This window comes from Streptomyces sp. NPDC008313 (assembly GCF_042956125.1).
In the GTDB taxonomy this organism is placed as follows: domain Bacteria; phylum Actinomycetota; class Actinomycetes; order Streptomycetales; family Streptomycetaceae; genus Streptomyces.
In genome coordinates, this window is the sequence record NZ_JBIBFR010000028.1 from 56,207 (window position 1) to 99,371 (window position 43,165).

Consider the following 43,165-nt stretch of genomic DNA (forward strand, 5'->3'; position numbering starts at 1 on the left):
TGTGCCTGGACGACCTCCGGCTTGAAGGTGCTGAAGGGGTGGCGCAGCAGGCTGCCGCGCCGGCCGGAGTCGAGGTCGGAGGTGCGCATCCGCCAGGACAGGTTGATGCGCAGGTTGCCGGTGGCCGCTCCCTGCTTGGTGAGCGAGACCGTCTGATGCCGTTTGGTCAGCTGGATGGAGTTGCTGGCCGCGCTGCCGGAGTCGAAGTCCGCCGAGCGTCCGCGCCACAGGTCCTGCCAAAAGCTCATCTGCGCCCCCCACACGTGTCCGTGACCGCCGCGGGGCGGCCCCGAGGACTCGTCCTCGCAAGCCGCCCCGCTCCAAGCGTTCCCTCACTCGGGCCCGGATCACACACCGCGATCCCGCCCGGCCGGTTCAGACCCCGGACGAGACCTCGCTGCGGTCACCCGCGCCGCCTTCTCCCCCGGCGGCCTCCAGCGCCTTGTTGCGGCGCACCGAGGACCAGAAGGACCAGGCGATCAGGACGACGCCGACGAGGCCGGTGATGACCTCGTTGATCTCGTACTGGATGGTGACGAGCAGGATCACGGCGAGGGCGCCGATCGCGTAGTGCGCGCCGTGCTCGAGGTAGACGTAGTCGTCGAGGGTGCCCTGGCGGACCAGGTAGACGGTGAGGGACCGGACGTACATGGCGCCGATACCGAGACCGAGGGCCATCAGCACGATGTCGTTGGTGATGGCGAAGGCGCCGATCACACCGTCGAAGGAGAAGGACGCGTCCAGGACCTCCAGGTAGAGGAACATGAAGAACGCGGCCTTGCCGGCGAGGACGGCGGCCGACTGCTTCTTGCCGGTCTTCCTGGCCTCTTCCTCGGCCTCGTGCTCCCGCTCCTCCTCTTCCTCGAGTTTGTCCTCGAAGTACCCGGAGAGCCCGCCGACGATCATGTACGTGATGAGGCCGGCGATGCCGGAGATCAGGACCGTCTGTCCCTTGTCGACGTGCGCGCCGCCGTGCTGGTGGGCGTGGGCGGCGACCGTCATGGAGGCGATCAGCAGGGCGATCAGGGCGAGGCAGACCGACAGCATGTCGACCTTGCCGAGCTTGGCGAGCGGCCGCTCGATCCAGCGCAGCCACTGGATGTCCCGGTCCTCGAAGATGAAGTCGAGGAAGATCATCAGCAGGAACATGCCGCCGAAGGCGGCGATCGCCGGGTGAGCGTCGGTGACGAGCTGCTGGTAGCGGTCCTTGTCGGTCAGCGCGAGGTTGACCGCGTCGACCGGATTCAGCTTGGCCGTGATGGCGACGATCACCACGGGGAAGACCAGCCGCATACCGAAGACGGCGATCAGCACACCGACCGTGAGGAAGATCTTCTGCCAGAAGGCATTCATCTTCTTCAGGATTCCGGCGTTGACCACCGCGTTGTCGAAGGACAGCGAGATCTCGAGGATGGACAGGATCGCCACGACCCCGAGGCCGGTCCACCCGTCGTAGAGAACCGCTGCGGCCAGGCCGAGCGCGGTGACCGCGAACGACCAGCCGAAGGTTTTCAAAAGCACTGGCTACCCAATCATGTGATGGGGGCACCCCCAAGCGGTTGACTTGAGGGTGCTCCTCCCCCGCGCCGCACTCGGCTTTACCCAACGTTGACCACGGAGTCTAGGGGGCGGCCCCTTCGGCTGGCGAAGGTGGTCCTACGAAACGTTGACGCCGAAGTCGAGGGCGATGCCCCGCAGCCCGGAGGCGTACCCCTGTCCCACGGCGCGGAACTTCCACTCCGTGTTGTAGCGGTAGACCTCGCCGAAGATCATCGCGGTCTCCGTCGAGGCGTCCTCCGAGAGGTCGTAGCGCGCCAGTTCCTGGCCGTCGGCCTGGTTGACGACGCGGATGAACGCGTTGCTGACCTGGCCGAAGGTCTGGCCCCGGTTGTCCGCGTCATGGATCGAGACCGGGAAGACGATCTTGTCGACGTTCGCCGGCACCTTGGAGAGGTCGATCAGGATCGACTCGTCGTCGCCCTCGCCCTCACCCGTGAGGTTGTCCCCGGTGTGCTCCACCGAGCCGTCCGGGCTCTTGAGCTGGTTGTAGAAGATGAACCACTCGTCTCCGAGCACCCGGCCCGAGTTGCACAGCAGCGCGCTGGCGTCGAGGTCGAAGTCGGCTCCTGTGGTGGAGCGCGCGTCCCAGCCCAGCCCGATCATCACCTGTGTGAGGTTCGGTGCGGCCTTCGAGAGGGAGACATTGCCCCCCTTGGCAAGCGTGACGCCCATGATGCTGGTCCTCCCCGAGGTACGGCTTTGAGTTGTACGGCACGTCCGGCGCCGCCCCTGACGGGTGCGGCGCCGGACGTGGGGGCCCGGACCCGTCGGCCCGGACGCTGTCGGCTCAGACGTTCACGCCGAAGTCCTGCGCGATGCCGCGCAGGCCCGAGGCGTAGCCCTGGCCGATGGCACGGAACTTCCACTCCGCGCCGTGACGGTAGAGCTCGCCGAAGACCATCGCGGTCTCCGTCGAGGCGTCCTCGGACAGGTCGTAGCGCGCGATCTCCGCCTCGCCCGCCTGGTTCACGACGCGGATGAACGCGTTGCGGACCTGGCCGAAGGACTGCTGGCGGTTCTCGGCGTCGTAGATGGAGACGGGGAAGACGATCTTCTCGACCTCGGCCGGCACCGCCGCGAGGTTGATCTTGATCTGCTCGTCGTCGCCCTCGCCCTCACCGGTGATGTTGTCCCCGGTGTGCTCGACGGAGCCGTCCGGGCTCTTGAGGTTGTTGAAGAAGACGAAGTTGGCGTCGCTGCTGACCTTGCCGTCCGCGTTCGTCAGGATGGCGCTGGCGTCCAGGTCGAAGTCGGTACCGGTGGTGGTACGGACGTCCCACCCGAGACCGACGATGACCGCCGTCAGGCCAGGGGCCTCCTTGGTCAGCGATACGTTGCCGCCCTTGCTGAGGCTGACTCCCACGAGTCCTCCAATTGGTGTCGAGGGGCGGGGAGCCCCGCCGTGCGTGTGACATCGGATCAACGTGTCGATCCTAGTGAGGGGTTCCCGCCCCATGCAGGCCTTGCGACCGAAGAATCAGAGGGTGTCGAGCGCCTTGACGTACTCGTTCAGGTCACGCGCGTCAGGAAGACCGTTGACGACGGTCCACCGGACGACGCCCTCCTTGTCGATGATGAAGGTGCCGCGCACGGCGCACCCCTTGTCCTCGTCGAAGACGCCGTACGCCCGCGAGGTCTCGCCGTGCGGCCAGAAGTCGGAGAGCAGCGGGTACTCCAGGCCCTCCTGCTCGGCGAAGACGCGCAGGGTGTGGATGGAGTCGTTGGAGACGGCGAGGAGCTGCACGTCGTCGTTGACGAAGTTCGGCAGCTCGTCGCGCAGGGCGCACAGCTCGCCGGTGCACACACCCGTGAAGGCGAAGGGGTAGAACAGCAGCACCACGTTCTTCTCGCCGCGGAAGTCCGAGAGCCGCACGGTCGCGCCGTGGTTGTCCTTCAGCTCGAAGTCCGGGGCCTTGGTGCCTGCCTCGATCGCCATAATTTTGCGTCCCTTCCCTGGGCTGTTCGGGTCACCACCCAGCCTACGCAGTGATCACCCACCCCCGCGGAAAGGGTCTTCCCCCCGCCCCTGTCCGCCCCGGGATGTCCGGCCCGTCCGGCGCCTGAGGACGAGGCCGGGACAACCAGCCCGTCCGGCGTTCGAGGACGAGGCCGTCAGGCCGGTACGACGGGACCGGGCCGACCGATACGACGGGACCGGGCCCCGGGGAGCAGGAACTCCCCGGACACCCGGCCCCGATCAAGCCCAGCGCAGCGTCACCGCTTGGACTTGGCCGCCTTGGGCGTAGCCAGCCGGCTGCCGCTCCAGTCCTTGCCCACGCTGACGGTCTTGGTCTGGGACAGACCCGCGGTCGTCGCGGCCTCGGCGATGTCGCTGGGCTCCACATAGCCGTCACGGCCGGTCTTCGGCGTCAGCAGCAGGATGGTGCCACCCTCTTCGATGTACGTGGTGGCGTCCACCAGCGCATCCGTCAGGTCGCCGTCCTCGTCGCGGAACCACAGCACGACGGCGTCGGCGACGTCGTCGTACTCCTCGTCCACGAGGTCACTGCCGATGACTTCTTCGATGGCCTCGCGGAGCTCCTGGTCGACGTCGTCGTCGTAGCCGATCTCCTGGACCACCTGCTCGGGCTGGAAACCCAACCTCGCGGCCGGGTTCGTCCTCTCCTCCGCGTGGTCCGCGGTCGCGCTCACGGGTTGCCTCCTGATCATGTTCGGTATGGGTCTTCCCCCGCTCCGGAGGAACTCGGGGAAGTTTTCGGCCGCGCGCGTGCGCGCGGCGTTGGCCGTAGTCCACACGGGCGGGGCGGATCGCGCAAGTACCCGGCGGTCGAGACCGCCGAAACGGTGACGATCCTGGCGGTGTCGACGCAACTCCAGGCACGCGAACACCCCGTCCAGTGACGCACACCACACCGTTCTGCCCCGTTTGTTCCTTTCGGAACCCTCCGTGTGTCCGAGAGGCGAACGACTTTGCGGAACGCGTCACGCACTGAGCGTATCGTTGCGTTTTGGCCGGGCCCGTCCCCGCCTGCCCCGGGACCGTCCTGGTTACCCCTGGGTAGAGGTGACGATTCCGTCCTCGAGGTACACGATGAGGGAACGGTGCGGACAGGGCTGACCGGGACTCCGGCACGCCCCTGAAAGCCCTCCGACAAGCGAAAGAACGACAGCGCCCCTCCGACAGCGAAGGAACAGCGTGGCTTCCGGATCCGATCGCAACCCGATCATCATTGGCGGCCTTCCCAGCCAGGTCCCGGATTTCGATCCCGAGGAGACCCAGGAGTGGCTCGACTCCCTGGACGCCGCCGTGGACGAGCGCGGCCGTGAGCGGGCCCGCTACCTGATGCTGCGTCTGATCGAGAGGGCCCGCGAGAAGCGCGTGGCCGTGCCCGAGATGCGCAGCACGGACTACGTCAACACGATCGCGACCAAGGACGAGCCGTTCTTCCCGGGCAACGAGGAGATCGAGCGGAAGGTCCTCAACGCCACCCGCTGGAACGCGGCCGTGATGGTCTCGCGCGCCCAGCGGCCCGGGATCGGGGTGGGCGGCCACATCGCCACGTTCGCGTCCTCCGCCTCGCTGTACGACGTGGGCTTCAACCACTTCTTCCGCGGCAAGGACGAGGGCGACGGCGGCGACCAGGTCTTCTTCCAGGGGCACGCCTCCCCCGGCATCTACGCGCGCGCGTACCTGCTCGACCGGCTCTCCGAGGAGCAGCTCGACGGGTTCCGCCAGGAGAAGTCGAAGGCCGGCCACGCGCTGTCCAGCTACCCGCATCCGCGCTCGATGCCGGATTTCTGGGAGTTCCCGACGGTCTCCATGGGCCTCGGCCCGCTCGGCGCGATCTTCCAGGCGCGGATGAACCGCTACATGGAGGCGCGCGGGATCGCGGACACCTCCAGGTCGCACGTGTGGGCGTTCCTCGGCGACGGCGAGATGGACGAGCCGGAGTCGCTGGGCCAGCTGTCCATCGCCGCCCGTGAGGGCCTGGACAACCTGACCTTCGTGGTCAACTGCAACCTCCAGCGCCTCGACGGCCCGGTACGCGGCAACGGCAAGATCATCCAGGAGCTGGAGTCGCAGTTCCGCGGCGCCGGGTGGAACGTCATCAAGCTGGTCTGGGACCGCACCTGGGACCCGCTGCTGGCCCAGGACCGGGACGGCGTGCTCGTCAACCGGCTGAACACCACGCCCGACGGCCAGTTCCAGACGTACGCCACCGAGACGGGCGCGTACATCCGTGAGCACTTCTTCGGTGACGACCACCGGCTGCGCACGATGGTCGAGAACATGACCGACGCCCAGATCCTGCACCTGGGCCGCGGCGGGCACGACCACCGGAAGATCTTCGCGGCGTTCTCGGCGGCCAAGGCGCACAAGGGCCAGCCGACGGTGATCCTGGCGCAGACGGTCAAGGGCTGGACGCTCGGCCCGAACTTCGAGGGCCGCAACGCCACGCACCAGATGAAGAAGCTGACGGTCGCCGACCTCAAGCACTTCCGCGACCGGCTGCACCTGCCGATCTCCGACAAGGAGCTGGAGGACGGCCCGCCGCCGTACTACCACCCGGGCCGGGACACGGAGGAGATCCAGTACATGCACGACCGCCGGCTGTCGCTCGGCGGTTATGTGCCGACGCGCGTCGTGCGGTCCAAGCCCCTCGCCCTGCCCGAGGACAAGACGTACGCGAGTGTGAAGAAGGGTTCGGGTCAGCAGTCGATCGCCACGACCATGGCGTTCGTGCGGCTGCTCAAGGACCTCATGCGGGACAAGGAGATCGGCAGGCGTTTCGTGCTGATCGCGCCCGACGAGTACCGCACGTTCGGCATGGACTCGTTCTTCCCGAGCGCGAAGATCTACAACCCGCTCGGCCAGCAGTACGAGTCGGTGGACCGCGAGCTGCTGCTCGCGTACAAGGAGTCGCCGACCGGGCAGATGCTGCACGACGGCATCTCCGAGGCGGGCTGCACGGCCTCGCTGATCGCGGCGGGCTCGTCGTACGCGACGCACGGCGAGCCGCTGATCCCGGTGTACGTCTTCTACTCGATGTTCGGTTTCCAGCGCACCGGTGACCAGTTCTGGCAGATGGCCGACCAGCTGGCGCGCGGTTTCGTCCTGGGCGCGACCGCGGGACGCACGACGCTGACCGGTGAGGGCCTCCAGCACGCGGACGGGCACTCGCAGCTGCTCGCCTCGACCAACCCGGCGTGCGTCGCCTACGACCCGGCGTTCGGCTTCGAGATCGCGCACATCGTGCAGAGCGGCCTGAGCCGGATGTACGGCTCCTCGGAGGAACACCCGCACGGCGAGGACGTGTTCTACTACCTCACCGTCTACAACGAGCCGATCCGGCACCCGGCCGAGCCCGCGGACGTGGACGTGGAGGGCATCGTCAAGGGCATCCACCGGTACGCGGCGGGCACCTCGGGCGTGATCCCGGCGCAGATCATGGCGTCCGGCGTGGCCGTGCCGTGGGCCGTGGAGGCGCAGCGCATCCTCGCCGAGCAGTGGAACGTGCGGGCGGACGTCTGGTCGGCGACCTCCTGGAACGAGCTGCGCCGCGAGGCCGTCGAGGTGGAGCGGCACAATCTGCTGCACCCCGAGGAGGAGCAGCGCGTCCCGTACGTGACCCGCAAGCTGTCGGGCGCCGAGGGTCCGTTCGTGGCCGTCTCCGACTGGATGCGGTCGGTTCCGGACCAGATCGCGCGCTGGGTGCCGGGGACGTACCAGTCCCTCGGCGCGGACGGCTTCGGTTTCGCGGACACGCGGGGCGCGGCCCGGCGGTTCTTCCACATCGACGCGGAGTCGATCGTGGTCGCGGTGCTGACGGAGCTGGCGCGTGAGGGCAAGGTCGACCGGTCCGTGCTGAAGCAGGCCGTCGACCGCTACCAGCTGCTCGACGTGGCGGCGGCCGACCCGGGCCCCGCGGGCGGCGACGCGTAGGCGCGTACGCACGAACGCGTAGGCACGAAGAGGGGCCCCGGCCGTAGCCGGGGCCCCTCTTCGTGTCACTCCCGAGGCGTCAGAACATGCCGTTCCCGTAGGAGGCGGCTCCGACGAGCCAGATGATCGCGAGGAGTGTGTCGATCGCGCCCAGTACGAGGGCCACGAGGGCCGGTACCGGGCGGGCGCCGTTCCAGCTGCGCCCCATGCCGAGCCAGCCGCAGACGACCGCGATCGGGCCGAGGACGATCCCCAGCACGAAGAAGCCCGCGATCGCGCAGATGACTCCGATGATTCCGAGCGTCGCGCGGTCCGGCCCGTCCCCTGACCTCATCCGGTCACGTGAACGAGGGTGCTTGCGCGTGGTGTGTCCGAAGCCCGCCATCATCAACTCCCTGGACCGTGAGCCGGCCGATCGCCGGCCGGCTCGGGCTTGACAAGCGGGTACCCCGGTTCTCCCGGGGCAGACCTCCGCCCGCGCCGCCGCCCGCCGGCCGTGCGCCGCGGCCGGGCCCAGTCCCCGTGCCGTACGGGGGACTTGACCCACTGTGACCTGCGGCGCGCAACCGGCGGGCGGCTCGGCCCGGTTCGGCGTCCGGCGGGCGAACGGACCGGCGCGAGACCCTAGATGTGCCCGGCTCCGGCGCCCGCTTCGGCGTTCTCGCCGCGCTTAGTGAGGAGGGCGACCAGGACCGCCACCACGGCGACACCGGCGGCGACCAGGCAGGCCAGGCTCATCCCGGAGATGAAGGTGTCGTGGGCGACACCGGTGATCTTCTCGGCGAGTGCGGCGGGGGTGCCCTTCGGCACCGGCGCGGCACCGACCTGGACCGCCTCGGAGGCCTGGTCGAGCTGGGCCGGGGTGAGCGGCGGCAGCTTGGCGTCCGCCCAGTTGCCGGGGAGGTCGCCGTCGACCTTGGAGGCCATCACGGCGCCCAGGACGGCCGTACCGAGGCTGCCGCCGATCTGCATGGCGGCCTGCTGGAGACCGCCGGCGACGCCGGAGAGCTCCAGCGGGGCGTTGCCCACGATGACCTCGGTGGCGCCGACCATGACGGGGGCGAGGCCGAGACCGAGGGCGACGAACCAGAGCGACATGACCGCGCCGCTCGTGCCGGTGTCCAGCGTCGACATGCCGAACATGGCGACGGCCGTCAGCACCATGCCGCCCGCCAGCGGGATGCGCGGGCCGGTCTTGGTGATCAGGGCACCGGCCAGCGGCGATCCCACGATCATCATTCCGGTCAGCGGCAGCAGATGCAGACCGGCGTCGACCGGGCTCATCCCGTGCACGTTCTGCAGGTAGAAGGTGACGAAGAACAGGCCGCCGAGGAACGCGATGGCCATCAGCACCATCAGCACCACACCGGCCGACAGCGGCACGGAGCGGAAGAGGCCCAGCGGGACGAGCGGTTCGCGGACCTTGGTCTCCCAGAAGGCGAACAGCGCGAAGCCGAGGACGGAGGCGCCGAGGAACAGCCACGTGGTGCCGTCGCCCCAGCCCCAGGTCGGCGCCTTGATGATGGCCCAGACCAGGCAGAACATCGCCGCGGAGAGCAGCGCGATGCCGAGCACGTCGAAGGAGCGCGGGGCGTTCTCGGCGCGGTGGTCCTTGAGGATCAGCAGGCCGAGGACGAGCGCGACGACGCCGACCGGCACGTTGACGAAGAAGACGGACTGCCAGCTGACGTGCTGGACGAGCAGGCCGCCGATGATCGGGCCGCCCGCGGTGGAGGCGCCGATGACCATGCCCCAGATGCCGATCGCCATGTTCAGCTTCTCGGCCGGGAAGGTCGCCCGCAGCAGGCCGAGCGCGGCCGGCATCAGCAGGGCGCCGAAGAGGCCCTGGAGCACCCGGAAGGTGACCACGAGGGCGATGCTGTCGGACAGGCCGATGGCGCCCGAGGACGCCGCGAAGCCGACCACGCCGATGAGGAAGGTCTGCCGGTGCCCGAACCGGTCGCCGAGCTTTCCGGCGGTGATCAGGGCCACCGCGAGCGCGAGGAAGTATCCATTGGTGATCCACTGGACGTCGGCGAACGTCGCGCCCAGGTCGTCCTTGATGGTGGGGTTGGCGATGGCCACGATGGTGCCGTCCAGGGCGACCATCATGACGCCGATCGCCACGCTGAAGAGCGTCAGCCAGGGGTGGCCACGCAAACCCTTGGTGGGGGTCGGGTCGGACGGTGCGGCTGGGGCCTTGTCGGCCGGGCCCGTCGCGGTCTGACTAGTCATGTTTTCGAGGCTAGTGTCAGTCGCTGACAGTTGACAAACCCATTCTCGTGTCAGCGGCTGACGAATCACTCACAGGTAACCTGATCCGGCCCGAGGGGCGGAAAGAGGACTTATGGACACGGCTTCACAGCCCGGACTGCGCGAGCGCAAGAAACAGCGGACGCGGGACGCGCTGCTGCGGGCCGCGCTCGAACTGTTCACCACCGACGGGTACGACTCGACGACCGTCGACGAGATCGCCGAGGCCGTCGGCGTCTCGCAGCGCACCTTCTTCCGCTACTTCGCGGGCAAGGAGGACGCCGCCTTCTTCGTCCAGCGGATCACGGAGTCCCACTTCCTCGCCGCACTGCGCGAACGCCCTCCACACGAGGCCCCCTTGGAGGCGATGCGGCGCGCGGTCCTGGAGAGCTGGGACACCATCGGCGAGGCGATCGAGGCCATCATCCCGATCGAACTCCACATGCGCACCTATCAGTTGATCGAGTCCACCCCCACCCTGCTGGCCGCGCACCTGCGCCGCTCGGCGGAGATGGAGGAGGAGCTCGCCCGGGTGATCGCACAGCGGGAGGGACTCGACGTGGACGCGGACCCGAGGCCGCGGGTGGCGGTGGCCGTGTTCGGCGGAGTGATGCGCGTCACAGGCCGGTTGTGGGGCGCGGGCGAGGACATCAGCGTCGCGGCCATCCGCGAACTGACGACGCGTTACCTCGACCAGGTGGGGCCGGCGCTGGCGGAGCGCTGGCACGAGGAGTGACACCGGCACCCGCGACACGGGCCGGTCACCCCTGGAACGAACGTTCCTCTGTGCCGAATTGCGCACATAGCGTGACTCTTTACACCGTACTGAACCCGCTTTGACCCAATTACCCCATCCGAAACGTGATCCGCCTCACTCGTGCGACGGGAGGCCCCTCGCATCTCCTAGGGTGTCCTCTCAGTGACTTCCTTCGACGACTCCACCCCCCAACTGAACGTCTGGCGCCTCCTGCTCGCGCTGGCCGTGGTGTTCGTGATGCTGGCGACCACCGGATGGACCGCAGCGCACAGTCACCGGCAGGCGACTCCACTGGAGGCGTCGCTCCACAAGTGGGAGCACGGGCACGTCGGCGGGCGCCCGCTGCCCGACCCGGACTCCGCGCCGGCCCGGCTCGCCCACTTCTTCGCCTCGCTCGGCGCACCCCAGCGCACCCTTCTCGCCCACCGCTACCCGCTGGCGGTCGGCAACATGAACGGGGCACCGGCACGGCTGCGCTACGAGGCCAACCGCGTCGCCCTCGGTCAGGCCCGCCGGGTCGAGCTGGGGCGCACCCACGACCCGCGGCTGTCCCCCTCCGGGCAGCGCGACGCGGGCCGCCGCATGGACCGCTACACCTCCCTGATGCGCGACGGCCGCAAGATCCTCGCCTTCGACCCGCTGGGCTCGGGCCGCGTCGCCGAGGTCTTCGGAGACCTCGACACGGCCCAGCGCGTCTCCGTCGTGGTGCCCGGCGTCGACACGGACCTGCTCACCTTCCAGCGCACCGACCGCACGTACTCGGCACCCGTCGGCATGGCACGCGCCCTGCACGGGGCGGAGCGGGCGGCCCGCCCCTCGGCGCGTACGGCCGTGATCGCCTGGGCCGACTACACGGCACCCAGCGGCCTCGGCATGGACGCGGCCACCGCGATGCGCGCCGAGGACGGCGCGGTCCGGCTGAACGCGATGGTGCGCGGGCTGCCCGGCCGCTCACCGGTCGTCCTGTACTGCCACAGCTACGGCTCGGTGCTGTGCGGTGTGGCCGCCCGTGACCTGCCCTCCCGCGTCACGGACATCGCGGTCGCCGGCAGCCCGGGGATGCACGCGGACAATGCCTCGCGGCTGGGCACGGCGGCCCGGGTGTGGGCCATGCGCGACTCCGACGACTGGATCCAGGACGTGCCCTATCTGGAGGTCGGCGGGCTCGGCCACGGTGCCGACCCGGTCTCCTCCGCCTTCGGCGCGCGCGTGCTGTCCGCCGCGGGTGCGAAGGGCCACGCCGGCTACTTCGAACCGGGCACCGAGAGCCTGCGGAACTTCGCCGAGATCGGCGTTGGCGCGTACCGTGCGGTGCACTGCGCACACGGAAACGGCGTATGCCGGGAGGGTTTGTCCGGCACGGCACAGGACGGACGCGCGTAGAGGGCGCAGGAAGTACGGTCTGCCGGAGGAGGGGACGGAGAAGCGCGTGCCGCATACGATGGCCCGCATGGGTGACGTACTGGCCGGATTTCATGCCGCCTGGGAGTTCGAGTCCGACTCCGTGCTCATCCGCTTCGAACGGGGGATCCGCACGCCGAAGCTGTTCCAGGCGCTCGGCGAACGCCGTATCCCGCTGGAAGCGATCGCGGCGGTGACACTGACCCCGGGACGGCGCGGCACGGTCGTGCTGCACGCCGTGCCCAGACCCGGCGCCGATCCGCTCATGGAGGCGGCCGCGGGGCAGCTCATGGAGACGTGCGACCCGTACCGGCTGGTGCTGCCTCCCGAGCGCGAGACGCTCGCCGAGTACTACCGGGACGAACTGCGGCCGGTGATCGCCGGCGGTGACGCGGGGCAGGCCGAGCGCTACCTCGTGCAGGCGCCGGAGGCCCCGCAGCACTTCAAGGCGTACGACGGCAAGGCGTCCTTCGACGGCAAGTCGGTGTCCTTCCGCTGGTCCTGGACGGGCGCCTCGTCCGCCAAATGGAAGGCGGGCGACCAGAGCTTCCCCGTCGCCGACCTCAGCGGCGTCGAATGGCGCTCCCCCGAGGTCTTCGAGGGCCATCTGCGGCTGCTGCGCCGCGAACCGCCCTCCGTGCAGCCCGCCCAGGCCGACCAGGACCCGGCGGCCGTCGTCTTCGGCCTCGGCTACGGCCCGGTGCACGAGTCGCTGCCCTTCGCGGCCTCCGTCCTGGCCGCGGTCCGCGCCTGCGGCCCCGCGGCGCTGGTGCCGGCCGCCGCGCCCCGCCGGGACCCGGCCGACATCGCCGACCGCATCCGCCACCTCGGCGAGCTGCACGAGGCCGGTCTGGTCACGGACGAGGAGTTCTCGACGAAGAAGGCGGAGCTGCTGGCGCAGCTGTAGGACCGGCGCGGGCGGCCCCGCCCCGTGCGGGGCCGCCCGCGCCGGTACCCGCTACTCGCGGCCCGCCGAGGTGAACGCCATGTCCGCGTACCGGTTGCCCGCCACCTTGGAGGCGATCGGCTCCAGCAGCCGCAGCTCGTCCTCGCCGAGGACGATGCGGGTCGCGGCCACGTTCTCCTCGACACGGTGGCTCTTGCGGGTGCCCGGGATCGGCACGACGGCCAGGCCGTGGACGGCCGCCCGCTGCTGGACCCAGGCCAGCGCGACCTGCCCCAGCGACGCGCCGTGGGCCTCGGCGACGGCCCGCACCGGCTCCAGCAGAGCGGTGTTGGCGGCCGCGTTGTCCCCGGTGAAACGGGGCTGCTGACGGCGGAAGTCGCCCTCGGACAGCTCCTGCTCGGCGTTGGCGAACGAGCCGGTGAGGAAGCCCCGGCCGAGCGGCGAGTACGGCACCAGGGCGACGCCCAGCTCCTGGGCCGCCCGCACCACGCCGCCCTCGATGTCCCGGCTGAACAGCGACCACTCCGACTGCACGGCGGCGATCGGATGCACGCCCTGCGCGGCCCGCAGCTCGCCGCCGGTGACCTCGCTCAGCCCGAGGTGCTTGACCTTGCCCTCGCGGACCAGCTCGGCCATCACGCCGACGGTCTCCTCGATGGGGATGTTCACGTCACGGCGGTGCATGTAGTAGAGGTCGATCACGTCCACGTCGAGACGCTCCAGGCTCGCCTCCACCGCCCGGCGGATGTACGGCGCGTCGTTGCGGATGACCCGCTTCGTCGGCTCGCCCTCGGGGATCGACAGGGCGAACTTCGTGGCGACCACCACCTCGTCGCGGTGTGCCGCGAAGAACGGCGCCAGGAACCGTTCGTTCTCGCCCGCTCCGTAGGCGTCCGCCGTGTCGTAGAGCGTGACGCCGAGCTCCAGCGCCCGCTCCAGGGTGGCCCGTGCCGCCTCGGTGTCCGTGGGCCCGTACCCGAAGCTCATGCCCATGCAGCCGAGCCCCTGCACACCGACCTCGGGGCCGTCCGCGCCGAGCTGCACCTTCGCGATCCTGCTGTCCGTCATCGGGACCTCTCCGACGCCGGGGCGTGCCCCGCGTCCGCATAGAAACTGATCTTGTGGTCGAGCACCGCGAGCGTGTCCTGGAGCTCGTCGATCCGGCTGAGCACGTCGCGGCGGGTGGCTTCGAGCAGCTCTCGGCGCTCGGCGAAGGTGTGGTCGCCCTCGCGCACCAGCTCCGCGTACCGCACCATGCCGGCGACCGGCATCCCGGTCAGCCGGAGCTTGCCGACGAAGCCGAGCCAGTCCAGGTCGCGGTTGTTGTAGCGGCGCTGGCCCGTGTGCGAGCGGTCGATGTGCGGCATCAGGCCGATCCGCTCGTACCAGCGCAGGGTGTGCGCCGTCAGGCCGGTGAAGGCGACGACCTCACTGATCGTGTAGCTGTCCTGCCCGTCCGGGCGCGGATGGCGCGGGGGCGGCGCGGCGCAACTGTCGGTCCCGGTGCCGCTGCCGCCGACCGCGGCCGTGCTCTCCATCACCGTCATGACCTCAACGCTATGACCTTGGAGTGCACTCGAAGCAAGCGAGCAGGGGCGAACACTCCGGCGAAGTCCCCGTAAACGCGGGAGACGTCCCCCCTGCGGGATGGTTAACGTGCCCATCATGAGTCTCGTACGCCGTGCCGTGCCCGAGGACGCCGGGGAAGTGCTGCGCCTGCGCCAGGTGATGATCGACTCGGTCTTCGCGCCCGACGCCTCCGCCCCCGCCGCTTCCGCCTCCGACTGGCACGCCGAGTCGCTGCCCACCGTGCGGCGCCGGCTCGCCGAGTCCGACGGGGAGTTCGCCGCGTTCGTCGTCGACCACCCGGAGCGGCCGGGCGCGCTCGCCGCGCTGGTCGCCGGGACGCTGGAGTACCGGATCGGGCGGGCGGGCAATCCGCACGGGGCGGTCGGGCACGTCTTCAGCGTCGCGACCGATCCGGACGCGCGGCGCAGAGGGTACGCGCGGGCCTGCATGGAGACCCTGCTGGAGTGGTTCCGCGAGCGGGGCGCCGCACAGGTCGACCTGAACGCGTCCGCGGCGGCCGAGCCGCTCTACGCCTCTCTCGGCTTCGTCCGCAAGCCCGACCCCTCGATGCGGCTGAACCTCTGAGCGGCTTAACCTCGTACGCATGTCGTTGCAGAGCCTGGCGCTGATCGAGAACTGGCCCGTCCCCACCGCGGCCGCGGCCGTCGTCCGTGCGGACGGCACGGTGCTGGGGGCGCACGGGCCCACCGGGCACCGCTTCGCCCTCGCCTCGGTCACCAAGCCGCTCGCCGCGTACGCCGCGCTCGTCGCGTACGAGGAGGGGGCCGTCGAGTTCGACGAGCCGGCCGGGCCCGAGGGCTCGACGGTCCGTCACCTCCTCGCGCACACCTCGGGCCTCGCCTTCGACGAGCACCGGGTGACCTCCGCGCCGGGCGAGCGGCGGCTGTACTCCAACGCCGGGTTCGAGGTGCTCGGGGACCACATCGCCAAGGCGACGGACATCCCCTTCGCGGAGTATCTGCGCCAGGCGGTGCTGGACCCGCTGGGCATGACGTCCACGTCGCTGGAGGGGACCGGGTCGCCGGCCAAGGACGGGGTGTCCACGGTGGACGACCTGGTGCGGTTCGCCGCCGAGGTGCAGGCGCCGCGACTGCTGGACCCGCGGACGGTGGCGGAGGCGATGACCGTCCAGTATCCGGGGACGAAGGGCGTCCTTCCCGGATACGGGCACCAGAACCCGAACGACTGGGGGCTCGGCTTCGAGATCCGGGACGGCAAGTCCCCGCACTGGACGGGGACCTCGTCCTCGCCGCGGACCTTCGGTCACTTCGGGCAGGCCGGTACGTTCCTGTGGACCGACCCGGTGGCCGGGGTGGCGTGTGTCGCGCTGGCCGACCGGGCGTTCGGACCCTGGGCGGTCGAGGCGTGGCCGCCCTTCACGGACGCGGTACTGGCGGAGGTCCGGGGCGGCTGACGTCAGGTCAGCGGGGGCCGTGCGCCGCCGACGGTTCGCGGGGCCGGGCGGCGTGCGCCGCGCGGCGCGCATGAGGTGCCCCCGGCTACGTCATCTCCCACAGCAGCAGTTCCGCCGGTGAACCCGCCACCGCCTCCAGGCCCTTCGCGTTCTCGATGCGGGCCGCGTCGCCCTCGGCGAGTTCCTCGCCGTCGAGCCGGATCTCGCCGCGGACCACGTGGGCGTAGAGGTACGGGGCGTCGGGGATCGCGGTGCGTTCGCCCTCGGCGAGGCGGCGGACGTGCAGGAGGGCGGCCGCCTCGGGGACGGCGTACGGGGTGGAGTCGGCGATGCCGCGGACGGTCTCGTACGCGGGCTCACCGCCCGGTTCCAGCGGGGCCAGCCACATCTGGACGAAGACCAGCGGTTCGGAGCCGTCGTTGCGCTCGACGTGGCGGACGCCGCCCGCCGAACTGAGGCGCTGCACGTCCCCGGCGCGGACCACCGACTCGTGGCCGGCCGAGTCCCGGTGGGTCAGCTCGCCCTCGACGACCCAGGTCACGATCTCGGTGTGGCTGTGCGGATGCTCGTCGAAACCCGCGCCGGGTGCCAGCCTCTCCTCGTTGCAGGCGATCATGGCGCCGAAGCGGAGGTTGCCCGGGTCGTAGTGCGGGCCGAAGGAGAAGGCGTGCAGGGACTCGATCCCGGCCGCCGGGTCCCCGCCCGGATAGCGCTCGTGCGCGCGCCGTACATCCATCACGTCCCCACCGTAGGACCTGTCCGGCCGATCACGCCGCAGACGCGGGGTCTGGCACGCACATCTGCGGCGTTGTCGTCAGTCGCCGACTCCCCCACGCTCGACTTCGCTCGCGCGGGGGGGGACCCCCATCGCGTCGACTCCCTCCTCCGCCTTGCAGCTGCACGCGCCAGACCCCGCTCACCCGGTTCGACAAGGCGCCGTCGCTTTCCTGCGGCCTGATCGGCCGGACAGGTCCTGACCGCGCGAGCGCCCAGGTCCGGGACCCGCCGCCGCACGCGCACGTCCCGATAAGGCAGTCTTGTCCACGTGCCCGAACCCGAAGCAGGCAAGACCGAGCCCACAGCGCACGCCGTCCACGCGCACTCCGCGACCCTCAGGCGACTGGAGAAGTCGTCGGGGAGTCTCGCCGCGCAGGCCATCACGCGCATGGACGAGACGCTGCCGTGGTACCGGGCGATGCCACCGGAGAACCGTTCCTGGATCGGGCTGGTCGCCCAGGCCGGCATCGCCGCGTTCACCGAGTGGTTCCGGCGGCCGGACGCGCCCCAGGCCATCTCCACCGATGTCTTCGGCACCGCGCCCCGCGAGCTGACCAGGGCGATCACCCTGCGCCAGACCGTCGAGATGGTGCGGACGACGATCGAGGTCATGGAGAGCGCGATCGACGAGGTCGCCGCACCCGGTGACGAGTCGGTGCTCCGCGAGGCCCTGCTGGTGTACGCCCGCGAGATCGCGTTCGCGACCGCCCAGGTGTACGCGCAGGCCGCCGAGGCACGGGGTGCCTGGGACGCCCGCCTGGAGTCGCTGGTCGTGAACGCGGTGCTGTCCGGGGAGGCCGACGAGGGCGCCGTGTCGCGGGCCGCCGCCCTCGGCTGGAACTCCCCCGAGCACGTCTGCGTGGTCCTCGGCACGGCGCCGGACGGCGACAGCGAACTGACCGTCGAGGCGATCCGGCGGGCGGCCCGCCACGCGAAGCTCCAGGTCCTCACCGGAGTGCTCGGCGACCGGCTGGTCGTCATCGCGGGCGGCAGCGACAATCCGCTGGGCGTGGCGAAGTCCCTGATCGGTCCCTATGCCGCCGGTCCCGTCGTGGCCGGGCCGATCGTGCCCGACCTGCTGGCCGCGACCCGGTCCGCGCAGGCCGCCGCCGCCGGTCTCAAGGCGTGTTCCGCGTGGCAGGACGCGCCCCGCCCGGTGCTGTCGGACGATCTGCTGCCGGAGCGCGCCATAGCCGGAGATCCCTCCGCCCGTGAGCAGTTGGTGGAGGAGATCTACAGACCGTTGGAGGAGGCCGGATCGGCTCTCCTGGAGACGCTGAGCGTGTACCTGGAACAGGCGAGCAGCCTGGAGGGCGCGGCACGGATGCTGTTCGTCCATCCCAACACCGTGCGCTACCGGCTCCGACGTGTGACTGACGTCACCGGATGGTCCCCTTCGGACGTGCGCTCCGCGTTCACGCTGCGGATCGCGCTCATACTGGGGCGTCTCGCCGATGGAGATTCTCAGAGCTAGCCTTTTGTCGGGGGTCTACAATTCCCCCTTCTGTTCTTCGTCCCTGTCCTCACGGGCGGCCCGGGCCGCCTCCAAGAGAGAGTGTGAGAGTGCTCGTACTCGTCGCTCCCGGCCAGGGCGCCCAGACGCCCGGCTTCCTGACTCCTTGGCTCGAACTGCCTGGCGCCGCCGACCGGCTCGCCGGCTGGTCGGACGCCATCGGGCTCGACCTTGCCCACTACGGCACCCGGGCCGACGCGGACGCGATCCGCGACACGGCCGTGGCCCAGCCGCTGCTCGTCGCCGCCGGGCTGCTGTCCGCGGCGGCCCTCGGCGACGTGGCACCGGGTGCCGTCGCGGGGCACAGCGTCGGTGAGATCACCGCCGCCGCGTTCGCGGGCGTCCTCGACGACACGGCCGCGCTGACCCTCGTGCGCAAGCGGGGTCTGGCGATGGCCGAGGCCGCCGCCGTCACGAAGACCGGCATGTCGGCGCTGCTCGGCGGGGACCCGGAGACGACCGTCCCGCATCTGGAGAAGCTCGGCCTGACTCCGGCGAACGTGAACGGCGCGGGCCAGATCGTGGCCGCCGGCACGCTGGAGGAGCTGGCCGCCCTGGAGGCGGACATGCCCGAGGGTGTGCGCCGGGTCGTGGCCCTCAAGGTCGCGGGCGCCTTCCACACGCGTCACATGGCCCCCGCGGTCGAGGCGCTGGCGCGGGCCGCCGAGGAGCTGGCTCCGGCGGACCCGAAGGTCACGTACGTCTCGAACAAGGACGGCCGGTCCGTCACGACGGGCACCGAGGTCGTCTCGCGGCTGGTCGGCCAGGTGGCCAACCCGGTGCGCTGGGACCTGTGCATGGAGACGTTCAAGGCGCTCGGTGTGACCGCGCTGGTCGAGGTGTGCCCGGGCGGCACGCTGACCGGCCTGGCCAAGCGCGCCCTGCCCGGTGTGCGGACGCTGGCGCTGAAGACCCCCGACGACCTGGACGCGGCTCGCGAGCTCATCGCCGAGCACGTCTCCTAAGGAGCCGACGCAGCATGTCGAAGATCAAGCCGAGCAAGGGCGCCCCGTACGCGCGGATCCTGGGCGTGGGCGGCTACCGCCCGACGCGGGTCGTGCCGAACGAGGTGATCCTGGAGAAGATCGACTCGTCCGACGAGTGGATCCGCTCGCGCTCCGGCATCCAGACCCGGCACTGGGCCTCGGACGAGGAGACCGTCGCCGCGATGTCCATCGAGGCGTCCGGCAAGGCGATCGCCGACGCCGGGATCAGCGCCGCGCAGATCGGTGCCGTGGTCGTCTCCACCGTCTCGCACTTCGCCCAGACCCCCGCCATCGCCACCGAGATCGCCGACAAGCTCGGCACCGAGAAGGCCGCCGCCTTCGACATCTCGGCCGGCTGCGCGGGCTTCGGCTATGGCCTCACCCTCGCCAAGGGCATGATCGTCGAGGGTTCGGCCGAGTACGTCCTCGTCATCGGTGTCGAGCGCCTGTCCGACCTGACCGACCTGGAGGACCGCGCGACGGCCTTCCTCTTCGGTGACGGCGCGGGCGCGGTCGTCGTCGGCCCCGCCCAGGAACCCCACATCGGCCCGACCGTGTGGGGCTCGGAGGGCGACAAGGCCGGCACGATCAAGCAGACCGTGTCGTGGGACCGTTTCCTCCCCCGCTCTCGGCTCCGCTCGATCGTGGGGACCCCCACCGGGGACGTCTCCGAACTCCCGCTCGACTCCAAGGGCGAGATCAAGTTCCCTGCCATCACGCAGGAGGGCCAGGCGGTCTTCCGCTGGGCCGTGTTCGAGATGGCGAAGGTCGCCGCCCAGGCGTTGGAAGCGGCCGGAATCACCCCGGACGACCTGGATGTCTTCATCCCTCACCAGGCCAACGAGCGGATCATCGACTCGATGGTGAAGACTCTCAAACTGCCGGAGCACGTCACGGTCGCCCGCGACGTGCGCACCACCGGCAACACCTCGGCCGCCTCGATTCCGCTCGCGATGGAGCGGCTCCTGGCGACCGGCGAGGCGAAGAGCGGCGACACCGCGCTCGTCATCGGCTTCGGGGCGGGTCTCGTCTACGCCGCCACGGTCGTTACCCTCCCCTAGGCACACCGTCCGGATCTCTTTCCGGCCGGAAGTACCGCCACACCCTCTGGATACACACGAAGGAGCGCCTCACATGGCCGCCACAAAGGAAGAGATCGTCGCCGGTCTCGCCGACATCGTGAACGAGATCGCCGGCATCCCGGTCGAGGACGTCCAGCTGGACAAGTCCTTCACCGACGACCTGGACGTCGACTCGCTGTCCATGGTCGAGGTCGTCGTCGCCGCCGAAGAGCGCTTCGACGTCAAGATCCCGGACGACGACGTCAAGAACCTCAAGACCGTCGGCGACGCGACCGACTACATCCTCAAGCACCAGGCCTGAGCCACCGCTCCTGCCTCGTGCTGACTGCCCCGCCACCCGGCGGTGGCGCCGCTGAATCCTCGTATCCGTTGGAGAAAGAATTCCCGTGAGCCCGACCAATCGCACCGTGGTCGTCACCGGTATCGGCGCAACCACACCGCTGGGTGGCGACGCAGCCTCTACCTGGGAGGGCCTGGTCGCCGGACGTTCCGGTGTCGGTCCCCTCGAGCAGGACTGGGCCGCCGACCAGGCGGTCCGCATCGCCGCGCAGATCGCCGTGGAGCCGGGCGAGGTCATCCCCCGCCCGCAGGCCCGCCGGCTCGACCGCTCGGCGCAGTTCGCGCTGATCGCGGCCAAGGAGGCGTGGGCCGACGCCGGTTTCACCGACAAGGCGGGCGAGGACCCGGCCGTCGACCCGGACCGGCTCGGCGCGGTCATCGCCTCCGGCATCGGCGGCGTCACGACCCTGCTCGACCAGTACGACGTGCTGAAGGAGAAGGGCGTACGCCGCGTCTCCCCGCACACCGTCCCCATGCTCATGCCGAACGGCCCGTCCGCGAACGTGGGCCTCGCCGTCGGCGCCCGCGCCGGTGTGCACACCCCGGTCTCCGCGTGCGCGTCGGGTGCCGAGGCCATCGGCTACGCGATCGAGATGATCCGCACGGGCCGCGCCGACGTCGTCGTCGCCGGCGGCACCGAGGCGGCCATCCACCCGCTGCCCATCGCCGCCTTCGGCAACATGATGGCGATGTCCAAGAACAACGACGACCCGCAGGGTGCCTCGCGTCCCTACGACGTCGCCCGTGACGGCTTCGTCCTCGGTGAGGGCGCCGGCGTCATCGTCCTGGAGTCCGCCGAGCACGCCGCCGCGCGCGGCGCCCGTGTCTACGCGGAGGCGGTCGGCCAGGGCATCTCCGCCGACGCCCACGACATCGTGCAGCCGGAGCCCGAGGGCCGCGGAATCTCGCACGCCCTGCAGAACCTGCTCGACAACACGGACCTGGACCCGGCCGAGATCGTGCACGTGAACGCGCACGCCACCTCGACGCCCGCCGGTGACGTCGCCGAGCTGAAGGCGCTGCGCAAGGTGTTCGGCGACGACGCCGACCACATGGCGGTCTCCGCGACCAAGTCGATGACCGGCCACCTCCTCGGCGGTGCCGGCGGTGTCGAGTCCGTCGCCTCGGTGCTCGCCCTGTACCACCGCATCGCTCCCCCGACCATCAACGTCGAGAACCTCGACCCGGAGGCGGAGGCCAACGCCGACGTCGTCCGCGGTGAGGCCCGCAAGCTGCCGGTCGACGGCCGCATCGCCGCGCTGAACGACTCGTTCGGCTTCGGCGGCCACAACGTCGTGCTGGCGTTCCGGACCGTCTGACGGTCTCACGGACCTCAGCCGAAAGGCCCACCCGGTGAACTCCGGGTGGGCCTTTCCCGTGCGTGCGGGCCTACGCCGGCCGGGTGCCGTGCGCGGCGTGTCAGACGACCTGGTGGAGCCAGCGCACCGGGGCGCCCTCGCCCGCGTAGCGGAAGGGTTCGAGTTCGTCGTCCCAGGGCTTGCCGAGGAGCCCCGCGACCTCGCTCTCCAGGTCGCTCTCGCCGTGCAGGGAGCGGGTGAGGGCGGCGCGCAGCCGGTCCTCGGGGATCAGGATGTCGCCGTGGATGCCGGTGACGGCGTGGAAGATGCCCAGCTCGGGCGTGCAGCTGTAGCGCTCGCCCTCGGCGGTGGCGCAGGGCTCGGCGGTGACCTCGAAGCGCAGCATCTGCCAGCCGCGCAGCGCCGAGGCGAGCTTGGAGGCGGTGCCCGCCTCGCCCTTCCAGGAGAACTCGGATCTCCAGGTGCCGGGGGACGCCGGCTGCCGGATCCAGTCGAGGTTCACCCGCGTACCGAGCACGCCCGCGACCGCCCACTCGACGTGCGGGCACAACGCGCGTGGCGCGGAGTGCACGTAGAGAACGCCACGTGTCGTCACTGGGGCCTCCGGACAGAGCGAGACATCTTGTAACTTGGCGGAACGGCGGTGGCGAGGTCGGCCACGGGGCGAGGCTACCGTGCGGCGGGGCAAGGAGTGTGACGTACCGTCGGTCCGAGCGGGCAGAAATACCGATGTTTCACCCGGCGGGACCTGTGCGGGACACGGTCCGGCGTCCGGGAGCCGCCCGCCGGGACACGAGGGGACCAGGATGCGGAACGGACGCCGCGGTGTGCGTCGTGGACGTGCCGTCGTCGCGGGCGCGACGGCGGCCCTGCTGTGCCTGGCCGGCTGCGACGCCTCGGGCGGCGACTCCCCGGGGCCGCGGGGGACGTCGGCGGACGGGCATCCGTCGCCGAGAGCGACGCCCTCCTGGGACCGTTCCCCCCGGTCGATGGCCGCCGTGGGTGACTCCATCACGCGCGGGTTCGACGCGTGCAGCGTGCTCTCGGACTGCCCGGAGGTGTCCTGGGCGACCGGCAGCGACCCGCGGGTGCGCAGTCTCGCCGTGCGCCTGTTCGGGGCGTCCGGGGCCGCCGGGCACAGCTGGAACTACGCGGTGACCGGCGCCCGGATGGCGGACCTTTCCGGCCAGATCACGCGCGCTGCCGCGAGGAAGCCGCAGTTGGTCACCGTGATGGCCGGGGCCAACGACGCGTGCCGCTCCAGTACGTCGGCGATGACGTCGGTCGCCGGCTTCCGGGCCGGGTTCGAGGACGCGATGGCCACCCTGCGCCGGCTGCTGCCCAAGGCGCAGGTGTACGTGTCGAGCGTGCCGGATCTGCACCGGCTGTGGTCCCAGGGGCGCACCAATCCGCTGGGCAAGCAGGTGTGGAAGCTGGGCATCTGCCCGTCGATGCTGGGGGACGCGGACGCGCTGGACGCGGCGTCGGCCGAGCGGCGCGCGATGGTGGAGGACCGGGTGGAGGCGTACAACGAGGTGCTGGAGGACGTGTGCGCCGAGGACCGGCGGTGCCGTTTCGACGGCGGCGCGGTCTTCGAGTACCGCTTCGGCACGGAGCAGTTGAGCCACTGGGACTGGTTCCATCCGAGCAGGAACGGCCAGGCTCGGCTGGCCGAGATCGCCTATCGCACGGTGACGGCGAAGAAGCCGGCCGTGTGACGGACGCCTCGGCCGCGTAGGGTTCCGATCATGCGCAGTGAACTCTTCGGCACCCTTCCCGACGGTTCCCCCGTCCATCGCTGGACGCTCGAGCGGGCCGGGGTGCGGGTGCGTGTCCTGACGTACGGCGGGATCGTGCAGTCGGTGGAGGTGCCCGACCGGGACGGGCTGGCCCTGGACGTGGTGCTCGGCTTCTCCGACCTCGCGGGCTATCTGGCCCACCCCGAGCCGTACTTCGGGGCGCTGGTGGGCCGGTACGCGAACCGCATCGCGGGCGGCCGCTTCCCGCTGGAGGGGCGCGTCCACGAGCTGGCCCGCAACAACGACCCCAACTCCCTGCACGGCGGGGAGCGCGGCTTCGACAAGCGGGTGTGGGACGCGGAGCCGGTCGAGCACGGTCTGCGGCTGTCCCGGGTGAGCCCGGACGGCGAGGAGGGCTTCCCGGGCCGTCTGACGGTCGCCGTGACGTACGCGCTGGACGCGGACGGCGCGCTGCGGATCACCTACGAGGCGGTCACGGACGCGCCGACCGTGGTGAACCTGACGAACCACTCGTACTGGAACCTGAACGGTTCGGGGAACGCGGGCGGTCACGAACTGTCCCTCGCCGCCTCGCGGTTCACCCCGGTCGACGAGCATCTGATCCCGACCGGCGTCGCCTCCGTCGAGAACACGCGCTTCGACTTCCGCGAGGCCCGCAAGACCGGTTCCGGGTACGACCACAACTTCGTGCTCGACAAGGGGGTCACGGACACCGCGCGGCCGGTGGCGGAGCTGTACGACCCCTCGTCCGGCCGGGTGCTGACCGTGGCGACGACCGAGCCGGGCCTCCAGCTCTACACCTCGGACCACCTCGACGTGTCGGTGCCGTACGCGCCGGGCGACGGCATCGCGCTGGAGACGCAGCACTTCCCCGACTCCCCCAACCGGCCAGAGTTCCCGAGCACGCGGCTGGACGCGGGCGAGGTGTACCGGTCGGAGACGGTGTACGGGTTCTCGGTGCGGGACTGAGCGGTGCGGGACCGGGCCGTACGGGACTGAGCGGTGCGGGATCGGGCCGTGCGGGCGGGGTGACGCACGAGCCCCGGTCCGGATGTCAGGTTCCGGCCCGGGGCTGTCCGTGGGGCGCGCGACCGGTGGGTGCGCGCGTCATACCTCGATCATGGTGCGCACCCGGACGTCCCCGAGGGAGCGGCCCGCGCGAAGTTCGTACGAACCCTTCACACCTACCCAGGATCTCGCCGTCTCGTCCCAGATCTCGAAGGCGTGCCGGGCGAGCTCGACGACGGCCTCGGCGCTCTCGCCGGGACCCGCCTCGACGGTGGCGAAGCCCGCCAGCCACCGTTCCGGGCGCTCGCGGTCCTTCTCGGCACAGTCTTCGGCGGGTGCCAGGTAGACCTGGACGACCTCGCGTCCGGGGCGGCCGCCGGTGTTGCGCACGGTGACGGTGGCGGTGGTGCCGGTGACCCGGACCGACTCGTAGGCCCAGTCGGTGTAGCCGAGGCCGTGCCCGAAGGCGTACGAGGGGGTGCGGCCGGCCCGGTCCCAGGCGCGGTAGCCGATGAACACGCCCTCGTCGTAGTGGAGTCTGCCGTCCTCGGGGGTCACCCGGCTGACCGGGGCGTCGGCCAGGGTGCCCCAGGTGGTGGGCAGCCGGCCGCCCGGTTCGGCGGCGCCGGTGAGCACGTCGGCGAGGGCCGCGCCGCCCTCCTGGCCGGGGAACCAGGTCAGCAGGACGGCCGCCACCTCGTCGCGCCACGGGAGTTCCACCGGGGAGCCGGAGTTGACCACCACGACGGTGTCCGGGTTGGCGGCGGCGACGGCGCGGACCAGGTCGTCCTGGCGGCCGGGCAGCCGCAGGTCGGTGCGGTCGTAGCCCTCGGACTCGACGCGTTCGGTGGTGGCGACCACGACGACGGCGGTGTCGGCGGCGCGGGCCGCCTCGGCGGCCTCGGCGATCAGCTCGTCGGGGTCGCGCCGCGGCTCCTGGTGGGCGAGCCCGAAGCCGACGACCTTCAGGGGAAGGTGCTCGGGGAAGCTGACCACGTGGCGCAGCGACACCTGGTAGCTCTTGCCCGCGGTGAGTTCGACGCGGGCGCGCGGGACGGGTGCGCCGAAGAACGAGATGAACGGGTCGTCGGCGTCGGTGGTCTGCACGTCGTCGTAGTGGACGGTGCCGTCGACGGTGAGGGTGAACGGGCCCAGGCCCTTGATGCCGAGGAGGTGGGGGCCGTCGGTGCGCGGGGTGAAGGTGCCGGTCAGCTCGACGCTGTGCAGGGCGTCGTGGGTGACCCCGTCGGGGAGGTCCGAGCCCATCCACTGGATCAGCCCGCTGGGCGCCGAGCCGGTGCCGAGGACGGTGCCGGCCGCGTCGTAGCAGACCGCCCGCAGGTCGAACCCGGTCTCGGCGATGGCGAGTTCGTCGCTCGGATCCGCGCCGACGGCGTAGGTGACGCTGCCCTCGGGGAGGGCGGCGGTGAGCCCGTCGAGGGGGGACACGACGTGCGCGGGGAAGACGGTGGCGGAGCCGCCGCCGAGGATCCGGGCGTCGCGGGCGGCGGCGCCGCAGACGGCGACGGTGCCGGGGCGCAGCGGCAGGACGGCCCGGGGGGCGGCTGCTTCAGCGGAGGCTCCGGTCACGTCGGCGCGCGCCTCGTCGCGCGCCTCGTTGCGGACGAGGACGAAGGAGCGGTGGGCGATCTCGCGGGCCAGGGCCTCGCCGTCGACGGGGGCGGGCGGTTCGGTGACCGCGGGCTCGGCGCCCTCCAGGATGCCGACGCGGGCGGCGAGGCGCAGGACGTTGCGGACCGCCTCGTCGACGGTGGCCTCGGCGACCTCGCCGGCCCGGACGGCGGCGGCCAGTGCCTCGCCGTAGACGGTGACCGGGCCGGGCATGGCGACGTCGAGGCCGCCCTCGGCGGCGGCGGTGGTGGACCGGGCGGCCGTCCAGTCGGAGACGTTGATGCCGTCGAAGCCCCATTCGCCGCGCAGCACCTCGTTCACGAGGTGGTGGTGCTCGGTCATCGTGGTGCCGTTGACCGTGTTGTAGGCGGTCATGATGCCCCAGGGGCGGGCGTTGTCGACGATGGCCTCGAAGGGCGCGAGGTACAGCTCCCGCAGGGCGCGGGCGGGGACGACGTTGTCGACGGTGAAGCGGTCGGTCTCCGCGTCGTTGGCGACGAAGTGCTTGACGGTGGTGCCGACGCCGCCGGACTGCACCCCCTGTACGTAGCCGGTGCCGATCTCGCCGGTCAGGTGGGGGTCCTCGCTGTACGCCTCGAAGTGCCGGCCACCGAGCGGGGAGCGGTGCAGGTTGACCGTCGGCGCGAGCAGCACGTGGACCTGCTTGCGGCGGGCCTCCTGGGCGAGCAGGACACCGGCGCGGCGGGCGAGTGCGGGGTCCCAGGTGGCGGCGAGCGCGGTCGGGGAGGGCAGGGCGACGGAGGGGTCGTCGGCGGTCCAGTGGACGCCGCGCACCCCGATCGGGCCGTCGGACATGACCAGCGACTTCAGGCCGATCTCCGGGAGGGCGGGCAGCGACCACATGTCCTGTCCGGCGAGCAGCCGCGTCTTCGCGTCGAGGCCGAGTCTGCCCAGGGCCGCCTCGACGACCGCCTCCCGTGCCTGGTCAGCCGTGTCCGTCCGCTGTGCGTCCCGGGTCCGTGCTGTCTCCGCCACGACGGCGCCTCCTCGTTGACGTGCGTTGACGACGGGGCCCATCCTGCACCCGCTCCCTGTTGATCGGTAGGTTTCGTCACCTTCTCGTGACATCGGAGGGAGGCGGATGCCGTACGGTGACGCCATGACGACCAGGGCCAGGAGTCAGGAACGGCGCGCGGACATCGTGCGGGCCACCCTGGAGGTGATCGCCGAACGCGGATACCGGGGTGCGAGCCTGGCCGCGGTGGCCGAGCGCGTCGGACTCACCCAGCAGGGGCTGCTGCACTACTTCCCGACCAAGGAGGCGCTGCTCGTCGCCGTCCTGAAGGAGCGGGACCAGTGGGACGCGGTGCCGGACAGCCAGTGGCGGCTCGACCTGCTGGGTTCGCTCGTGGACTACAACGCGATGCGGCCGGGGATCGTGCAGACCTTCTCGGCGCTGCTGGGCGAGAGCGTCACGGAGGGGCACCCGGCGCGGGACTTCTTCCGGGGACGGTACGGGCAGGTGCGCGCCAACATGGCGGAGGTCCTGCGCCGCGAGTACGGCGACCGGCTGCCGGGCGGACTCACCCCGGAGCGGGCGGCCCCGCTGCTCGTGGCGGTGATGGACGGGCTGCAGTACCAGTGGCTGCTGGACCCCGAGTCGGTGGACATGCCCGGCGCCTTCCGGGACTTCCTCTCACTGCTGGGCGGGACGGCCGGACCGGACATGAAGGGGGCCGGCGAGGGCGCCGGCGCGAGGACGGCCGGTGAGAGGGCCGGTCAGCCCACGGCCGACTGACCCCGCCCGTCGGCGCCCACGCCGCCGCGGTCACCGGCGCCGTCCGGTCCACCGGCGCCGTCCGGTCCACCGGTTCCGTCCCGGTCGCCGTCCTCGTCCCGGTCGCCGTCCCCGGTCTCCTCGCCGCGCAGGTCGCGGGCCATCAGGGTGGCGCCCGCGACCGCGCCGGGCATCAGGAGGACGGCGACGAACGGCACCAGGAAGGCCAGGCCGAGGGGGGTTCCGAAGCCCCAGACCAGCATCTTGCGGGAGCGCAGCAGGGTGAGCCGGTCGCGGAGATCGACCCCGCGGCGCTGGAGGGCGACCGCCGTCAGTTCCTCGGTCAGGAAGAAGCCGGTGACGAAGAAGCCGATCACCGGGATCACGGTCTGCCCGACGAACGGGAGGAAGCCGAGGGCGAACAGCAGTACGCCCCACAGCACCGCCCGGATCAGGATGCGCACGCTGTCCCAGGCCGAGATCCACAGGTCGCGCCAGAGCGGAAGCCCCGACTCGGGGGCCGTGCCGTCCGGTGACACGTCACGGTCGACGCGCTCGGACAGGGCCTCGTAGAAGGGCTGGCCGACCAGGAGCGTGACCGCGGTGAAGGTGAGCACCGACAGCAGGAGCGCGAGGGCGAAGAGGACGGCGGTGAGGAACCCGCGGAAGAGACCGGCCCAGGGGCTGGACCAGTCGTCGGCGAAGGGGGTCGCCCACGCCACGAAGTCGGTGCCCCACAGGGCCAGCGCGACCAGCGCCGCCGCGTACAGCACGAGGGTGATCAGCCCCGGGAGCAGCCCGAAACCGTACTGCCTCCCGTGCCGGGCCACCCATCGCTGCCCGCGCACCAGATAGCCGAAGCCCACCCCGAGATCACGCATGGTGAGAACCCTACCCAAGTCCTGTCCGGCATGATCCGGACGAAGGCCGAGGGCCGCACCCCACGTGCAGGGGTGCGGCCCTCGTCGTACGCGACGACCCGGCGGCCGGGCGTCACGGGGTCAGAGCTTGACGATCATCTTTCCGGTGTTGGCGCCGCGCAGGACCCCGAGGAACGCCTCCAGGTTCTGCTCGATGCCCTCGACGACCGTCTCGCGGTACTTCAGTTCGCCGGAGCGGACCCAGGCGCCGACCTCCTTCACGAACTCCGGCTGGAGGTCGTAGTGGTCGCCCACGAGGAAGCCCTCGATGCGGCCGCGGGTCTGGATGAGACGGGCGAGGTTGCGCGGGCCGGGGGCGGGCTCGGTGTTGTTGTAGACGGAGATCATGCCGCAGACGGCGATGCGGCCGTCCCGGTTCAGGGAGCCGATGGCGGCCTCCAGGTGGTCGCCGCCGACGTTGTCGAAGTAGACGTCGACGCCGTCGGGGGCGGCCTCGCGCAGCTGCTTGCCCACCGGGCCGTTCTTGTAGTTGAAGGCGGCGTCGAACCCGTACTCCTCGACGAGCAGCCTGACCTTCTCGTCGGAGCCTGCCGAGCCGATGACGCGCGAGGCGCCCTTCAGCCGGGCGATCTGCCCCACCTGGCTGCCCACGGCACCGGCGGCGCCGGAGACGAAGACGGAGTCGCCCTCCTTGAAGGCGGCGGTGCGCAGCAGACCCGCGTACGCGGTCAGGCCGGTCATGCCCAGCACGCCGAGGTAGGCGCTGAGCGGGGCGGCCTCGGGGTCGACCTTGACGGCGTTCTTGGCGTCGACCACGGCGTACTCGCGCCAGCCGAAGAAGTGCAGGACGTGGTCGCCGGCCGAGATCCCCTCCGCGTTCGAGGCGACGACCTCGCCGACCGCGCCGCCCTGCATGGCCTTGCCCAGCTCGAAGGGGGCCACGTACGACTTGGCGTCGCTCATCCGGCCGCGCATGTACGGGTCGACGGATACGTACTGGTTGCGTACCAGGACCTGGCCCTCGCCCGGCTGCCCGATCTCCGCCTCGACGAGGTCGAAGTCCCCGGGCTCGGGCCAGCCGACCGGGCGGCTGACCAGGTGCCATTCGCGGCTGACGGCGGGAAGCTGGGGCGTGTCGGACATGGGGCGCGCCTTTCGTGGGGGACCGGGAACGGTTGCCAATACTTCAGTACCTGAAACAACCATGCGCCTGAATATTTCATTATGTCAAGTAACCGGTTAACCTGGTTTCATGGCCACGCAGAAGACCCGCCCCGACTCCCTGACCTTCGAGGTCGTCGACCTCATCGGCAGCGTGGTGGCCCGCTACCACGAGGAGTACGAGGAGGCGGCCGCCGAGCACGCCCTCACGGGCGCGCAGGCGCGGCTGCTGAGCCTGCTCTCCCTGGAGCCGCTGCCCATGCGCCGGCTCGCCCAGAAGCTGAAGTGCGAGCCGTCCAACGTCACGGGGATCGTGGACCGGCTGGAGGCGCGCGGGCTGGTCGAGCGCCGCCCCGACCCCGGCGACCGGCGCGTCAAGCTGGCCGCCGCCACCCAGGAGGGGGGCCGGATCGCCCGGAGCCTGCGGGACTCGCTGGACTTCGCCCGCGAGCCGCTGGCCGGCCTCACCCACGAGGAGCGGCTGTCCCTGCGGGACCTGCTGCGGCGGATGCTGGAGGTATAGGGCCTTTCGTTCGGATCGTGCCGGGCTGATCCGAACGAAAAGCCTCAGCGGCGGGCGGACCGTCGCGGGCGCGGTGCACCCGAACGGCCCCCTCGGCGGAACGCGAACGCGGGCCCGGGCGTCCAAGGGGCGTGAACGCCTCCACGGGACTGAGCCCGTACCGCGCCGCCGTCGCCGCCCTGGCCGCCTTCCTCGCCCTGGGCGCCGCGGCCTGCGGCTCCTCCGCCTCCTCCGGGACCGCGGCGTCGTCCGCCTCCGCCTCGCCGTCCGGTGCGCAGGGTTCGCCGGACAGCGGTGACGGCGGCCTGGTCCTGCGGGTGCGGGACGGGGGCGGCTTCGCGCCCCGGCCCGCGTCCGGCCTCCCGCTCTACTCGCTGTACGGGGACGGCACCCTGGTGTCGGTACGGTCCTCGGAGGCGTCCTCCCGGCAGGCCCCGCTGCCCGCGCCCCGTGTCGCCCGGCTCTCCAGCGGTCAGCTGGGCGCCGTCGAGGACGCCGCGCGGGACGCGGGTCTCGGGCGGGCGGGGACGCTGGGGCCGACGCCGCCGCCGGACGCGTTCACGAGGTCGTACCGGTTCGGCGGGGCGCTCACCACGACGGTGGCGCCGGAGATGCGCGACTGCGCCGCGCAGCACGCGCTGTGCGCCCTGGACGAGCGGCTGGCCTCCCTCGCCGAGCCCTCCGAGCCGTACCGCTACACGACCCTCGCCGCCGTCTTCCACGAGACCGGGAAGGGCACTTCGTCCGGTGCCGCGACGTGGCCGCTGGGGGATCTGGCGGGCGCGGGCGAGCGGACCGGCCAGGGCCGGTGCCTGCTGATCCGCGGCGCGGACCGGGAACGGGTCGAGCGGGCGGCCCGTACCGCCGGCTCGCAGTCGTGGACGGACGGCACGGCCACCTACCGGGTGGTGCTGCGCCCGCTGCTGCCCGGGGAGAAGACCTGCGCGGACGTCGCCGGCGACGCCTGAGAGCTGTCCCGTGACCCCGGTGGGCGCCTCAGGTGCACCACCACAGGAAGCGGTCGCACCGCTTCGTGGGGGTGGGGTCCGGCTCCGGGTCCTTGGTGGGCGTGTCGGAGGCCGGGGGCGGCGGCGCGGGGGTGCCGGAGTCCGTGGTGGCGGGCGGTGCGGAGGTGCCGGGCGCCGGCCCGGTGGACGCCGACTGCTCCTCCTTGTCCTTCTTCCCGTCCTCGTCGTCGTCCTTGCCGGCGTCCTCGGACTTCTCGTCCTTGTCCGACTCGGAGGGCGAGGGGGACGGCGAGGCGCCGGCGGAGGCGGAGCCCGCGCCGCCGCCGCCCGTGGTGCCGCCGGAGGACGCGTCGACCTCCTCGGCGGAGCCCGAGCCGTCGGGGGAGGCGTCGGCGGCGGACGCCGCCTTCGGGGAGGTTCCCGGTGCTTCGAGGCCGAGTTCGGCGAGGCTCAGCCCGCCCGCGGCGAGCAGCAGTCCGGCGCCGGCGAGCAGGACCGTACGCCGCCTGCGGCGGTGTGCGGCGGCCTTGCGGTCCCGGCGGCTCGATCCGGGGGCGGAGGCGCGGCGGCCGTCGCGGGCGCGACCGCGCCGGGCCGCGGCCCGGCCGGGGCGCACGTCCCCGGCGCCGTCCTGGCCCGCGTCTTCGCCGTCGGCCGGGCCGGCCTCGGGGTGCGCCTCGGGTTCGTCCGCGTACGCGCGCAGCTCTTCGGCCGATGTGCCGCAGCCCGCGCAGGCGAGGGCTCCGTTGAGGTGCCGTCGGCACGCGTGGCAGTAGTCCATGACGCCGGAAGACTAGATTCCTCGCAGGTGGCGTTCATAGGCACGGCTGTGAATGTTGTGTAGGGAAACGGGTGTTCGGCAGCGGTGCGGAGGTGCCGGGCGGCATCGCGCGGGCGACGAGCGCGGCATACCGGAGAAATTCGTCGCCCGTCATCGCGTTTGACCCATTGACACCCTCGGGTGTCCGTCCTTACTGTCACGCCAGCATTTCGAACGTGTGACGAAATATCGAACAGCAACAACGAGCACAGGGGGCAACTGCCGTGCGCATCACGGGAATCAGCACGCACGTGGTCGGGACGCCGTGGCGCAACCTGACGTACGTCCAGGTGCACACCGACGAGGGACTCACGGGAGTCGGCGAGACCCGGATGCTGGGCCACACCGACGCGCTCGTCGGCTATCTGCGGGAGGCGGAGACCAACCACGTTCTCGGCTCCGACCCGTTCGCTGTCGAGGACCTCGTCCGCCGTATGAAGTACGGCGACTACGGCCGGGCCGGCGAGATCGTCATGTCCGGCATCGCGGTGATCGAGATGGCCTGCTGGGACATCAAGGGCAAGGCCCTGGGCGTGCCGGTCTGGCAGCTCCTCGGCGGCAAGGTCACCGACAGGGTGAAGGCGTACGCCAACGGCTGGTACACCACCGAGCGCACCCCGGAGGCCTACCACAAGGCCGCCCAGGGGGTCATGGAGCGCGGCTACAAGGCGCTCAAGATCGACCCCTTCGGCACCGGCCACTTCGAGCTGGACCACGAGCAGAGCCTGTACGCGGTCTCGCTGATCGAGGCCGTGCGGGACGCGATCGGGCCGGACGCCGAGCTGATGCTGGAGATGCACGGCCGGTTCTCGCCCGCCACCGCCGTCCGGCTCGCCCGCGACCTGGCGCCGTTCAAGCCGGCCTGGCTGGAGGAGCCGGTGCCGCCGGAGAACCTGAAGGCGCTGGAGAAGGTCGCCGCGAAGGTGGAGATCCCGGTGGCGACGGGTGAGCGCATCCACGACCGCATCGAGTTCCGCGAGCTCTTCGAGAGCCAGGCCGTGGACATCATCCAGCCCGACGTCGGCCACATCGGCGGCATCTGGGAGACCCGCAAGCTCGCCGCGACCGCCGAGACCCACTACATGCTGGTGGCCCCGCACAACGTGGGCGGCCCGGTGCTCACCGCCGCGAGCCTCCAGGTCGGCTTCACCTCGCCTAACTTCAAGATCCTCGAACACTTCAACGACTTCGCGGACGCGGAGATCAAGAAGGTCGTGAAGGGCGCCCCGCAGGTCGTCGACGGCTACTTCGAGCTCTCGCACGAGCCCGGCCTCGGCGTCGAGCTGGACACGGACGCGACGGCCGAGTTCCCGCAGCAGCAGGCCCGCTTCGACCTGTGGGCGGACGGCTGGGAGACGCGCCGGCCCAAGGGGACGCAGTGAGCGGCGCGGTCGTCGTCGACGGGCCGGGCGAGCACCGGATCGTCCCGCACGAGCCGGTGGCGCCCGGTGCGGGCGAGGCCCTGGTCCGGGTGCACGCGGCCGGCATCTGCGGCAGCGACCGCGAGGTCCTCCAGGGCAACCGGCCCGAGGGCTACGTGCGCTACCCGCTCACCCCAGGCCACGAGTGGTCCGGGACCGTCGAGGCGGTCGGGGACGGGGTGCCCGGGGCGCTCGTCGGCCGCAAGGTCGTCGGCGAGGGCTTCCGCAACTGCCAGGTCTGCGACCGCTGCCACGCGGGCGAGACAACGCTGTGCAGCGCCGGGTACGAGGAGACCGGGTTCACCCTGCCCGGGGCGATGGCGGACACGCTGACCCTCCCGGCGCGACTGCTGCACGTCCTGCCGGACGACGCGGACCTGAGCGCCGCCGCCCTCCTGGAGCCGGCCGCCTGCGTCGCGGCGGCGGCGCTCAAGGCGGACGCCCGCCCGGGCGAGCGGGTCGCCGTGGTCGGCACCGGGACGCTCGGGATGTTCGCGGTGCAGTTCCTCGCGGCGGGCTCCCCGGCCGAGCTGCTGGTCGTGGGCACCCGCCCGGACCGCGACCGGATGGCCCGCGACTTCGGCGCCACCGACTTCCGCACCCGGGACCAGGAACTCCCCGGCGGCTTCGACGTGGTGATCGAGACCGCCGGGTCGGCCTCCGCCGCACGCTCGGCCGCCGCGCTGCTCAGGCGCGGCGGGCGCCTCGTCCTCACCGGGATCCCGGCGCCGGGCGCCGAGGGGCTCGACCCCACCGATCTCGTCGTACGCCAGCTGGAGGTGCACACCGTGTTCGGTGCTCCGCCCGCCGCCTGGGCGCACACCGTACGGGTCTTCGCCGCCGGGCTGCTGAACCCGCTGCCGCTGATCACCCACGAGCTGCCGCTCACCGCCTTCTCCGAGGCCGTCGAGCTGGTGGGGTCCGGCGACCCGAAGGTCGGAAAGGTGCTGCTGCGCCCCTGAGGCGCCCCACGCGGGTACGCCGGTGCGGGCTCCTGACGCCCCGCGCCGGCGTACACCCACCGACACGAACCCCGTCCGACATACCGAACACGCACCACCGAACACGAAGGACCAGCCAGTGACCGACGCTCCTCCCACGGCGCCCCGTCGACCCGGTGAGCAGGCGCTCGCCGCGCTCGGCCTGGGCGCGCCCGCCCCCTCCCCCGCCGACGCCTCGCCGCACACCTTCCCCGGGGGCGGCAGCTGGCGCACCGAAGTCCCGTCCGTGGAGGGCCCCGAGGCCGTCGCCGTGGTCCTCAAGGAGGCATCCCGGCTCGACGTTCCGATCCACCGCATCAGCCAGGGCAGCGGCGTCTGGATGCTGACCGACGCCGAGATCACCGAGATGGCCGAGGCCACCGCCGAACGCGACATCGAGCTGTGCCTGTTCACGGGCCCGCGCGGCACCTGGGACATCGGCGGCTCCACCCGCTCCGACTCGCGCGGCGGCGGACTGCGCGCCCGGGGCCACGACGCGGTCGCCGGCTGCGTCGAGGACGCCGTCCGGGCCACGGAGCTCGGCGTCAAGTGCCTGCTCGTCGCCGACGAGGGCGTGCTGTGGACGCTGCACCGGGCCCGCACCGCCGGGATCATCCCCGCGGACACCACGCTGAAGGTCTCGGCGCTGATCGGCCCGGTCAACCCGGCCTCGTACGCGGTGTACGAGCGCCTGGGCGCCGACTCCGTCAACGTGCCCAGCGACCTGACGCTGGATCACCTCACGGAGATCCGCCGGGTCTCGGCCGCCCCCATGGACATGTACATCGAGGCCCCGGACGACCTGGGCGGATATGTGCGGATGTACGAGGTCGCCGAGCTGATCCGGCGCGGCGCGCCGCTCTACCTGAAGTTCGGCCTGTCCAAGGCGCCCGGGATCTACCCGTACGGCAACCACATGCGGGATCTGACCCTGGACACGGCCAAGGAGCGGGTGCGGCGCGGACGGCTCGCCCTGGACCTGCTGGCCCGGCACGGCGCGGACGGCGGGATGGCGCCTCTGGGCTCACGTCTGCCCGGTTCGCTGCGCCGGTTCGACACCGCCTCATAACGTTCCCGAAAAAGGCTTCACAGAAGGCGACACAGTCGCGCAGAATCCCACACACTCGCCTCGGTCTCTCCCCGCTCCGCCCTTCGGGGCACCTTCGCACCGGCAGACCGAACCGCGCCCCACTCATCAAGGAAGATGATCATGAGCAACCGCAGAGCCGCCCTCGCCGCCATAGCCTGTGCCGCCTCCCTCGCCCTGACCCTGTCCGCCTGCGGACAGAGCGGCGAGGGCGGCAGCAAGGAGGACAAGAAGGACCCCAAGGGCTCCACCGTCGGCATCGCGATGCCGACCAAGTCGTCCGAGCGCTGGATCGCCGACGGCGCCAACGTGGAGAAGGACCTGAAGGCCGCCGGTTACAAGACCAAGCTGGTCTACGGCGAGGACGACCCCGACACCCAGGTCTCGCAGATCGAGAACATGATCACCCAGGGCGTCTCGGCCCTGATCGTCGCGGCCATCGACAACAAGTCCCTGGACAACGTGCTCCAGCAGGCCGCCGACGCCGACATCCCGGTCATCTCCTACGACCGCCTGATCCTCGGCACCAAGAACGTCGACTACTACGCCTCGTTCGACAACGAGAAGGTCGGCGAGCTGCAGGGCACGTACATCCTGGACAAGCTCGGCCTGAAGGACGGCAGCGAGAAGGGCCCGTTCAACATCGAGCTGTTCGCCGGCTCCAACGACGACAACAACACGAAGTACTTCTTCGGCGGCGCGATGAAGGTCCTGCAGCCGTACATCGACAAGAAGCAGCTCGTCGTCCGGTCCGGGCAGACCAAGCTCAACCAGGTGACCACGCTGCGCTGGGACGGCGGCACCGCCCAGAAGCGCATGGACGACCTGCTGACCTCCGCGTACTCCAAGGAGCGGGTCGACGCGGTGCTCTCGCCGTACGACGGCATCTCCATCGGCATCCTGTCGGCGCTGAAGTCCGACGACTACGGCTCCAAGTCGAAGCCGCTGCCGATCGTCACCGGCCAGGACGCCGAGGTCGCCTCGGTGAAGTCGATCATCGCGGACGAGCAGACGCAGACCGTCTACAAGGACATCCGCAAGCTCGCCGAGGTCGCCACCGACATGGTCGACTCCGCGCTGAAGGACAAGAAGCCCGAGATCAACGACACCAAGACCTACGACAACGGTGCCAAGGTCGTCCCGGCCTACCTGCTGCAGCCGGTGAGCGTCGACAAGAGCAACTACCAGAAGGAGCTCATCGACTCCGGTTACCTCAAGGCGAGCGACGTCAAGTAACCGCGGCTCTCAGAGATTGGAAGGCACGACCATGGCGGGACCCGTCCTGGAAATGCGCTCGATCGTCAAGACCTTTCCCGGCGTCAAGGCGCTGTCGGACGTCACGCTGACCGTCCGGCCGGGCGAGGTCCACGCCATCTGCGGGGAGAACGGCGCCGGGAAGTCGACCCTCATGAAGGTCCTCTCCGGCGTCCACCCGCACGGGAGTTACGAGGGGGACATCCTCTTCGAGGGTGAGGTCTGCGAGTTCAAGGACATCCGCGCGAGCGAGCGGCGCGGCATCGTGATCATCCACCAGGAGCTCGCGCTGGTGCCGTACCTCTCCATCGCGGAGAACATCTTCATCGGCAACGAGCACGCCAGCCGCGGCGTCATCAGCTGGAACGAGACGCTGAAGCACGCCACCCGGCTGATGCGCCGGGTCGGTCTCGAGGACCATCCGCAGACCCGCGTCGCCGACATCGGCGTGGGCAAGCAGCAGCTCGTCGAGATCGCCAAGGCGCTGTCGAAGGAGGTGCGGCTGCTGATCCTCGACGAGCCGACGGCGGCCCTCAACGACGAGGACAGCGGCAAACTCCTCGATCTCATCCTGGAACTCAAGGACCAGGGCATCGCGTCGATCATCATCTCCCACAAACTCAACGAGATCGAACGGGTCGCCGACTCCGTGACGATCCTCCGCGACGGCCGGAGCATCGAGACCCTCGACGTGAAGGCCGCGGAGACCACCGAGGAACGCATCATCAACGGCATGGTGGGCCGCGACCTCGACCACCGCTTCCCGGAGCGCACCCCGCACCACGCCGAAGCGGGCGCCGCACCCGCCCTGGAGATCCGCAACTGGACCGTGCACCACCCCATCGACCAGCACCGCAAGGTGGTCGACGACGTGTCGCTGACCGTCCGGCGCGGAGAGATCGTCGGGATCGCCGGCCTGATGGGCGCGGGCCGCACCGAGCTGGCGATGAGCGTCTTCGGGCGCACCTACGGCCGGCACGCGGGCGGCACGATCCTCAAGGACGGCGAGGAGATCCGTACGAAGACCGTCCCGGAGGCGGTCGCGCACGGCATCGCGTACGTCACCGAGGACCGCAAGCACTACGGGCTCAACCTGCTGGACACCATCGGCCGCAACATCTCGCTCAGCGCGCTGGACAAGGTCGCGAAGCGGGGCGTCGTCGACGAGCACGAGGAGCGCAAGGTCGCCGAGCGCTTCCGCAAGTCCATGAACATCAAGGCGCCCACCGTCTTCGAGCCGGTCGGCCGGCTGTCCGGCGGCAACCAGCAGAAGGTCGTCCTCAGCAAGTGGATCTTCGCCGGTCCCGACGTGCTGATCCTGGACGAGCCGACCCGCGGCATCGACGTGGGTGCCAAGTACGAGATCTACACGGTCATCGACCAACTGGCCGCCGAGGGCAAGGCGGTCGTCTTCATCTCCTCCGAACTCCCCGAACTGCTCGGCATGTGCGACCGCATCTACACCATGGCAGCCGGGCGGCTCACCGGTGAGGTTCCGCGTTCCGAGGCGACGCAGGAAGTGCTGATGCGGCACATGACCAAGGACAAGAGGTAGGACCCATGAGCGCCAACGTCACGGCCAAGACCCCGGCCGAAACAGCACCCGGGGGCGGACCCTCCGGCTCCGGCCCCGGCCTGCTCACCCTGCTGGTCGACGGCATGCGCAGCAACATGCGCCAGTACGGCATGCTGCTCGCCCTCGGGGTGATCGTCGCCCTGTTCGCGGTGTGGACCGGCGGCGACCTGCTGCTGCCGCGCAACGTGTCCAACCTGGTGCTGCAGAACAGCTACATCCTGATCCTCGCGATCGGCATGATGATCGTCATCATCGCGGGCCACATCGACCTGTCGGTCGGCTCGATGACCGCGTTCATCGGCGGCGTCGCCGCGGTGCTGATGGTCAACCACGACATACCCTGGCCGATCGCCGTGGTGCTGTGCCTGGCCGTGGGAGCCGCCGCGGGGGCCGCCCAGGGCTTCCTGATCGCGTACCTGGGGATGCCGTCGTTCATCGTGACGCTCGCCGGCATGCTGATCTTCCGCGGTCTGACCGAGGTCTTCCTCAAGGGCCGCACGCTGGGCCCCTTCCCGAAGGGCCTGCAGAAGGTCGCCAACGGCTTCCTGCCCGAGGTCGGCCCGAACACGAACTACCACAACCTCACACTGCTGCTCGGCCTCGCCCTGGTCGCCTTCGTGATCTGGCGTGAGGTCAAGGACCGCAGGCGGCAGGCCGAGTACTCCCTCGACGTGCTGCCCGCCAAGCTGTTCGCGGTGAAGCTGGCGCTGCTCACCGCGGCGATCATCGCGCTCACCATGGAGCTCGGCAGCTACAAGGGTGCCCCGGTCGTCCTGCTGGTCCTGGCCGCGCTCCTGGTCGGCTTCGGCTACGTCATGCGCAACGTGGTCGTCGGCCGTCACGTGTACGCGATCGGCGGCAACCTCCCCGCGGCCCGGCTGTCCGGCGTCCGGGACAAGAAGGTCACCTTCCTCGTCTTCCTCAACATGGGGATGATGGCCGCGCTGGCGGGCCTGGTCTTCGCCGCGCGGTTCAACGGAGCATCGCCGAAGGCCGGCGTGAACTTCGAACTCGAGGCCATCGCGGCGTCGTTCATCGGCGGCGCGTCGATGAGCGGCGGCGTCGGCACCATCCTCGGCGCCATCATCGGCGGTCTGGTCCTCGGCGTGCTCAACAACGGCATGAACCTCGTCGGTGTCGGTACCGACTGGCAGGGGGTCATCAAGGGCCTCGTCCTGCTGGCCGCGGTCGGCTTCGACGTGTGGAACAAGCGCAAGGTCGGTTCGTAGAACCCATCGGGCCCCGCCGGACGGCGGGGCCCTCTCCATTTCGGGAGCGCACATGGAAACGAGCAGACGCACGGTCATCGCGGCGGCCGCCGCGGCGGGAGTCACCGCCGCCGGCATGGGCACGGCGCACGCGTCCGGATCCGGTTCGGGGTCCGGCCGCAAGCCCGTCAAGGAGCTGTTCGGCAGGCTCGCCGACGGCACGAAGGTGTACCGCTGGTCGCTGGAGAACGGCGGGACCCGGCTGAAGGTGCTGTCGTACGGCGGCATCGTCCAGTCCCTGGAGATCCCGGACCGGCGCGGCCGGTACGCCAACGTCTCGCTGGGCTACGACAACCTGGACGCGTACGTCGCCGGCACCACGTTCTTCGGCGCCACCATCGGCCGCTACGGCAACCGCATCGCGAACGGCCGCTTCACCCTCGACGGCACCTCCTACCAGCTCTCCGTCAACGACGGCGACAACAGCCTGCACGGCGGCGCCAAGGGCTTCAACACGCGGGTGTGGGACGTCGAGGGCTTCACGTCGGACTCCGAGGTCGGCCTGCACCTGTACTACACCAGCGTCGACGGCGAGATGGGCTACCCGGGCACGCTGCGCACCCGCGTGACGTACACGCTCACCCGGAACGGCGACTGGCGCATCGACTACCGCGCCACCACCGACAGGGCGACCGTCGTCAACCTCACCAACCACACGTACTACAACCTCGCCGGTGAGGGCGCGGGCGGCATCTACGATCACGAGCTCACCCTGGCCGCGAGCCGGTACACCCCCACCGACTCGGGTCTGATCCCCACCGGCGAGCTGGCGAAGGTCACGGGCACCCCCTTCGACTTCCGCCGGGCCAAGCCGGTCGGCCGGGACATCCGGACCGGTCACCCCCAGCTGGTGACCGCCAAGGGCTTCGACCACAACTGGGTCCTCGACAAGGGCGTGACGGCGGATCCCGTGCACTTCGCGACCCTGCGCGACCCCTCCTCCGGCCGCACCCTGAAGATCGCCACCGACCAGCCCGGCGTGCAGTTCTACTCGGGAAACTTCCTCGACGGCACCCTGGTGGGCACCTCCGGGCGCACCTACCGCCAGGGTGACGGACTGTGCCTGGAGACCCAGCACTTCCCGGACTCCCCCAACCAGCCGTCGTTCCCGTCGACGGTGCTGCGCCCGGGGCAGACCTACCGGACGACGACGGTCCACTCGTTCGGCGTCTGACGCGTCCGCGCGCGCCGTCGAGATCCGGCGTCGCGCGCACGCCGGCGGAATCCAGCGTCCGCGCGCGTCGGGACCAGGCGTCCCACACGCCCGCGCATACCCCGGCACACGGAACCTTCACACCTGTTGAACGGCGCCACCCCCGTGTCCGTATGAGGGGGTGGCCCGTGCTCCCCCGCACGGGCCACCCCAGTCGACGGGCCCGTGCGCCCCGCCCCGGCGGCGGGCCCGTCCGCGACACGGAGGTTCCCTTGCCCGACAACGTCACCTCGCTGTTCCGCGGCACGGCGGCGCACAGCCCCTCGATGGCCGCGCTGACGCGCGAGGGCGACGGAATCGGTCCGGTGGACTTCTGCATCCCCTGCAACCCGTACTTCCCCACGCCCGCCATGTTCGACGACCTGGCGGGACGGCTGCGGGAGATCATCACGTACTACCCGAGCAGCGCCGACACCATCACCGCCGAGTTGTGCGGGCTGCTACGGCTCCCGCCGCAGTGCGTGGCCATGGGCAACGGCTCGACCGAGCTGATCACCTGGATCGACCATCTGCTGGTCCGCGAGTCCCTCGCCGTCCCCGTCCCCACCTTCGGCCGCTGGACCGACCAGCCGATGGAGACCGGCAAGCGGGTCGACATGTTCCCGCTCCAGGAGTCGAACGGCTTCGCGCTCGACCTGGCCCGGTACGCCGAGTTCATCCGGGCGCGCGGCACCCGTGTCGCCGTCCTGTGCAACCCGAACAACCCCGACGGCGGCTTCCTGCCCCGTCAGTCCGTCGTCCAGTTCATGGACGCGATGGCCGACCTGGACCTGATCGTCGTCGACGAGTCGTTCCTGGAGTTCGCCGACGCCGAGTCCGAGCCGAGCGTCGTCGAGGAGGCGGTGATGCGCCCCAACGTCATCGTGCTGCGCAGCCTCGGCAAGAACTTCGGGCTGCACGGCATCCGCTTCGGCTACCTCGTCGCCAACCCGGCGCTGGCGGGCAAGGTCCGCTCCATGCTGCCCAAGTGGAACCTCAACTCCTTCGCGGAGCACGTGGTGTTCATGCTCCGGGAGCACGGTCCCGAGTACCTGGAGAGCCTGCACATGGTCCGCCGGGACCGGCTCGACATGGCCCGCGAACTGTCCGCGCTGCCCGGGCTCACCGTCTACCCCTCGCAGGGCAACTTCCTCTTCGTCCGCCTCCCCGTCGGCGCCGAGGGCACCGTGGTGCGGGACCGGCTGCTCACCGAGCACCGGATCCTGGTCCGCGAGTGCGGCGACAAGATCGGCTCGTCCAGCCGCTTCCTGAGACTCGTGGTGCGCCCCCGGTCCGACGTGCGCCGCCTGGTGTCCGGCATGCAGTCGGTGCTTTACGGGGCCGGGGCCGGAAGGGAGGCCGTCGTGCCCGCGCCGGGCGCGGGGAACGGCTACTACAGCTCGGGCACCGCGGCCGTCGACCGGCTGATGAGCCAGACCGGCGGAGCGGGCGCGCGCCTGGCCGCGCCGCCGCGGCCCGCCGTAGCCCAGGCGGTGGGCGCGGCGCCGTACGCCACGCCCCAGGCGATCGGGCCGGGCCCCGCCACCGAGGTGATCGCGGCCGCCGTCGTCACCGGCGTCGGCCGCACCGGCGTCGGCACCGGCGTGCCCCTCCCGGCCGCCGCCCCGGCCCCGGCGGTGGCGTCCGCGTGGCCGACGCCCGCTGCCCCAGCCGCCTTCCCCGCGCCCGCCGCCCCCGCGCCCTCCGCCTTTCCACCCGCGACGCCCATCCCGGCGCCCACGCCGGCTGCCGTCACGACCCCTGCCGCGGCGTACGGTCCGACCCCGCCGGGGGTACCGGCCCGGGGTGGCCTCACCGCGGCCCAGGTCCGCGGGATGACCGCCCCGGCCCAGGGCCTCTCCCCCACCCCGGCGACGGGCTGGCCCGAGGCGGCCGGGCTGGGCCGGACGGGCTGACCGGGCACCCCACCGGCGCGGACACCGTCGCGCAGTGGTCAGAGCTAGCAACATCCACTCATGTCACTAACATCGAAGTTACTAACCTCGCGCTTTCACGAGATGGGGTGTCCGAGGCTTGATCAAATAAGCGGAGAGTGCTCCTGACCTGCAACGATGGGACTTGTCGAGGGTCCT

At 71.1% G+C, this 43,165-nt stretch carries 40 protein-coding genes (1 of these 40 only partly in view); 24 read left to right on the top strand and 16 right to left on the bottom strand.

The genetic code is table 11. The features are described from left to right. The 6 genes from ACFY93_RS29735 to ACFY93_RS29760 form a co-directional block, all read right to left on the bottom strand. Window positions 1-248, bottom strand: partial view of a Tellurium resistance gene (locus tag ACFY93_RS29735; RefSeq protein WP_391364695.1) — the 5' end (the start) only. The gene continues 490 nt to the left of window position 1, outside the view; the window shows 248 of its 738 coding nt (coding positions 1-248); its start codon is at window positions 246-248; the stop codon falls past the left edge of the window. Between the two features lie 127 nt (window positions 249-375). Next, window positions 376-1,521, bottom strand: a complete 1,146-nt coding sequence (locus ACFY93_RS29740; RefSeq protein ID WP_391364697.1) for a DUF475 domain-containing protein — start codon at window positions 1,519-1,521, stop codon at window positions 376-378. Between the two features lie 135 nt (window positions 1,522-1,656). Beyond that, a complete protein-coding gene (locus ACFY93_RS29745) occupies window positions 1,657-2,232 on the bottom strand; it encodes a TerD family protein (protein WP_391364699.1) in 576 nt (191 codons plus the stop codon). A gap of 115 nt (window positions 2,233-2,347) precedes the next feature. Beyond that, complete coding sequence (locus ACFY93_RS29750) at window positions 2,348-2,923, bottom strand: calcium homeostasis/redox stress adaptation protein (RefSeq protein ID WP_391364700.1); 576 nt, start codon at window positions 2,921-2,923, stop codon at window positions 2,348-2,350. A gap of 114 nt (window positions 2,924-3,037) precedes the next feature. Then, window positions 3,038-3,496 carry a redoxin domain-containing protein gene (locus ACFY93_RS29755; protein ID WP_391364702.1) on the bottom strand — a complete coding sequence of 153 codons (459 nt, stop codon included), beginning with the start codon at window positions 3,494-3,496 and terminating at the stop codon, window positions 3,038-3,040. Between the two features lie 278 nt (window positions 3,497-3,774). Then, window positions 3,775-4,212, bottom strand: coding sequence for a DUF3052 family protein (locus ACFY93_RS29760; RefSeq protein ID WP_391364704.1), 438 nt, complete (start codon window positions 4,210-4,212; stop codon window positions 3,775-3,777). A gap of 505 nt (window positions 4,213-4,717) precedes the next feature. On the opposite strand from ACFY93_RS29760, the gene aceE reads away from it, so the two are divergent. Next, window positions 4,718-7,465, top strand: a complete 2,748-nt coding sequence (aceE, locus tag ACFY93_RS29765) for a pyruvate dehydrogenase (acetyl-transferring), homodimeric type (RefSeq protein WP_391364706.1) — start codon at window positions 4,718-4,720, stop codon at window positions 7,463-7,465. A gap of 79 nt (window positions 7,466-7,544) precedes the next feature. On the opposite strand, the gene ACFY93_RS29770 is transcribed toward aceE, so the two are convergent. Further along, a complete protein-coding gene (locus ACFY93_RS29770) occupies window positions 7,545-7,853 on the bottom strand; it encodes a small hydrophobic protein (RefSeq protein WP_391364708.1) in 309 nt (102 codons plus the stop codon). 236 nt (window positions 7,854-8,089) lie between these two features. Further along, window positions 8,090-9,700, bottom strand: coding sequence for a DHA2 family efflux MFS transporter permease subunit (locus ACFY93_RS29775; RefSeq protein WP_391364710.1), 1,611 nt, complete (start codon window positions 9,698-9,700; stop codon window positions 8,090-8,092). 112 nt (window positions 9,701-9,812) lie between these two features. Between ACFY93_RS29775 and ACFY93_RS29780 the strand changes: the two genes are divergently transcribed. From ACFY93_RS29780 to ACFY93_RS29790, 3 genes are all read left to right on the top strand, one after another. After that, the gene (locus ACFY93_RS29780) at window positions 9,813-10,454 is read left to right on the top strand and encodes a TetR family transcriptional regulator (protein WP_391364712.1); all 642 of its coding nucleotides are present in this window, start codon (window positions 9,813-9,815) and stop codon (window positions 10,452-10,454) included. Window positions 10,455-10,637: 183 nt separating this feature from the next. Continuing rightward, entirely contained in the window at window positions 10,638-11,858 is a 1,221-nt protein-coding gene (locus ACFY93_RS29785) for an alpha/beta hydrolase (RefSeq protein WP_391364713.1), read from the top strand. Between the two features lie 58 nt (window positions 11,859-11,916). Next, window positions 11,917-12,783 carry a DUF4429 domain-containing protein gene (locus tag ACFY93_RS29790; protein WP_391364772.1) on the top strand — a complete coding sequence of 289 codons (867 nt, stop codon included), beginning with the start codon at window positions 11,917-11,919 and terminating at the stop codon, window positions 12,781-12,783. A gap of 51 nt (window positions 12,784-12,834) precedes the next feature. Here the strand turns inward: ACFY93_RS29790 and ACFY93_RS29795 are convergent, their stop codons facing one another. Both ACFY93_RS29795 and ACFY93_RS29800 read right to left on the bottom strand, forming a co-directional pair. Further along, window positions 12,835-13,851: an aldo/keto reductase gene (locus ACFY93_RS29795; protein WP_391364715.1), complete on the bottom strand. Its 1,017-nt coding sequence runs from the start codon at window positions 13,849-13,851 to the stop codon at window positions 12,835-12,837. Further along, window positions 13,848-14,330 carry a MerR family transcriptional regulator gene (locus tag ACFY93_RS29800; protein ID WP_391364717.1) on the bottom strand — a complete coding sequence of 161 codons (483 nt, stop codon included), beginning with the start codon at window positions 14,328-14,330 and terminating at the stop codon, window positions 13,848-13,850. Before ACFY93_RS29800 ends, ACFY93_RS29795 begins: the two co-directional genes overlap by 4 nt. A gap of 118 nt (window positions 14,331-14,448) precedes the next feature. Here ACFY93_RS29800 and ACFY93_RS29805 point away from each other — a divergent pair, with 118 nt between their 5' ends. Both ACFY93_RS29805 and ACFY93_RS29810 read left to right on the top strand, forming a co-directional pair. Next, entirely contained in the window at window positions 14,449-14,937 is a 489-nt protein-coding gene (locus ACFY93_RS29805) for a GNAT family N-acetyltransferase (RefSeq protein WP_391364719.1), read from the top strand. Between the two features lie 19 nt (window positions 14,938-14,956). Continuing rightward, window positions 14,957-15,787: a serine hydrolase gene (locus ACFY93_RS29810; protein ID WP_391364721.1), complete on the top strand. Its 831-nt coding sequence runs from the start codon at window positions 14,957-14,959 to the stop codon at window positions 15,785-15,787. Window positions 15,788-15,872: 85 nt separating this feature from the next. Here ACFY93_RS29810 and ACFY93_RS29815 read toward each other — a convergent pair whose 3' ends face one another. Continuing rightward, a complete protein-coding gene (locus tag ACFY93_RS29815) occupies window positions 15,873-16,523 on the bottom strand; it encodes a pirin family protein (RefSeq protein ID WP_391364775.1) in 651 nt (216 codons plus the stop codon). 309 nt (window positions 16,524-16,832) lie between these two features. Between ACFY93_RS29815 and ACFY93_RS29820 the strand changes: the two genes are divergently transcribed. The 5 genes from ACFY93_RS29820 (at window position 16,833) to fabF (ending at window position 21,803) form a co-directional block, all read left to right on the top strand. After that, window positions 16,833-18,038: a helix-turn-helix domain-containing protein gene (locus ACFY93_RS29820; RefSeq protein WP_391364723.1), complete on the top strand. Its 1,206-nt coding sequence runs from the start codon at window positions 16,833-16,835 to the stop codon at window positions 18,036-18,038. An 89-nt stretch (window positions 18,039-18,127) separates the two neighbouring features. Continuing rightward, window positions 18,128-19,042: an acyltransferase domain-containing protein gene (locus ACFY93_RS29825; RefSeq protein ID WP_391364725.1), complete on the top strand. Its 915-nt coding sequence runs from the start codon at window positions 18,128-18,130 to the stop codon at window positions 19,040-19,042. A 14-nt stretch (window positions 19,043-19,056) separates the two neighbouring features. Further along, window positions 19,057-20,124 (top strand): beta-ketoacyl-ACP synthase 3, encoded by a 1,068-nt coding sequence (locus ACFY93_RS29830; RefSeq protein WP_391364727.1) that lies wholly within the window; start codon window positions 19,057-19,059, stop codon window positions 20,122-20,124. Between the two features lie 73 nt (window positions 20,125-20,197). Next, on the top strand, window positions 20,198-20,446 hold the full coding sequence (locus ACFY93_RS29835) for an acyl carrier protein (RefSeq protein ID WP_005478792.1): 249 nt from the start codon (window positions 20,198-20,200) through the stop codon (window positions 20,444-20,446). Between the two features lie 85 nt (window positions 20,447-20,531). Continuing rightward, complete coding sequence (gene fabF / locus ACFY93_RS29840) at window positions 20,532-21,803, top strand: beta-ketoacyl-ACP synthase II (RefSeq protein WP_391364729.1); 1,272 nt, start codon at window positions 20,532-20,534, stop codon at window positions 21,801-21,803. Between the two features lie 100 nt (window positions 21,804-21,903). On the opposite strand, the gene ACFY93_RS29845 is transcribed toward fabF, so the two are convergent. Continuing rightward, on the bottom strand, window positions 21,904-22,398 hold the full coding sequence (locus ACFY93_RS29845; protein ID WP_391364731.1) for a DUF3145 family protein: 495 nt from the start codon (window positions 22,396-22,398) through the stop codon (window positions 21,904-21,906). Between the two features lie 211 nt (window positions 22,399-22,609). Between ACFY93_RS29845 and ACFY93_RS29850 the strand changes: the two genes are divergently transcribed. Further along, window positions 22,610-23,521 carry an SGNH/GDSL hydrolase family protein gene (locus tag ACFY93_RS29850; RefSeq protein WP_391364733.1) on the top strand — a complete coding sequence of 304 codons (912 nt, stop codon included), beginning with the start codon at window positions 22,610-22,612 and terminating at the stop codon, window positions 23,519-23,521. Between the two features lie 30 nt (window positions 23,522-23,551). Beyond that, entirely contained in the window at window positions 23,552-24,532 is a 981-nt protein-coding gene (locus ACFY93_RS29855; protein WP_391364735.1) for a galactose-1-epimerase, read from the top strand. 138 nt (window positions 24,533-24,670) lie between these two features. Here ACFY93_RS29855 and ACFY93_RS29860 read toward each other — a convergent pair whose 3' ends face one another. Further along, entirely contained in the window at window positions 24,671-27,241 is a 2,571-nt protein-coding gene (locus ACFY93_RS29860) for a glycoside hydrolase family 3 C-terminal domain-containing protein (protein WP_391364737.1), read from the bottom strand. 64 nt (window positions 27,242-27,305) lie between these two features. Here ACFY93_RS29860 and ACFY93_RS29865 point away from each other — a divergent pair, with 64 nt between their 5' ends. Continuing rightward, window positions 27,306-27,962: a TetR family transcriptional regulator gene (locus tag ACFY93_RS29865; protein WP_391364739.1), complete on the top strand. Its 657-nt coding sequence runs from the start codon at window positions 27,306-27,308 to the stop codon at window positions 27,960-27,962. On the opposite strand, the gene ACFY93_RS29870 is transcribed toward ACFY93_RS29865, so the two are convergent. Both ACFY93_RS29870 and ACFY93_RS29875 read right to left on the bottom strand, forming a co-directional pair. After that, complete coding sequence (locus ACFY93_RS29870; RefSeq protein WP_391364741.1) at window positions 27,944-28,822, bottom strand: EI24 domain-containing protein; 879 nt, start codon at window positions 28,820-28,822, stop codon at window positions 27,944-27,946. The genes ACFY93_RS29865 and ACFY93_RS29870 overlap by 19 nt on opposite strands. Before the next feature lie 120 nt (window positions 28,823-28,942). Further along, window positions 28,943-29,965 (bottom strand): zinc-binding dehydrogenase, encoded by a 1,023-nt coding sequence (locus tag ACFY93_RS29875; protein ID WP_391364743.1) that lies wholly within the window; start codon window positions 29,963-29,965, stop codon window positions 28,943-28,945. 109 nt (window positions 29,966-30,074) lie between these two features. Here ACFY93_RS29875 and ACFY93_RS29880 point away from each other — a divergent pair, with 109 nt between their 5' ends. Both ACFY93_RS29880 and ACFY93_RS29885 read left to right on the top strand, forming a co-directional pair. Then, on the top strand, window positions 30,075-30,506 hold the full coding sequence (locus tag ACFY93_RS29880) for a MarR family transcriptional regulator (protein ID WP_391364745.1): 432 nt from the start codon (window positions 30,075-30,077) through the stop codon (window positions 30,504-30,506). A 131-nt stretch (window positions 30,507-30,637) separates the two neighbouring features. Continuing rightward, complete coding sequence (locus tag ACFY93_RS29885) at window positions 30,638-31,474, top strand: hypothetical protein (RefSeq protein ID WP_391364747.1); 837 nt, start codon at window positions 30,638-30,640, stop codon at window positions 31,472-31,474. Window positions 31,475-31,502: 28 nt separating this feature from the next. Here the strand turns inward: ACFY93_RS29885 and ACFY93_RS29890 are convergent, their stop codons facing one another. After that, window positions 31,503-32,255 carry a hypothetical protein gene (locus ACFY93_RS29890; protein ID WP_391364749.1) on the bottom strand — a complete coding sequence of 251 codons (753 nt, stop codon included), beginning with the start codon at window positions 32,253-32,255 and terminating at the stop codon, window positions 31,503-31,505. A gap of 263 nt (window positions 32,256-32,518) precedes the next feature. On the opposite strand from ACFY93_RS29890, the gene ACFY93_RS29895 reads away from it, so the two are divergent. The 8 genes from ACFY93_RS29895 (at window position 32,519) to ACFY93_RS29930 (ending at window position 42,988) form a co-directional block, all read left to right on the top strand. Further along, window positions 32,519-33,676: an enolase C-terminal domain-like protein gene (locus tag ACFY93_RS29895; RefSeq protein WP_391364751.1), complete on the top strand. Its 1,158-nt coding sequence runs from the start codon at window positions 32,519-32,521 to the stop codon at window positions 33,674-33,676. Then, complete coding sequence (locus ACFY93_RS29900) at window positions 33,673-34,677, top strand: alcohol dehydrogenase catalytic domain-containing protein (RefSeq protein ID WP_391364753.1); 1,005 nt, start codon at window positions 33,673-33,675, stop codon at window positions 34,675-34,677. The genes ACFY93_RS29895 and ACFY93_RS29900 overlap by 4 nt, the downstream gene beginning before the upstream one ends. 118 nt (window positions 34,678-34,795) lie before the next feature. Further along, window positions 34,796-35,764 (top strand): hypothetical protein, encoded by a 969-nt coding sequence (locus ACFY93_RS29905; protein ID WP_391364755.1) that lies wholly within the window; start codon window positions 34,796-34,798, stop codon window positions 35,762-35,764. A gap of 141 nt (window positions 35,765-35,905) precedes the next feature. After that, window positions 35,906-37,018, top strand: a complete 1,113-nt coding sequence (chvE, locus tag ACFY93_RS29910; protein ID WP_391364757.1) for a multiple monosaccharide ABC transporter substrate-binding protein — start codon at window positions 35,906-35,908, stop codon at window positions 37,016-37,018. A gap of 31 nt (window positions 37,019-37,049) precedes the next feature. Then, a complete protein-coding gene (gene mmsA / locus ACFY93_RS29915) occupies window positions 37,050-38,591 on the top strand; it encodes a multiple monosaccharide ABC transporter ATP-binding protein (RefSeq protein ID WP_391364759.1) in 1,542 nt (513 codons plus the stop codon). Window positions 38,592-38,596: 5 nt separating this feature from the next. Continuing rightward, window positions 38,597-39,841, top strand: coding sequence for a multiple monosaccharide ABC transporter permease (gene mmsB / locus ACFY93_RS29920; RefSeq protein WP_391364761.1), 1,245 nt, complete (start codon window positions 38,597-38,599; stop codon window positions 39,839-39,841). Window positions 39,842-39,893: 52 nt separating this feature from the next. Beyond that, window positions 39,894-41,054 carry a galactose-1-epimerase gene (locus tag ACFY93_RS29925; protein ID WP_391364763.1) on the top strand — a complete coding sequence of 387 codons (1,161 nt, stop codon included), beginning with the start codon at window positions 39,894-39,896 and terminating at the stop codon, window positions 41,052-41,054. Between the two features lie 251 nt (window positions 41,055-41,305). Then, window positions 41,306-42,988 (top strand): aminotransferase class I/II-fold pyridoxal phosphate-dependent enzyme, encoded by a 1,683-nt coding sequence (locus ACFY93_RS29930; RefSeq protein WP_391364764.1) that lies wholly within the window; start codon window positions 41,306-41,308, stop codon window positions 42,986-42,988. Window positions 42,989-43,165: the final 177 nt, after the last annotated feature.

Excerpts from the sequence above, each read along its gene's own strand:
- ACFY93_RS29745 (WP_391364699.1), bottom strand. The coding sequence starts at position 2,232 with ATGGGCGTCACGCTTGCCAAGGGGGGCAATGTCTCCCTCTCGAAGGCC.
- ACFY93_RS29755 (WP_391364702.1), bottom strand. The coding sequence starts at position 3,496 with ATGGCGATCGAGGCAGGCACCAAGGCCCCGGACTTCGAGCTGAAGGAC.
- ACFY93_RS29770 (WP_391364708.1), bottom strand. The coding sequence starts at position 7,853 with ATGATGGCGGGCTTCGGACACACCACGCGCAAGCACCCTCGTTCACGT.
- ACFY93_RS29775 (WP_391364710.1), bottom strand. The coding sequence starts at position 9,700 with ATGACTAGTCAGACCGCGACGGGCCCGGCCGACAAGGCCCCAGCCGCA.
- ACFY93_RS29780 (WP_391364712.1), top strand. The coding sequence starts at position 9,813 with ATGGACACGGCTTCACAGCCCGGACTGCGCGAGCGCAAGAAACAGCGG.
- ACFY93_RS29790 (WP_391364772.1), top strand. The coding sequence starts at position 11,917 with ATGGCCCGCATGGGTGACGTACTGGCCGGATTTCATGCCGCCTGGGAG.
- ACFY93_RS29795 (WP_391364715.1), bottom strand. The coding sequence starts at position 13,851 with ATGACGGACAGCAGGATCGCGAAGGTGCAGCTCGGCGCGGACGGCCCC.
- ACFY93_RS29800 (WP_391364717.1), bottom strand. The coding sequence starts at position 14,330 with ATGACGGTGATGGAGAGCACGGCCGCGGTCGGCGGCAGCGGCACCGGG.
- ACFY93_RS29805 (WP_391364719.1), top strand. The coding sequence starts at position 14,449 with ATGAGTCTCGTACGCCGTGCCGTGCCCGAGGACGCCGGGGAAGTGCTG.
- ACFY93_RS29810 (WP_391364721.1), top strand. The coding sequence starts at position 14,957 with ATGTCGTTGCAGAGCCTGGCGCTGATCGAGAACTGGCCCGTCCCCACC.
- ACFY93_RS29815 (WP_391364775.1), bottom strand. The coding sequence starts at position 16,523 with ATGGATGTACGGCGCGCGCACGAGCGCTATCCGGGCGGGGACCCGGCG.
- ACFY93_RS29830 (WP_391364727.1), top strand. The coding sequence starts at position 19,057 with ATGTCGAAGATCAAGCCGAGCAAGGGCGCCCCGTACGCGCGGATCCTG.
- ACFY93_RS29835 (WP_005478792.1), top strand. The coding sequence starts at position 20,198 with ATGGCCGCCACAAAGGAAGAGATCGTCGCCGGTCTCGCCGACATCGTG.
- ACFY93_RS29850 (WP_391364733.1), top strand. The coding sequence starts at position 22,610 with ATGCGGAACGGACGCCGCGGTGTGCGTCGTGGACGTGCCGTCGTCGCG.
- ACFY93_RS29855 (WP_391364735.1), top strand. The coding sequence starts at position 23,552 with ATGCGCAGTGAACTCTTCGGCACCCTTCCCGACGGTTCCCCCGTCCAT.
- ACFY93_RS29860 (WP_391364737.1), bottom strand. The coding sequence starts at position 27,241 with ATGGGCCCCGTCGTCAACGCACGTCAACGAGGAGGCGCCGTCGTGGCG.
- ACFY93_RS29865 (WP_391364739.1), top strand. The coding sequence starts at position 27,306 with ATGCCGTACGGTGACGCCATGACGACCAGGGCCAGGAGTCAGGAACGG.
- ACFY93_RS29870 (WP_391364741.1), bottom strand. The coding sequence starts at position 28,822 with ATGCGTGATCTCGGGGTGGGCTTCGGCTATCTGGTGCGCGGGCAGCGA.
- ACFY93_RS29875 (WP_391364743.1), bottom strand. The coding sequence starts at position 29,965 with ATGTCCGACACGCCCCAGCTTCCCGCCGTCAGCCGCGAATGGCACCTG.
- ACFY93_RS29880 (WP_391364745.1), top strand. The coding sequence starts at position 30,075 with ATGGCCACGCAGAAGACCCGCCCCGACTCCCTGACCTTCGAGGTCGTC.
- ACFY93_RS29890 (WP_391364749.1), bottom strand. The coding sequence starts at position 32,255 with ATGGACTACTGCCACGCGTGCCGACGGCACCTCAACGGAGCCCTCGCC.
- chvE (WP_391364757.1), top strand. The coding sequence starts at position 35,906 with ATGAGCAACCGCAGAGCCGCCCTCGCCGCCATAGCCTGTGCCGCCTCC.
- mmsA (WP_391364759.1), top strand. The coding sequence starts at position 37,050 with ATGGCGGGACCCGTCCTGGAAATGCGCTCGATCGTCAAGACCTTTCCC.
- mmsB (WP_391364761.1), top strand. The coding sequence starts at position 38,597 with ATGAGCGCCAACGTCACGGCCAAGACCCCGGCCGAAACAGCACCCGGG.
- ACFY93_RS29925 (WP_391364763.1), top strand. The coding sequence starts at position 39,894 with ATGGAAACGAGCAGACGCACGGTCATCGCGGCGGCCGCCGCGGCGGGA.